55 protein-coding genes (2 of these 55 running past the window's edge) are annotated in these 55,115 nt (G+C 69.0%); 36 read left to right on the top strand and 19 right to left on the bottom strand.

Annotation, left to right across the window (positions count from 1 at the left end; translation table 11 throughout):
• The 12 genes from ACFVH5_RS02560 to ACFVH5_RS02505 all read left to right on the top strand — a co-directional run.
• Positions 1-705, top strand: partial view of an alpha/beta hydrolase gene (locus ACFVH5_RS02560; RefSeq protein ID WP_385831449.1) — the end only. The gene continues 855 nt to the left of window position 1, outside the view; 705 of the gene's 1,560 nt are visible here — the last part of the coding sequence; its start codon lies beyond the left edge, outside the window; it ends in the stop codon at positions 703-705.
• 14 nt (positions 706-719) lie between these two features.
• A complete protein-coding gene (locus ACFVH5_RS02555; RefSeq protein ID WP_385831448.1) occupies positions 720-1,379 on the top strand; it encodes a hypothetical protein in 660 nt (219 codons plus the stop codon).
• 288 nt (positions 1,380-1,667) lie between these two features.
• Complete coding sequence (locus tag ACFVH5_RS02550; protein WP_385831447.1) at positions 1,668-2,705, top strand: sugar phosphate isomerase/epimerase family protein; 1,038 nt, start codon at positions 1,668-1,670, stop codon at positions 2,703-2,705.
• Positions 2,702-3,610 (top strand): transketolase, encoded by a 909-nt coding sequence (locus ACFVH5_RS02545; RefSeq protein ID WP_385831446.1) that lies wholly within the window; start codon positions 2,702-2,704, stop codon positions 3,608-3,610. Before ACFVH5_RS02550 ends, ACFVH5_RS02545 begins: the two co-directional genes overlap by 4 nt.
• Positions 3,607-4,560, top strand: a complete 954-nt coding sequence (locus tag ACFVH5_RS02540; RefSeq protein WP_385831444.1) for a transketolase family protein — start codon at positions 3,607-3,609, stop codon at positions 4,558-4,560. Before ACFVH5_RS02545 ends, ACFVH5_RS02540 begins: the two co-directional genes overlap by 4 nt.
• Positions 4,560-6,029 carry an FGGY family carbohydrate kinase gene (locus ACFVH5_RS02535; protein ID WP_385831442.1) on the top strand — a complete coding sequence of 490 codons (1,470 nt, stop codon included), beginning with the start codon at positions 4,560-4,562 and terminating at the stop codon, positions 6,027-6,029. The genes ACFVH5_RS02540 and ACFVH5_RS02535 overlap by 1 nt, the downstream gene beginning before the upstream one ends.
• On the top strand, positions 6,026-6,700 hold the full coding sequence (locus ACFVH5_RS02530; RefSeq protein WP_385831441.1) for a DUF2291 family protein: 675 nt from the start codon (positions 6,026-6,028) through the stop codon (positions 6,698-6,700). Before ACFVH5_RS02535 ends, ACFVH5_RS02530 begins: the two co-directional genes overlap by 4 nt.
• The gene (locus tag ACFVH5_RS02525; protein ID WP_385831439.1) at positions 6,697-8,256 is read left to right on the top strand and encodes a sugar ABC transporter ATP-binding protein; all 1,560 of its coding nucleotides are present in this window, start codon (positions 6,697-6,699) and stop codon (positions 8,254-8,256) included. The genes ACFVH5_RS02530 and ACFVH5_RS02525 overlap by 4 nt, the downstream gene beginning before the upstream one ends.
• Entirely contained in the window at positions 8,249-9,454 is a 1,206-nt protein-coding gene (locus tag ACFVH5_RS02520) for an ABC transporter permease (RefSeq protein WP_385831437.1), read from the top strand. Before ACFVH5_RS02525 ends, ACFVH5_RS02520 begins: the two co-directional genes overlap by 8 nt.
• A 97-nt stretch (positions 9,455-9,551) precedes the next feature.
• Entirely contained in the window at positions 9,552-10,544 is a 993-nt protein-coding gene (locus ACFVH5_RS02515) for a D-ribose ABC transporter substrate-binding protein (RefSeq protein ID WP_385831436.1), read from the top strand.
• Positions 10,545-10,659: 115 nt separating this feature from the next.
• On the top strand, positions 10,660-11,628 hold the full coding sequence (locus ACFVH5_RS02510) for a sugar-binding transcriptional regulator (RefSeq protein WP_384797995.1): 969 nt from the start codon (positions 10,660-10,662) through the stop codon (positions 11,626-11,628).
• Between the two features lie 304 nt (positions 11,629-11,932).
• Positions 11,933-13,546, top strand: a complete 1,614-nt coding sequence (locus ACFVH5_RS02505) for a nucleoside hydrolase-like domain-containing protein (RefSeq protein WP_385831434.1) — start codon at positions 11,933-11,935, stop codon at positions 13,544-13,546.
• Between the two features lie 95 nt (positions 13,547-13,641).
• Here ACFVH5_RS02505 and ACFVH5_RS02500 read toward each other — a convergent pair whose 3' ends face one another.
• The 3 genes from ACFVH5_RS02500 to ACFVH5_RS02490 all read right to left on the bottom strand — a co-directional run bounded on the left by ACFVH5_RS02500 (position 13,642) and on the right by ACFVH5_RS02490 (position 16,031).
• Positions 13,642-14,322 carry a hypothetical protein gene (locus ACFVH5_RS02500; RefSeq protein WP_385831579.1) on the bottom strand — a complete coding sequence of 227 codons (681 nt, stop codon included), beginning with the start codon at positions 14,320-14,322 and terminating at the stop codon, positions 13,642-13,644.
• 333 nt (positions 14,323-14,655) lie between these two features.
• On the bottom strand, positions 14,656-15,477 hold the full coding sequence (locus tag ACFVH5_RS02495; RefSeq protein ID WP_385831432.1) for an APH(3'') family aminoglycoside O-phosphotransferase: 822 nt from the start codon (positions 15,475-15,477) through the stop codon (positions 14,656-14,658).
• Between the two features lie 143 nt (positions 15,478-15,620).
• Positions 15,621-16,031: a RidA family protein gene (locus ACFVH5_RS02490; RefSeq protein ID WP_385831430.1), complete on the bottom strand. Its 411-nt coding sequence runs from the start codon at positions 16,029-16,031 to the stop codon at positions 15,621-15,623.
• Between the two features lie 77 nt (positions 16,032-16,108).
• Here ACFVH5_RS02490 and ACFVH5_RS02485 point away from each other — a divergent pair, with 77 nt between their 5' ends.
• Positions 16,109-16,480 carry a winged helix-turn-helix transcriptional regulator gene (locus ACFVH5_RS02485; protein WP_385831428.1) on the top strand — a complete coding sequence of 124 codons (372 nt, stop codon included), beginning with the start codon at positions 16,109-16,111 and terminating at the stop codon, positions 16,478-16,480.
• 126 nt (positions 16,481-16,606) lie between these two features.
• Here the strand turns inward: ACFVH5_RS02485 and ACFVH5_RS02480 are convergent, their stop codons facing one another.
• Positions 16,607-17,107, bottom strand: coding sequence for a hypothetical protein (locus tag ACFVH5_RS02480; protein ID WP_385831427.1), 501 nt, complete (start codon positions 17,105-17,107; stop codon positions 16,607-16,609).
• 130 nt (positions 17,108-17,237) lie between these two features.
• On the opposite strand from ACFVH5_RS02480, the gene ACFVH5_RS02475 reads away from it, so the two are divergent.
• Positions 17,238-18,416, top strand: coding sequence for a serine hydrolase domain-containing protein (locus ACFVH5_RS02475; protein WP_385831426.1), 1,179 nt, complete (start codon positions 17,238-17,240; stop codon positions 18,414-18,416).
• Positions 18,417-18,468: 52 nt separating this feature from the next.
• Positions 18,469-18,591 carry a hypothetical protein gene (locus ACFVH5_RS02470; protein ID WP_385831424.1) on the top strand — a complete coding sequence of 41 codons (123 nt, stop codon included), beginning with the start codon at positions 18,469-18,471 and terminating at the stop codon, positions 18,589-18,591.
• Positions 18,592-18,804: 213 nt separating this feature from the next.
• Here the strand turns inward: ACFVH5_RS02470 and ACFVH5_RS02465 are convergent, their stop codons facing one another.
• On the bottom strand, positions 18,805-19,344 hold the full coding sequence (locus ACFVH5_RS02465) for a hypothetical protein (protein WP_385831423.1): 540 nt from the start codon (positions 19,342-19,344) through the stop codon (positions 18,805-18,807).
• A gap of 405 nt (positions 19,345-19,749) precedes the next feature.
• Between ACFVH5_RS02465 and ACFVH5_RS02460 the strand changes: the two genes are divergently transcribed.
• Positions 19,750-20,220, top strand: a complete 471-nt coding sequence (locus ACFVH5_RS02460) for a GNAT family N-acetyltransferase (RefSeq protein WP_385831421.1) — start codon at positions 19,750-19,752, stop codon at positions 20,218-20,220.
• A gap of 144 nt (positions 20,221-20,364) precedes the next feature.
• Here ACFVH5_RS02460 and ACFVH5_RS02455 read toward each other — a convergent pair whose 3' ends face one another.
• Positions 20,365-21,579, bottom strand: a complete 1,215-nt coding sequence (locus tag ACFVH5_RS02455) for an amidohydrolase family protein (RefSeq protein WP_385831576.1) — start codon at positions 21,577-21,579, stop codon at positions 20,365-20,367.
• A 102-nt stretch (positions 21,580-21,681) separates the two neighbouring features.
• Here ACFVH5_RS02455 and ACFVH5_RS02450 point away from each other — a divergent pair, with 102 nt between their 5' ends.
• Positions 21,682-22,149 (top strand): MarR family winged helix-turn-helix transcriptional regulator, encoded by a 468-nt coding sequence (locus ACFVH5_RS02450; RefSeq protein WP_385831420.1) that lies wholly within the window; start codon positions 21,682-21,684, stop codon positions 22,147-22,149.
• A gap of 75 nt (positions 22,150-22,224) precedes the next feature.
• Here the strand turns inward: ACFVH5_RS02450 and ACFVH5_RS02445 are convergent, their stop codons facing one another.
• Positions 22,225-22,944 (bottom strand): GntR family transcriptional regulator, encoded by a 720-nt coding sequence (locus ACFVH5_RS02445; RefSeq protein WP_385831419.1) that lies wholly within the window; start codon positions 22,942-22,944, stop codon positions 22,225-22,227.
• A gap of 243 nt (positions 22,945-23,187) precedes the next feature.
• On the opposite strand from ACFVH5_RS02445, the gene ACFVH5_RS02440 reads away from it, so the two are divergent.
• The 5 genes from ACFVH5_RS02440 (at position 23,188) to ACFVH5_RS02420 (ending at position 29,187) form a co-directional block, all read left to right on the top strand.
• Positions 23,188-24,162 (top strand): BMP family protein, encoded by a 975-nt coding sequence (locus ACFVH5_RS02440; protein ID WP_385831418.1) that lies wholly within the window; start codon positions 23,188-23,190, stop codon positions 24,160-24,162.
• Positions 24,159-26,069: an ATP-binding cassette domain-containing protein gene (locus ACFVH5_RS02435; RefSeq protein WP_385831417.1), complete on the top strand. Its 1,911-nt coding sequence runs from the start codon at positions 24,159-24,161 to the stop codon at positions 26,067-26,069. The genes ACFVH5_RS02440 and ACFVH5_RS02435 overlap by 4 nt, the downstream gene beginning before the upstream one ends.
• Positions 26,070-26,120: 51 nt before the next feature.
• On the top strand, positions 26,121-27,200 hold the full coding sequence (locus tag ACFVH5_RS02430) for an ABC transporter permease (protein WP_385831416.1): 1,080 nt from the start codon (positions 26,121-26,123) through the stop codon (positions 27,198-27,200).
• Positions 27,197-28,120 carry an ABC transporter permease gene (locus tag ACFVH5_RS02425; protein ID WP_384797951.1) on the top strand — a complete coding sequence of 308 codons (924 nt, stop codon included), beginning with the start codon at positions 27,197-27,199 and terminating at the stop codon, positions 28,118-28,120. Before ACFVH5_RS02430 ends, ACFVH5_RS02425 begins: the two co-directional genes overlap by 4 nt.
• A 71-nt stretch (positions 28,121-28,191) precedes the next feature.
• A complete protein-coding gene (locus tag ACFVH5_RS02420; RefSeq protein WP_385831415.1) occupies positions 28,192-29,187 on the top strand; it encodes an ornithine cyclodeaminase family protein in 996 nt (331 codons plus the stop codon).
• A gap of 403 nt (positions 29,188-29,590) precedes the next feature.
• Here the strand turns inward: ACFVH5_RS02420 and ACFVH5_RS02415 are convergent, their stop codons facing one another.
• Entirely contained in the window at positions 29,591-30,460 is an 870-nt protein-coding gene (locus ACFVH5_RS02415) for a hypothetical protein (RefSeq protein WP_385831414.1), read from the bottom strand.
• Between the two features lie 398 nt (positions 30,461-30,858).
• Positions 30,859-31,236 carry a winged helix-turn-helix transcriptional regulator gene (locus ACFVH5_RS02410; protein ID WP_385831412.1) on the bottom strand — a complete coding sequence of 126 codons (378 nt, stop codon included), beginning with the start codon at positions 31,234-31,236 and terminating at the stop codon, positions 30,859-30,861.
• A gap of 321 nt (positions 31,237-31,557) precedes the next feature.
• On the opposite strand from ACFVH5_RS02410, the gene ACFVH5_RS02405 reads away from it, so the two are divergent.
• The gene (locus ACFVH5_RS02405) at positions 31,558-32,463 is read left to right on the top strand and encodes an NADP-dependent oxidoreductase (protein ID WP_385831411.1); all 906 of its coding nucleotides are present in this window, start codon (positions 31,558-31,560) and stop codon (positions 32,461-32,463) included.
• A 147-nt stretch (positions 32,464-32,610) separates the two neighbouring features.
• On the opposite strand, the gene ACFVH5_RS02400 is transcribed toward ACFVH5_RS02405, so the two are convergent.
• From ACFVH5_RS02400 to ACFVH5_RS02390, 3 genes are all read right to left on the bottom strand, one after another.
• Positions 32,611-33,570, bottom strand: coding sequence for a HEAT repeat domain-containing protein (locus ACFVH5_RS02400; RefSeq protein WP_385831409.1), 960 nt, complete (start codon positions 33,568-33,570; stop codon positions 32,611-32,613).
• Between the two features lie 65 nt (positions 33,571-33,635).
• On the bottom strand, positions 33,636-34,211 hold the full coding sequence (locus tag ACFVH5_RS02395; RefSeq protein WP_385831408.1) for a hypothetical protein: 576 nt from the start codon (positions 34,209-34,211) through the stop codon (positions 33,636-33,638).
• A gap of 380 nt (positions 34,212-34,591) precedes the next feature.
• Positions 34,592-35,464 carry a ketopantoate reductase family protein gene (locus tag ACFVH5_RS02390; RefSeq protein ID WP_385831406.1) on the bottom strand — a complete coding sequence of 291 codons (873 nt, stop codon included), beginning with the start codon at positions 35,462-35,464 and terminating at the stop codon, positions 34,592-34,594.
• Positions 35,465-35,534: 70 nt separating this feature from the next.
• Here ACFVH5_RS02390 and ACFVH5_RS02385 point away from each other — a divergent pair, with 70 nt between their 5' ends.
• The gene (locus tag ACFVH5_RS02385) at positions 35,535-36,164 is read left to right on the top strand and encodes a TetR/AcrR family transcriptional regulator (RefSeq protein WP_385831405.1); all 630 of its coding nucleotides are present in this window, start codon (positions 35,535-35,537) and stop codon (positions 36,162-36,164) included.
• 96 nt (positions 36,165-36,260) lie between these two features.
• Here ACFVH5_RS02385 and ACFVH5_RS02380 read toward each other — a convergent pair whose 3' ends face one another.
• Positions 36,261-37,055: a leucine-rich repeat domain-containing protein gene (locus ACFVH5_RS02380; RefSeq protein ID WP_385831404.1), complete on the bottom strand. Its 795-nt coding sequence runs from the start codon at positions 37,053-37,055 to the stop codon at positions 36,261-36,263.
• A 211-nt stretch (positions 37,056-37,266) separates the two neighbouring features.
• Positions 37,267-38,010 carry a zinc ABC transporter ATP-binding protein AztA gene (gene aztA / locus ACFVH5_RS02375; RefSeq protein WP_385831402.1) on the bottom strand — a complete coding sequence of 248 codons (744 nt, stop codon included), beginning with the start codon at positions 38,008-38,010 and terminating at the stop codon, positions 37,267-37,269.
• A 15-nt stretch (positions 38,011-38,025) separates the two neighbouring features.
• Here aztA and aztB point away from each other — a divergent pair, with 15 nt between their 5' ends.
• From aztB to ACFVH5_RS02335, 8 genes are all read left to right on the top strand, one after another.
• Entirely contained in the window at positions 38,026-38,880 is an 855-nt protein-coding gene (aztB, locus tag ACFVH5_RS02370; RefSeq protein ID WP_385831401.1) for a zinc ABC transporter permease AztB, read from the top strand.
• A 20-nt stretch (positions 38,881-38,900) separates the two neighbouring features.
• Entirely contained in the window at positions 38,901-40,136 is a 1,236-nt protein-coding gene (locus ACFVH5_RS02365; protein WP_385831400.1) for a hypothetical protein, read from the top strand.
• The gene (aztC, locus tag ACFVH5_RS02360; protein WP_385831399.1) at positions 40,133-41,119 is read left to right on the top strand and encodes a zinc ABC transporter substrate-binding protein AztC; all 987 of its coding nucleotides are present in this window, start codon (positions 40,133-40,135) and stop codon (positions 41,117-41,119) included. The genes ACFVH5_RS02365 and aztC overlap by 4 nt, the downstream gene beginning before the upstream one ends.
• Before the next feature lie 238 nt (positions 41,120-41,357).
• Positions 41,358-42,560 (top strand): zinc metallochaperone AztD, encoded by a 1,203-nt coding sequence (gene aztD, locus ACFVH5_RS02355; RefSeq protein ID WP_385831397.1) that lies wholly within the window; start codon positions 41,358-41,360, stop codon positions 42,558-42,560.
• 133 nt (positions 42,561-42,693) lie between these two features.
• Complete coding sequence (locus tag ACFVH5_RS02350; protein WP_385831396.1) at positions 42,694-43,725, top strand: transglutaminase-like domain-containing protein; 1,032 nt, start codon at positions 42,694-42,696, stop codon at positions 43,723-43,725.
• Positions 43,726-43,881: 156 nt separating this feature from the next.
• The gene (locus ACFVH5_RS02345) at positions 43,882-44,391 is read left to right on the top strand and encodes a DUF4334 domain-containing protein (RefSeq protein ID WP_385831394.1); all 510 of its coding nucleotides are present in this window, start codon (positions 43,882-43,884) and stop codon (positions 44,389-44,391) included.
• Positions 44,388-45,479, top strand: coding sequence for an NAD(P)-dependent alcohol dehydrogenase (locus tag ACFVH5_RS02340; protein ID WP_385831392.1), 1,092 nt, complete (start codon positions 44,388-44,390; stop codon positions 45,477-45,479). The genes ACFVH5_RS02345 and ACFVH5_RS02340 overlap by 4 nt, the downstream gene beginning before the upstream one ends.
• Before the next feature lie 155 nt (positions 45,480-45,634).
• Positions 45,635-46,831: a TetR/AcrR family transcriptional regulator gene (locus ACFVH5_RS02335; protein ID WP_385831391.1), complete on the top strand. Its 1,197-nt coding sequence runs from the start codon at positions 45,635-45,637 to the stop codon at positions 46,829-46,831.
• Between the two features lie 22 nt (positions 46,832-46,853).
• On the opposite strand, the gene ACFVH5_RS02330 is transcribed toward ACFVH5_RS02335, so the two are convergent.
• A complete protein-coding gene (locus ACFVH5_RS02330; RefSeq protein WP_385831389.1) occupies positions 46,854-48,062 on the bottom strand; it encodes an oxygenase MpaB family protein in 1,209 nt (402 codons plus the stop codon).
• 426 nt (positions 48,063-48,488) lie between these two features.
• Positions 48,489-48,713 (bottom strand): hypothetical protein, encoded by a 225-nt coding sequence (locus ACFVH5_RS02325; RefSeq protein ID WP_385831387.1) that lies wholly within the window; start codon positions 48,711-48,713, stop codon positions 48,489-48,491.
• 18 nt (positions 48,714-48,731) lie between these two features.
• On the opposite strand from ACFVH5_RS02325, the gene ACFVH5_RS02320 reads away from it, so the two are divergent.
• Both ACFVH5_RS02320 and ACFVH5_RS02315 read left to right on the top strand, forming a co-directional pair.
• Entirely contained in the window at positions 48,732-49,832 is a 1,101-nt protein-coding gene (locus ACFVH5_RS02320) for an FG-GAP repeat domain-containing protein (RefSeq protein ID WP_385831386.1), read from the top strand.
• A 227-nt stretch (positions 49,833-50,059) separates the two neighbouring features.
• Entirely contained in the window at positions 50,060-50,707 is a 648-nt protein-coding gene (locus tag ACFVH5_RS02315) for a dihydrofolate reductase family protein (RefSeq protein WP_385831385.1), read from the top strand.
• A gap of 205 nt (positions 50,708-50,912) precedes the next feature.
• Here the strand turns inward: ACFVH5_RS02315 and ACFVH5_RS02310 are convergent, their stop codons facing one another.
• Positions 50,913-51,074 carry a hypothetical protein gene (locus ACFVH5_RS02310; protein WP_385831383.1) on the bottom strand — a complete coding sequence of 54 codons (162 nt, stop codon included), beginning with the start codon at positions 51,072-51,074 and terminating at the stop codon, positions 50,913-50,915.
• A 740-nt stretch (positions 51,075-51,814) separates the two neighbouring features.
• Between ACFVH5_RS02310 and ACFVH5_RS02305 the strand changes: the two genes are divergently transcribed.
• Positions 51,815-52,246, top strand: coding sequence for a cupin domain-containing protein (locus ACFVH5_RS02305; protein WP_384797873.1), 432 nt, complete (start codon positions 51,815-51,817; stop codon positions 52,244-52,246).
• 295 nt (positions 52,247-52,541) lie between these two features.
• Here the strand turns inward: ACFVH5_RS02305 and ACFVH5_RS02300 are convergent, their stop codons facing one another.
• Positions 52,542-53,054: a TetR/AcrR family transcriptional regulator gene (locus ACFVH5_RS02300; protein WP_385831381.1), complete on the bottom strand. Its 513-nt coding sequence runs from the start codon at positions 53,052-53,054 to the stop codon at positions 52,542-52,544.
• 98 nt (positions 53,055-53,152) lie between these two features.
• On the opposite strand from ACFVH5_RS02300, the gene ACFVH5_RS02295 reads away from it, so the two are divergent.
• Complete coding sequence (locus ACFVH5_RS02295) at positions 53,153-54,199, top strand: aldo/keto reductase (protein WP_385831380.1); 1,047 nt, start codon at positions 53,153-53,155, stop codon at positions 54,197-54,199.
• A gap of 616 nt (positions 54,200-54,815) precedes the next feature.
• Here the strand turns inward: ACFVH5_RS02295 and ACFVH5_RS02290 are convergent.
• Positions 54,816-55,115, bottom strand: partial view of a SulP family inorganic anion transporter gene (locus ACFVH5_RS02290; protein WP_385831379.1) — the 3' end only. Its footprint extends 1,206 nt past the window's final position; the window shows 300 of its 1,506 coding nt (coding positions 1,207-1,506); its start codon lies off the right edge, out of view; it ends in the stop codon at positions 54,816-54,818.

Raw genomic sequence — 55,115 nt, 5'->3', positions numbered from 1 at the left:
CCCGAGTACGGTCTGGGCTCCACGCCGAAGCAGGTCACCAGCAAGTTCTACGAGCTCGTGGCGCGGCTGGACGCGAAGCCGGTCCAGGGCGTCAACGGGACCGGGTTCCGCGCGTTCACCTTCGAGCAGTTGTACGCCGACGGCTCCATGCCTCAGCTCGCCGAGTTCTGGAAGGCGGTCGACACGGGCAAGGAGCTGCCGCTCCCCGAACCGCCCGCGGACCTGGAGAATCTCCTGGCCTCACGTTTCGCCGTGGTCTGCGGTGACTCGCGCTGGCCCGGAACGGTCCGGGAGTACCAGCGCAATGTGGCCGTGGACCGGCTGAAGTACCCGATGCTGGGCGGCTCCACGGCCGGCATCACCCCTTGCGCGTACTGGCCGCGGGAGCGGACCGAGCCCCCGGTGCGCATCACCGGCCGGGGCCCCTCGAACGTGCTGATGATGCAGAACGAGCGGGACCCGGGCACGCCGCTGGTCGGCGCCCGCGAACTGCGGCGGGCCTTCGGCGGGCGGGCCACGATGGTCACGGCCGACCAGGGCGGCCACGGCGTCTACCCGTACGGCGGCAACATGTGCGCCAACGATGCCGCGACGGCGTTCCTGACCACCGGGGAACGCCCCGCGCGGGACCTCGCCTGCGCTGCGGAACCCGGTGAAGCGGCGCGGCCCGGCCAAGCGGCGCGACCCGGCGAACCGAGCAAGTGAGGCAGGCGCCGGAAATGTTCGAGGAGATGCGAAGCCGCCGGGCCGCCCGGCGGATCACCCCCGGGGACGGACGGCCGCTCAAGCGGTTCCGCTGGTGGCAGTTGCCCTATCGCTCCCTGTTCTACCTGCGGCTGCCCGACGGTGACGGGGGCGGAGGGAAGGTGGTCTACGCCGTGGACGTCAAGCGCGGTCAGGACCAGACGTCCGCGAAGGCGAAGGCCGACCTGTATCTCGACGGCAGGCATCACGCCCGGTCGAGGCTCCCTGCCGCCTTCCCGGTCCCCGGTGGCACGGTCGAGGTGCGGTTGAGCAACTTCGGGCTCCGGCGCTGCCATTACGTCACCGGCGAGGGCACCGAGCGTCTGCTCGTACCGGACCGTGACTCCGCCGAGGGACGCCGGGCCCACCTCGACCGCGCGCATCCGGCGCTGAGCCGCTGGATCGGCGTCTTCTCGCTGACCGTTCTCGTCATCGCCCTGGTCATGCTGGGCACGCAACTCGCCCAACAAGTCACCGAAGTGCCCCCGGTGGCCGAGCGCGTCGGGGCCTTCACCGCGCCGGTCCGCCTACCGGCCTGGGGCAACGTCGCGCTGACCCTGGTCACCCTGGCGGCCAGCACCGAGCGGGCACTGCGGCTGCGGTACAGCCGGTTGCTGGACGGCGCGGCGGGCTGACTCCGCGGGGTGGCCACCGCGACACAACTGGACACGTACACGAGCACGAACATGAACACGAGCATGACCGTGAGTACGAGCACAGCTCAGCGCATGTCCATTCACCTGCGATTCGGCAAACAGTGAGATTCTGCGAGCACTTCTGAGGCATGTCAACAGGCCGGACGGAAGCTCATCTCGACTGCCGGCCGGGGCTCGGACCGCAGCCGAAGCCTCGGCCGGGCCGGCGGGAAATCACCCGATGCACAGGTCTTGACGCGCCTGACTCGGGTTCGTAACTTGACCTGCATGTCGACTCAACCACGCATAGACATTCAGCAGCCTGGTCAGAACGAACCGATCTATGGCGCCGGTGTCTGGCACTTCGCGACCTACGTCGACCGATACGCCACGGACGGCTACGGCGAACCACGCACCATCCTCGACGCCATCAAGCTCGCCGGAGCGGTCGGCGATCTGTCCGTCCTCGACCTGAACTGGCCCTTCCCGCCGGGCGACATCAGCACCGCCGAGGTGCGCGAAGCCCTGGCCGAGCAGAACCTGCGGGCCATCGCCGTGACGCCGGAGTTCTACACCGGCAAGTTCGCCAAGGGAGGCTTCACCAACCCCGACCCCGCCGTCCGCCGCCAGGCCATCGACCTGGTCGCCGCGTCGGCCGAGGTCGGACGCGAACTGGGCGTGGACTACATCAAGATCTGGCCCGGGCAGGACGGCTACGACTATCCCTTCCAGGCCGACTACACCGACCTGTGGACCAAGTCGGTCGACGCACTGCGCGAACTCGCCCAGTCCTTCCCCGACCTGAAGTTCGCCATCGAGTACAAGCCGCGCGAGCCCCGTAACCGGATGGTCTTCTCGTCCGTCGCACGAACCCTGCTCGCCATCCAGGACATGGGCGTGGACAACGTCGGCGTCCTGCTCGACTTCGGCCACTCCCTGTACGGCGGAGAGACTCCCGCCGAGGCCGCCCGGCTGGCCATCGCCCGGGACCGGCTCTTCGCGATCGACGTCAACGACAACTTCCGCGGCTGGGACGACGACATGGTCGTCGGCTCCGTGCACCTGCTGGAGACCTTCGAGTTCTTCTTCGCCCTCCAGGACGCCGGCTGGGAGGGAGTCTGGCAGCTCGACCAGTTCCCGTTCCGGGAGGACCCCGTCGAGGCGGCCCGTACCGGCATCCGTACGATGCGCGCCTTCCACCAGGCACTGGGCTACCTCGACCGCGGGGAACTGGCCGCCGCGCAGGCCGCGCAGGACGCCCTCGGCGCGCAGCGCATCGCCAAGCGGGCGCTGTTCCGCGCCCTCGCCGAGAGTGAATCCGTATGAGCGCCGTCCTGGAGACCGCCGCCCCTCTGCGGACCGACGAGGTGGCCGCCCGCGCCTACGAACCGCGCAGCGCACGACTGCGTGCGGCCTCCCCCGCCGAGGCGGCAGCGGAACTCGCCGACATCTCGGCGTCGATCCGCCGCGACATCATCACCACCATCCAGTCGGCCGGCATGGGCCATGTGGGAGGTGACCTCTCCGTCACCGACCTGATGGTCACCGCCCTGTGGGGCACACTGCGCATGCATCCCACGCAGGCCGACCACCCTCAGCGCGACCGGTTCGTCCTCAGCAAGGGCCACTGCGCCGCTGCCCTGTACTCGACTCTGGCGTCCTGCGGGTTCTTCCCGCGCAGCCGGCTGCGCGAGTTCATGGCTCCGCTGTCGCCGCTCAACGGCCACCCGGCCCGGCTCAAGGTCCCCGGAGTGGAGACCAACAGCGGACCGCTCGGACACGGCTTCCCCGTGGCCACCGGATGCGCATTGGGAGCGAAGCTGCGCGGCGAGACCTGGCGCACCATCGTGGTGCTCGGCGACGGCGAGATGCAGGAAGGCAGCAACTGGGAAGCCGCCATGACGGCCGCCCACTACGAACTGGCGAACCTGACGGCCGTCGTCGACCGCAACCGGCTGCAGCAGGGCGCGCGCACCGAGGACACCAAGTCGCTGGAGCCGCTGGACGCCAAATGGGCCAGCTTCGGCTGGGAGGTCCGCGTCATCGACGGGCACGACCACCGGGCGATCAAGGAGGCGTACGAGCCGTCGACCACCGGGCGACCCGTCGCGGTGATCGCCAACACCACCAAGGGCAAGGGCGTGTCGTTCATGGAGGACCGCGTCGAATGGCATCACAAGGTGCCCACCGACGACCAGGTGCGTCTCGCGCTGGAGGAGCTGAACCGATGACCTCCGTGGCCGAACAGGCACCCACCTTCGACTGCCGCGCCGACTTCGCCGACGAACTCGCCGTGCTGGCCCGCGCCGACGAGCGGATCGTGGCGGTCTGCAACGACTCCGTGGGCTCCAGCAACCTCGTCAAGTTCCGCGAGGAGTTCCCCACCCGTCTCATCAACGTCGGCATCGCCGAGCAGGACCTGGTCGGTGTGTCGGCCGGTCTCGCCAACGCCGGGTTCATCCCCTTCGCGTCCGCGGCGGCCCCCTTCCTGACCGGCCGCGCCCTGGAGCAGATCAAGGCCGACATCGCCTACACCCACCGCCACGTCGTGCTCTGCGGCCAGAGCCCGGGCATGGCCTACGGAGAGCTGGGGCCCACCCACCACTCCATCGAGGACCTGTCCTGGATGCGCGCGATCCCGGGTCTGGACATCATCGTGCCGGCCGATCCGGCGCAGACACGCAGCGCGGTGCGCTGGGCCGCCGCGTCGGGCAGACCCACCTACATCCGCGTACCGCGCTTCAAGGTGCCCGCCGTCACCCCCGACGACGCGCCCTTCGAAGCCGGCCGGGCCGTACAGCTCCGCGAGGGTTCCGACGTCACCCTGATCGCCGTGGGCACCATGGTCTCCCGCGCCCTGGACGCCGCGCACCTGCTCGCACAGCAGGACATCTCCGCCCGCGTCCTCAACATGACCTTCGTCGAACCCCTCGACACAGCCGCCGTCGTCGCCGCCGCGCGGGAGACCCGAGCCGTCGTCACCGCCGAGGAAGGACTGCTCTCCGGCGGCCTGGGAGCCGCCGTGGCCAAGGTCGTGGCAGAGAGCAACCCGGTCCCCGTACGCATGTTGGGTGTGCCCAGTTTCGCTCCGACCGGCAGTGCGGCCTTCCTGCTCGAACACTTCGGGCTGACAGCCGACGGAGTCGCCGGCGCCGCGCGCGAGGCACTGGGACGGGTGTGATGAGACCGCACGTTCTCGCCGTCGACCAGGGGACCAGTTCCACCAAGGCACTGCTCCTCGACGCCGCGGGTGGCATCGTCCGCCGGGCCGAAGCGCCCCTGTCCCAGTCCCACCCCGGCCCCGGCCTGGTGGAACAGGACGCGACCGCGCTCCTCGGCAGCGTGCGCGGCGCCGTCGCCGACTGCCTGACGGGCATCGACCCGCGCACGGTGACCGGCGTGGCCCTGAGCACCCAGCGCGAGTCGGTCGTCCTTTGGGAGGCGGCGACCGGCGAGCCGGTCGCACCGCTGGTCAGCTGGCAGGACCAGCGCGGAGGAGAACGTGCGGCCCGCCTCACCGACGCCGGAGCGGCCGACGAGATCCGCCGCCGCACGGGTCTCCCCCTCGACCCGATGTTCTCCGCTCTGAAAATGGCCGCCCTGCTCGACGTGCACGACCCCTCCCGGGCCCGCAGCAAGGACGGCACCCTGCGCCTGGGCACCGTCGACGCCTACCTCGTCCACCGGCTCACCGGGCAGGCGGTCACCGAGATCGGCAACGCGTCCCGGACCCAGCTGCTCAACCTCGCCACCGGTGACTGGGACGACGAACTCCTCGGCCTCTTCGACATCCCGCGTGCCGCACTGAGCCGTGTCGTGCCCTCCACCGGGCCGTTCGGAACGCTGCACGGCCTCTGTCCGCTGACCGACGGCACCCCTCTCCTGGCCGTCATGGGCGACTCGCACGCCGCCCTGTTCGCCCACGCCGGCTGGCGCCCCGGCACCGTGAAGGTCACCTACGGCACCGGTTCCTCCGTCATGACGGTGACGGACTCCCCGGAACCGGCGGAACATGTGTGCAGCACCATCGCCTGGTCCACCGGCCGTCCCGTCCACGCGCACGAGGCCAACATCCGCTCCACCGGGCGCACCCTCACCTGGCTGGCCGACCTGCTCGGCACCGGGGCGGAGGAACTCGTCCGGCTCGCCGCCGACGCGGACGCGGGCGACGTGACCCTCGTGCCGGCCTTCGGCGGCATCGGGGCACCCTGGTGGGACACCCGCGCCGTACCCGTCCTCGCCGGTTTCGGGCTGGGTACCGGCCGCGCCCAACTGGCGCGCGCCGCACTGGAATCGGTCGCCTTTCAGGTGGCCGACGTCCTCGCCGCCCTGCCCGGTCTGCGCCAGGTCGTGGCCGACGGCGGCCTCAGCCGCAGCGACGCGCTCATGCAACTGCAGGCCGACGTCTCCGACGTCACGGTGGCCCGTACCCGGCACCACGAACTGTCCGCCGCGGGTGCCGCGCACCTGGCGGGCCTGGGACTCGGCCTGTGGACGACCGCCGACCTGGAACAGCGCGCGGACGCCGGCCTGCGGACCTTCACAGCCGGCTGGGACGACGCCCGGCGCGGCGACACCGTCGCGCGCTGGCGTCATCGGGTCGCGGCCGCTCGCGACCTCGGGACACGCGGACAGCAAAGGACGTCATGACCACAGCAGACTTGCCCCAGACAGGCAGGAAGACGGCACACCTCCGGGGCCGCATCACCCTGGGCAGCGGTTCCCTCATCGCCCTCGTGCTCCTGCTCGCCGCCATCGCGGCCACCACCACCTACCGCTCGGACAGCGAGGACAAGGCGAGCGGCAAGCCCGCGTTCGACGCCGCCAAGTACGCCGCCGGCACGTACGAACCCAAGGTCGTCCCCGCGATGGAGAAGAACGCCGTGGACATCGCCACCCTGTACAAGGCCATCGCCGCCGACCCCGAGGCGGCCGGCAAGCAGTACGGGCACCGGCCGGGCACCGGACCGTACAGCTACGCCGTGACGCTGACCGGGACCGCGGGCGCCGCCGAGAACGGCCTCATGCAGGTCACCGTGCCCGGTCTGGCCAAGACCCGCGTCTCGGTGCAGGTCGGCCCGGCCATCAACGGCACGGCACTTCGCGACGCGGCCGGCTTCATCACCTTCGGCCAGTTCACCAACCAGGTCGAGTACGCCGACGCCGCCACGGCGCTGAACACCGCGATGAAGGACAAGGTGCTCAAGGCCTTCGATCCCGCGGCGGTCCGCGGCAAGAAGGTCACCGTCGTCGGCGCCATGACACCGCTGACCGCCGACGTACTGACCCTCACCCCCGTCTCGATCGAGGCCGCGTCATGACCTCCACGGCCAAGGAAGCGCCGGCCGCGCCCGTGCTGCGCGCCGCCGAGGTCACCAAGGTGTACGGCGGAACGCAGGCACTCAAGGGCGTTTCGCTGGACATCCCGGCGGGCCGCACCACTGTGCTCTTCGGCGAGAACGGGGCCGGCAAGTCGACCCTGATGAAGATCCTCAGCGCCGTCGAGTCCCCCAGCACCGGGCACATCGAACTCGACGGCCGGGCAGTGGAGTTCGGCAGTGCGAGGGAGGCGTCCGACCACGGCGTCTCGATCATCCACCAGGAACTGAGCCTCTGCCCCAACCTGAGCATCCAGGACAACCTCTTCCTCGGCCGCGAGCGCACCCGGCAGGCCGGTACGCTGCTCGACCGCACCACCCAGCGGGCCATGGCACGCCAGGTGCTGGGCCGGCTCGACGAGGGACTCGACCCCGACACCTCCGTCGGCGAGCTGCGGCTCGGCCAGCAGCAACTCGTCGAGATCGCCCGCGCGTTGCTGCAGAACGCCCGGGTGCTGATCATGGACGAGCCGACCTCCGCGCTCAGCGCACCGGAGGTGGAGATCCTCTTCCAGGTCATCCGCGAGCTCAAGGCCGCGGGCGTCGCGATCGTGTACATCTCGCACCACCTGGAGGAAGCCCTCTCCGTCGCCGACGAGGTGGCGGTCCTGCGGGACGGCGCCATGGTCGCGACCGCAAGGGCGCACGACATCGACCTCGCCTGGATCGTCCGCAAGATGGTGGGCCGCAGCCAGGACGATCTCTTCCCCGACCGGAACGCCACTCTGGGTCCCGTCGCGCTGGAGATCACCGAACTGTCCGTCGCCGACCCGTCCGTCCCCGGGCGGCTCGCGGTGAACAGCCTGTCGATGTCCGTCCGGGCCGGCGAGATGGTCGGCATCTACGGCCTGATGGGCAGCGGCCGTACCGAACTGCTGGAGTGTCTGGCCGGCCGGATGCCCGCCGCCTCGGGCGAACTGCGCCTGCACGGCGAACCGCTCACCGGCAGCGTCCGCGACCGCATCCGCAACGGGCTGGCCCTCGTCCCCGAGGACCGCCAGCGAGACGGTCTCGTCCAGTCCATGACGGTGGGCCAGAACCTGTCACTGGCCTCCGTGACCAGGTTCGTACGCCGTCTGCTGCTCAACCGGCGTGCCGAGGACGAGGCAGTGACCTCGATGATCTCCGACGTGACGGTGAAGACCCCCGGATCGCGGGCGCCCATCGGCTCGCTCAGCGGCGGGAACCAGCAGAAGGTCGTCATCGGGAAGGCGCTGATGACCGGCCCGCGCGTCCTGCTGCTGGACGAACCGTCCCGCGGCGTGGACGTGGGAGCCAAGGCCGACGTCTTCGAACTGATGGCCCAGCAGGCCGAACGCGGCCTCGCCGTGCTCTTCACCACCTCCGAGGCCGAGGAGGCGCTGCACATGCCCGACCGGCTCCTGGTCCTGGCGCGCGGCCGTCTCGTCGCCGACCTGAAAGCCGGAGAGATCACCCGGGACCGGCTGATGAGCCTGGCCGACGGAGCCGACACCACCGAGAAGGCACACCATGAGTGACACCCTGACCAAGGACCACGAGGTAGTGCTCCAGCAGCGTCGCGCCGCGGCTGCCCAGGCACGACGCCTCAAGACGGTCGACTCCATCTTCGAACTGCGTGCCTTCATCGCACTCGGAGTCCTGATCGTCGTCTTCAGCCTGCTGTCGGACTCCTTCCTCACCGTCGACAACGTGATCACGATGACCAAGCACGTCGCCATCAACGCGATCCTCGCGCTGGGCATGCTGCTGGTCATCCTGAAGGGCGGGATCGACCTCTCCGTCGGCTCGACCGTCGGCCTGTCCGGAGTGATCGCCGGCGAACTGCTCCAGGGCCTGCACCTGAGCATCCTCGACGTGGTCGCCTATCCGCAGGTCTGGGCCGTCATCGTCCTGTGCATCGGAGTCGGCGCCCTGGTCGGCACCGTCAACGGCATCCTCATCACCCGCCTGAACGTGGCCCCGTTCATCGCCACCCTCGGCATGCTCTACGTGGCCCGCGCCACCGCCCTGCTCATCTCCGACGGCACCACCTACCCCGACCTGGCCGGCGACCCGGGCACCCACAACACCGGCTTCGACTGGCTCGGCGGGGGCCGGCCCCTGGGTCTGCCCGTGGCGGTCTGGATCATGATCGTGGTGGCGGGACTCGTCGCCGTCCTGCTCCGCTCGACCCCCTTCGGCCGCTGGCTCTACGCCACCGGCGGCAACGAACGCGCCACCGAGCTCAGCGGAGTCCCCGTCAAGCGCGTCAAACTCCTCGTCTACGTGATCTCCGGCGCCTGCGCCGCGATGTCCGGCCTGATCATCGCCTCGGAACTCACCTCCGCCGCACCACAGGCCGGCGAGACCTTCGAACTCAACGCCATCGCGGCCGTCGTCATCGGCGGCGCCGCGCTCTCCGGCGGCCGGGGCAACGTACGCGGCACCCTCGTCGGAGCCTTCGTCATCGGCTTCCTCGCCGACGGACTCGTCATCCTCGGCGTCTCGACGTTCTGGCAGATGCTCATCAAGGGCGCCGTCATCATCATCGCCGTCATCCTCGACCAGAGCCAGCAGCGCTTCCAGCGCCGCCGCGCGGCAGCATCCGCGGTCGCCGTGAAGACCGATCCCGGCCCGGCCGATCCCGGGCCGGTCGATCGCGGCCCGGTCGATCCCGGCTCGGCTGGTGCGGGCAGCTCCGCACGAGGCGACTCCGGCAGGCCCGCGGACGACTGACGTCCGCACGGCCCCCTCATCCACCACTACTCATCCACCCCTCGCAGTACCGAACCTCTACTGACGCAAGTCCGCACATCGTTGTGAGGAGACCAGAATGTTCCACCGCAAGCCCCATCGCGCCGTCACGACCACCGCAGCCCTCGCCGCAGGGGCCCTGCTCCTGACCGCGTGCGGGAGCTCCGACGACTCGTCGTCCGGGACGAGCTCGTCCAAGAGCGGCTCGAAGAGCAACCTGGTCGCCATCATCACCCCCTCCGCGGACAACCCCTTCTTCAAGGCGGAGGCGGACGCGGCGAAGAAGAAGGCCGTGAGCCTCGGCTACAAGACCTCCGTCGCCTCGCACGACGACGACCCGAACAAGCAGAGCGAACTCATCGACGCCGCCATCTCCCGCAAGGCCGCGGCGATCATCCTGGACAACGCGGGCGCCGACGCGTCGATCGGCCCCGTCCGCAAGGCCACCAAGGCCGGCATCCCCGTCTTCCTCATCGACCGCGAGATCAACGAGACCGGTATCGCCAAGGCCCAGATCGTGTCCAACAACGCCCAGGGCGCGCAGCTCGCGGCGCAGGAGTTCGTCACAGCGACGAAGGGCAAGGGCGAGTACGTCGAGCTGACCGGCAAGGAGTCCGACACCAACGCCAGTGTCCGCTCCAAGGGCTTCGCCGATGTCATCTCTCAGTACCCGGACCTGAAGCAGGTCGCCAAGCAGACGGCGAACTGGGACCAGCAGGAGGCCTTCAGCAAGATGGAGACCATCCTCCAGCGCAACCCGAAGATCAGCGGTGTCATCGCGGGCAACGACACCATGGCCCTCGGCGCGGTGGCCGCGATCAAATCGGCCAAGCGCAAGAACATCGTCGTCGTCGGCTTCGACGGCAGTCCGGACGCCATCGCCCAGATCAAGGCCGGCACCATGCGGGCGACGGCACTCCAGCCCGCCGCGCTGGGGGCCGAACGGGCGGTCGAGCAGGCCGACAAGTACGTGAAGACGGGCAAGACCGGACAGCCCGAGAAGCAGTCCATCGACTGCGAACTGATCACCGTGAAGAACGCCGACGAGTACGGGGTCTTCGCCAAACTCTGATGCCGGCGACCCGACACCGCGGGCGGCCGTGGCGGAACCCCGACGATAGGGTGTGGTGTTCCGCGGCGGTGACAGGCTCTGGCGCCCGACCGCCAGGGACGACAAGGATGGAGACATGGTGGCGGCAGCGTCCACTCCCACCCCTGACCATATGCGGCTGCTGGTCAAGGTGGCCCGCATGTATCACGAGCGCGGAGTACGCCAGCCCGAGATCGCGGCACACCTCAACATGTCGCAGCCCCGCGTCTCCCGCCTGCTGAAAGAGGCGGTCGACCGCGGAGTGGTCCGCACCGTGGTCGTGTCACCGGAAGGGGTGCACGCGGAGCTCGAAGAAGCCCTCGTGGCACGGTACGGCCTGCGCGACGCCGTGGTGGTCGAGGTCGAGGGGTCGGGAGCCGATGTCATCCCCGCGCTCGCCGCGGCCACCGCCACCTACCTCGACGCCACGCTCAAGGGCGGAGACGTCATCGGCGTCTCCTCCTGGAGCGCCACGCTGCTTGAGTCCGTGAAGGTGATGCGGGCCAGGACCTCCTCCGGCGCACAGGAAGTCGTACAGATCGTCGGCGGTTCGGGCAGCCCCGAAGTACAGCTGCACGCAACACGGTTGACGAGCCGACTTGCCGAACTGACCGGCGCACGACCGGTGTTCGCCCCGTCCGCCGCCCTGGTCGGCAGCAGGGAACTGAGGGTCCTGCTGGCGCAGGAGCCGGCGATGGTGGACGTGATGCAGGCGTGGTCGCGTCTCACCCTGGCCCTGCTGGGCATCGGCAGCCTCGATCCCTCACCGCTGCTGCGACGCTCAGGCAACGCCATCACGGCCCAGGACCAGCGGGCACTCAAGAAACTCGGAGCGGTGGGCGACGTCTGCGCCCGGTACTTCGACGCCGACGGTAACTCCGTCGACGCCCCCTTCAACGACCGCCTCATCGGCATCGAACCGGACCAGCTCCGCGCCGTGGAACGCCGCATCGCGGTGGCGGGCGGAATGGACAAGGTGGCGGCGATCCGCGGTGCGGTCCGCGGCAGGTGGATCAACATCCTGGTCACCGACATCGACGTCGCCCGAGAGCTGCTGAACGACTGATCACCGCGCAACGCATGAACGCAGAGATACATAGACGCGCAGGCGCGTAGACATGTAGACGCATGAACCCGACCTGGGTACGAACGGGCCGGATGCGTCGTCAACTCCGCAACCCACAAGCCGATTTCACCCACGGGCAACGGCCTCGCCGGTCGGCGACAGAGACAGCGACGGCGACGGCGACGGCGAACCGAGCGCAAGCAGTCGATCCGCCGTCCCGTAACAAGATCTCCGATCCGCCGGCAGCGCGTTGCCCCGCTCGCCTACAGCGACCGATCCAGCGACCGACACATGGAGGCAACCGATGACACTCCACGTCCCGATCAGCACCACGCACTCCCCCAGATCCACCCGCCTCGCCCGCATGCTCGTCGTGAGCACGGCCGTTCTCGGGCTCACCGTGCCGATGACGCAACCCGGCTCGGCGACGGGCGGCGGCACTCCCGCGACGGACAAGTACTGGCAGACACACACCAGCAGCCACACCAAGACGCCGTCGGCCGCCGCACCCCGCACGATCGTGACGACCGACCCGGAACTGGACGACCTGAACTCGCTGCTGCGCATGCTGCTGTACAGCAACGAGATCGACATCGCCGGCCTGGTCTACTCGTCCAGCCAGCACCACTACCAGGGCGACGCGAGCCGCGGCCTGGAGCCGCACCGCTGGCCCGCGCCCGGTGCCCGGCTGCACATCGACGAGGCCGTCGACGCCTACGCCAAGGTGTACGGGAACCTGGTCCGCCACGACCCGCGTTACCCCTCGCCCTCCCGGCTGCGGTCGCTCATCGCGACGGGCAACATCACCGACGAGGGCGACATGGCCGCGGACACCAAAGGCTCGGACCTCATCAGGAAGGTCCTGCTCGACGACAAGCCAGGGCAGGTGTTCCTCCAGGCATGGGGCGGACCCAACACCATCGCCCGGGCCCTCAAGTCGATCCAGGACCAGTACCAGGGCACACCACGATGGCGCGCGATCTACAAGAAGATCGTGAACAAGGCGGTCATCACCAGCTTCGGTCAGCAGGACTCCACGTTCGAGGACTACATCAAGCCCAACTGGCCGGACATCCAGAACCGCGAAGTGGCCACATCCGTCTGGGGTTACGGTTCCCGCGGCGTCGTCCGCCCCGAGGACACGGTCTACCACTCCGCCGACTGGACCCGGGCCAACGTCTCCGGCACGGGGCCGATCGGCGCCTCCTACCGTGTCTGGGGCGACGGCAAGCAGATGGCAGCCGGCTTCGACGACGAGGACTACTTCGGCCTGTCCGGCTACACGGCCGAGGAACTGAGAGCGATGGGGTATCTGGTCTGGACACCGCCGCAACCGAAGGGATCGTGGATCTCCGAAGGAGACTCCTCCAACTTCGCGCTCCTCGTCGACAACGGGCTGCGCAGTTATCAGCACCCCGGTTGGGGCGGCTGGGGCGGCCGACAGGTCGTCGACCCCGACGACCCCCACCGGTGGTCCAACCAGAACGCACGGGACGCCGACGCGACGGGCGCCACTCCCCGCGACTACGCCGCCGCGCGCTGGTTCTCCGCCATCCAGAACGACTTCGCCGCCCGGCTCGACTGGAGTGTCAGCAAGTTCGCCGACGCGAACCACGCTCCCCGCGTCCGCGTGCCCCAGGGCTTGGACATCAGCCGCCGCGCCGGCCGGACGGTCGAGCTCACGTCCCGGACCGCGGACCCCGACGGCGACACCGTCACCCGCACATGGTGGCAGTACCGGGAAGCCGGAACCTATCCGGGCACCGTCGGCATCAGGCACACGAAGACCGGTGCGGTGCGAGTAGACATTCCCGCGGACGCCCGGCCCGGGCAGACCATTCATCTCATCGTCGAGGCCAAGGACAACGGCACACCGGCCCTGACGAGCTATCAGAGAGTCGTCATCACCGTCACCTGACCCGGCCGCCGTGCAGACTTCCAAGCAGGTTCACACAGCGTGCACTTGATGCCAGGGGCGCCGGCGGTTCAGCAGCCGTGGCGCCCCGGTCGCCCTCAGATGATGCGAGGGACGGTCTCGTTGCGCTGGGTGGACCAGTTGGTGACGATGGGCTTGTCCACGGTGGCCGTGTCCGGGAGTTCGAGTTCGGCGGGGTCGGGGTCGTCCTCGGTGACCGCGATGATGATGTTCTCGAACTGTGTGCCGGCGTCACCGTCGGTGGTCTTGGCATCGACGCCGGTGTACGCGACGGCGGAGCCGGTGAGCTTGATCGGGTCCTCGCCACCCTGCCCGACCGGGGAGGCGACGCCGTCGCGGCCGGAACCGAACGACACGCTGGGGGTGTTGACGTCCAGGTAGCAGGTGATGCCGGACTTGGCTTTGGCCGTGATCTGGTAATAGCCGTCCACATCGGGATCGGACTTCCAGGCGACCGTGAAGTCCAGGTCGTTGGTACCACAGGACTGCCCGTAGCCGGACTTGTCGCCGCTGCCCGAGTCACCCTTGTCGCCCTTGTCGTCGGAGCCACCGCTGCTGGAGCCTCCGGCAGGGGTGCTGGCGCCGATCGACGGGCTGTCGACGGAGGGCGTCTCGCTCCCCCCGCCGGAGGAAGGGGCCGCGGAGCTGCCGGCGTCCCCAGAGTCCTCCGGCTCACACGCAGTCGTGGCGGCGAGCGCCGTCACGGCCGCGGCGGCCAGGACGAGACGGGTGGAACGGGCGGCGAGACGCGAGCGCATCATGATCTCCAACGGCTGTCGGTTGCGGTGCTTCCTGCTGACACCACCGACACTAGGGCCGGGCCGATCTTCAGTTGATCCCGAGAATGTCCAGGTCCCGTATCAACGAATCGGTTCCATAAAACGGCGTCGAGTTGCCTCACGACGGCAGGAAAAGACACAAGAAACCTGCCGCCGCGTTCGTAGACCGGGCAGGGTTCATCGACGAGGCAGGGGTCATCGACCGGGCAGGGATCAGCCATCGGCCACGAGAAGAGCAAGACGATCTGCCTGGCTGGACTCCACATCGGAGACGCCTTGCTCCGGTCCGTCCGATGACCCCCAGGAAGTCGATCAGCCCCAGGTGAGCGGGTCGAGATGAAGGTAGAACCGCAGGCGGTCGTGGTCGAGGGCGATGCCGTACCTCTCGGCGAAGGCCATATCCGCGCCCCGGGCCTGCTCCTCGTCCGCCCACGTTTCTCGCGCGTTGGCGAGGAGCAGCGCCAAGTCGACGTAGCGGTCTGCCAGTCCGAGGCGACCCAAGTCGATGAAGCCTGCCACGTCCAGGGTCTGCGGATCGAGGATGATGTTGGGCAGACACAAGTCCCCGTGGCAGACGACCATGTCGGCAGCTTCCTGCTCCCTTCGGCGTGGGACCTGCCGGGTGACGCGGTCCAACAGCTCAGCGGTGGACGTCTGTTGCTGGTCGACGGGGAGGAACTCGGGGTTGACGGCATCACGCGCCACGACGTCGCGCGCCACGTCGACCATGACATCCAGGCCCCAGCGAAAGGGACACTGGGACACAGGTGTCTCGTGCAGTCGGCGGACCGCGTCCGCGATACGTTCCCAGGCGACCCGCAGGTCCTCAGCGGGCACCTGATCAGCGGGTACGCCGGAGACAGCACTCGTCACGAGACAGACACCACCGTCACCAGACCGCCAGTCGAGCACGCGGGGACCAGGCACACCCTGATCGCTCAGCCATGTGCTCCGGTCACGCTCGGCTTCCAGGTCGGCCGCATCCGCAGCAGGCACGCACTTGGCATACCGGGTGGCGTCCGCGCTGCGAAAGACAGTTGCTCCCGACTCGCCCGCGGTGACAGGCAACCAGCCGCCGTCATCCACGCCGAACAGCACCGGCGACATGGTCTGAGCTCTGCGGCGATCACTCATGGCTGCCACTCTAGTCAGCCCGCCCAGCGGCTCCGCGCCGTATGGACAGCGAGCGCACACACGTAGGAACCACGTCCGCCCCCTTCACGCGACCGCGTCAAGGCACCACTGAACGGAGTCGTTGAACAGCATCCCCTCGACGATCACTCAAGGATTGCGGTTGCCTCGACCTCGACGAGAACATCCGGCTCGAAGAGGTAGTCGACACCGATGAGGGAGGCCGGGGGCAGGGGAACCCGGAGCCCGATCTCCTCGGCGACAGCCTCCACACCGGCCATGAAATCGCCGATCTTGTCCGGGCTCCACTGGGTCACGTAGAACGTCAGGCGAAGCACGTCCGTGAACGACGCGCCCGCGCCTGTCAGCCCGACGGAGGTGTTGCGCAGCGCCTGCGCGACCTGCCCGGCCAGATCGCCGGGTGCGACCGGAGTGCCGTCGGCATGGCGCGCGATCTGCCCACTGACATGGATGTGCCTCGTGCCGGTACCCACGGCGACGTGGTGATACGGGGTCGGCTGCAGCATGCCTTCCGGCGTGAAGTACTGAACAGTCATGGTCTTCTCTCCTCCAGAGTAAGTATCTGTAAGCTACCTAGTAGGAGAAGGACACTTCAACGAGACCAGGTTTCGCCATGGATACCGACGACGAACTCCGTATCGAGGCCCCGCACCGCGAACTGCTCGATCAGATCCTCGACAAGTGGTCGCTGAGCGTCCTCAACGAACTCTGCGAACGCCCGTGCCGCTTCAACGAACTGCGCCGGGCCATCCCCCAGGTCACGCAGAAGTCGCTCACCGCGACGCTCCGGCGGCTGGAACGCAACGGCGTGATCGAGCGCGAGGTCGTCTCCACCCGCCCCGTGGCGGTCATGTACCGGATCACGCCCCTCGGCAAGACACTTCGGCCCCCCATCGACGTACTGCTGGCATGGGCGTCACAGAACATGCCCGCCATCGAACGAGCACGCGGAGACTTCGACACACGGGAGGAATCCGGCCTCTGAGAGGACCGTGCGCGGACGGTGTCAGCGGCGTCGAATCCGAAAGCGGACGAAACTCGGCCGGATGGTTCCGTACGCCCTCGAAGAAGCCGAGAGGCCGGTTCGCCCGTGCCGCGTCACAGGCGTACTTCACAGGCGTACTGACGTCGGCGTCTGCACCACTTCTTCGTCGACCGTGAAGACGCCGGACGCCGTCGCCCCGCCGAGGAGCGCGGTGACGAGTGCCGCCGCGCCGGCGAGTGCCCACCGCGTCCGCCAGGGCCTGGTACGCGTCGGTGCGGTGGCCGGGGGTGCGATGTTCATGGGCCCGGCGTCCACCAGCGTGGCGGGTGCGGGTGCGGGTGCGGGTGCGGGGCCGCACGCGATGTCGGTGCGGGCGTCCAGCCATGCCTCCGCCTCCTCGCCCCGGATTCCGCAGGCCGCCACGAACGCCGCGACGAGTTCCTCGCGGGGCAGCCGTTCCCTGCCGAGCATGGTCGCCGCCGTGGAGTACGGCAGACAGTGGCCCGCGTCAGCCGCGTGGCGTTGCAGTCGGCGGTAACTCAGACCTGACCAGACTTTGAGCCGTCGCAGCGCAGCCACGAAGGCGGCCGCGTCGGTGTCCGGCGGTGTGGGCGGTGCGGTGGTCATGACGCTGGTCCCCCTGATGAGCTGGACGTACACGGGCTCGCACAAGCTCGAACACCCTCACAGCTTGAAGAACGTCAGTAACGACCGTCAACCTCGGTGCGGATTCCCGATGTTGGAGGTCATACGTCCTATGGGTCTGCTCCGCTGCCGTCGCACCCGTGCCGCCGCCACCGGCGCCACCGCCGTCACCGCCCTGGCGGTCCTGCTGACGCTGGGCGCGTGCTCCGAGGAGGGTGATGCCCCGCGGCCGGCCGTCGGGTCCGCCGCGGCCGGCCCGAAGGTGCGCGGCGAAGAGTCGGTCGCCGACTTCCTCCACCGTGCCCTGCCTGTCGGGGCGGGCGGCACAGTGATCGCCGCGCGCGGCGACGAACTCACGTACTGCGGAGGATTCGGGGCTGCGGACCGCGCCTCCGGCACTCCCGCGAGCTGCCGCACCGTGTACGACGTCATGTCGATCACGAAACAGTTCACCGCCGCCGCGATCCTGAAGTTGGAGGTGATGGGGCGGCTGCGGGTGAGCGACCGGATCAGCCGCTTCCTGGGGCCGGTGCCCGAGGGCAAGCGGGACATCACGATCGACCAGCTGCTCACACACACCTCGGGTCTCGTGGAGGCGCTCGGCGACGACTACCACCCCGTCGCACGCGACGAACTGGTGCGACAGGCACTGGCATCGAAACCGCAATCGGCCCCAGGGAAGGAGTTCCACTACTCGAACACCGGATACAGCCTGCTCGCCGCGATCGTCGAGAAGGCGTCCGGGGAGGGGTACGAGCCGTTCCTGGCCCGGCACCTGTTCGCCCCGGCCGGTATGGAACGCACCGGATACGTCCTGCCCCGGTGGCCGCGGCACCTGGTCGCGGTGGAGTACGACAGCGAGGGGCGCAGCCAGGGCAGACCCATCGACCATCCCTGGGCCGCCGACGGGCCGTACTGGCACCTGCGGGGCAACGGCGGCATGCTCTCCACCGCCGAGGACATGTTCCGGTGGCACCGGGCCCTCTCGGGCAACGAGGTGCTGCCGGAGCAGGCCAGGCGGAAGCTCTTCGCGCCACACGTCAGGGTGCCCGGCCTGGACGGCTCGTACGGATACGGCTGGGCCGTCCGCGAAACCCCCACCGGCCGGACCGTCTGGCACAACGGCGGCAACGACTGGTCGCTGGCGTACCTCGCAAGGTCGCTGCACGACGGCGTCCTGGTCTTCTGGGTCAGCAACCACGCCTACCAGGACGGCAAATGGAACCTGGAGGACCAGGCGGAGGACCTGACACAGGGAATCGCCGACCGCGTCCGAGCCGAAGACCGCTGAACCAGCAACCGCTTCAAGCGGCACCTGACCCCGTCACCTACAGGAGGAAACAATGCGCAAAGCCGTGATCAGCTTGCTCGTGGCACTGACGGCCGTGCTCGCCGTAGCACCACTCGTCAGCACCACCCAGCCCGAGACCATCGCCTGCTGCGGCCAACCACCCGGCCAACCGTAAACAACACTCACTGCTGGTTCGATCCCGCATGAGGGCCCGTCAGTCCACACGCTGGCGGGATCTTCTCCCCATTCGGGACGATGATCCGGACTGGCGGCGAGTCCGCATCGCAAGGGCGGGACGGGGTGAGCCGACCGACCTCACTACCGGGCCGGGGATCTCCCCCTACCCAGCCGCAGGGCTAAAGCGCTGGCGTGGTGCTCAGCCGCTGGTTCACGAGATCTCCAGGGAACTCGCGAAGTCGGCAAGCATGTGGAAGTCGTTCTCCCGTAGGCCGATCCGCGGGTTGACGTGGTGAAGGAGCCCGAGCCCCGGATGGTGGGCGGTCACGTACGTCTGGTCCAGTTCGCTCTGCTCGTCGTCCACCCAGGCGAAAGGACGGCCGCCCGCGTAGTCCACCAGCGGCCCGGTCTTCCAGTGGACTCCATCAGGGCGTTCTTGGAGCAGGACGTCACCGAAGGCGACGAAGGGAAGTTCCGGAAGGCCGAGGACCGGTGCGATCCACCGGTTGGCCTCGTCCATCCATGTGGTGGCCCAGCACAGCTCGAAGCCCAACTGGAGCAGGATTCGTCCGTGCTCTGGGTTGAGCCAGACACGCAGGGGGCGCCGTCGGGAAAACAGGCCCCTGTCGTCCTCATGGGCGTCGTTACGAGGGACTCTGAGTGTGGTGTAACCGACAGGACGCCTCTCCCGCTGGGCTGCGTACGGGTTGAGCGGCCCGTCCACATCGAGGAACAGCAGCGGTCGGTGCACGGATTCCCCCGGGTCTTGCTCACTGTGGACTGCCCTGATCAGCGCAGCTTGGGGATTGTCCAAGACGAACCGGGCCTGCGTCGAGCACATCTATGATCTACCGCGCTCCTGCTGCCCGCCGCCACACCCGGGCGCCACCAGACATGCCCGACGCTGCTTGTGCAAAAACACTCCCACCCCAGGAACGAGTTCATCGGTCACAGCCACCGACGGCCCGGCGCCCCATACTCCGCCAGGACCACCTCACGCACTTCAGCCCCCTCATGCCCAGTTCGACAAGCCACCCTGGAACCGAGCCACGGCCCGCCGTGTACGAAGTCGTAAAGGCGGTGCCGGGATACGCAGTCGGCCGTAGGCTGAGCCGACCACTTCGGCGGCGATCTCGCGAAGGATGACACCGCGGCCATGGAGATATCCCTGCGTGAGCTTCAGGACAGTGATCTGCCCTTCTTCTGGGCGCAGTTGACGGATCCCGAACTGCAGCACATGGCGGCTGTGACCAGGAAGTACCACTACGACCGCGGCCACTTCGACCAGCACTGGGCCAAGGTGCGGTCCGATACCTCCGTGCTCTTGCGGACCATTCTCGCCGACGGCGCCGTAGCAGGGCATGCCGCCGTGTTCGGTTCTCCCTCCGAGCGGGAGGTCACCTACGTCGTCGGGCGATCTCACTGGGGCCGGGGCGTCGCCTCCCGAGCGCTCGCCGAGTTGCTCAAGCTTGAGGACACCCGGCCGCTGTATGCCGACGCAGCCGCTGACAATGCCGGTTCCCTCCGTGTACTGGAGAAGTCCGGGTTCGCCGCGACAGGCCGAAGCCGGCCTTTCGCGCGGGCCCGGGGCCAGGAAATCGATCTCGTACACCTGACACTGAGCTGAGCAAGTCGCTTCAGGCAGGCGCTGCGCTCTCTTCCGACTCTTCCGACTCTTCCGACTCTTCCGACACGGCAACTCCCCTACGAGTTACCGCAGTCGGGCGCGATGAGCCCAGTGCCAGGCCGGCCTCAGCGGGAGAGACCTCGGTCATGCCGCCAGGCGGGTGCCGCGGCGCCAGACGGCACGGGTGTTGAGGGTGTCGCTGATGTTGCCGGTCGGGTCGCCGTCGACCAGCAGGAGGTCGGCCCGGAGCCCCTCGGCGATACGGCCCCGGTCGCCGAGGCGGAAGCGGCGGGCCGTGGTCGCCGTCGCCGCACGCAGGGCCCGTGCGGGTGTGAGGCCGGCCGCCACCAGATACTGCAGTTCGTGGTGCAGGCTCGCTCCGTGCGCCAGGCCCCCGAAGAACGTCTCGGGCATGGACACGTCGGTACCGGCCAGCACGTCGACACCGGCGGCATCCAGCGCGCGCACGGTGTCGTACACGTCGTCGAGCTTGCCCTGCGGGAAGCGGTTGTAGCTGGAACGCAGGGTCTCGTCCCACTTGCTGTCGAGGCGTGCGGCGACCCGGGGGTCGTCGGCGAGTTCGCTGCCGGTGATCCCCATCATCGAGGCGTTGAGGGTGATGCACGGGATGACGAACATGCCCGCGTCCTTGATCAGGTCGATGATCTCGGCGGTGTGCGGCGCGTCCATGAACACATGGGTGACGCCGTCGATGCCGGCTTCGGCGGCCATCCTGGTGGCCTCCACGGTCAGCGCGTGGGCCACGGTCAGGGCGCCGTACTTCTTGGCTTCGGCGACACCGGCGTTCACGGTGGCCTGGTCGAGCGAGGGCAGCCCGGGGTGTCCCTCCACGCTGCCGTCGTCGATCATGAACTTGATGAAGTCGGAACCCCGGGCGAGGAGCTGCGGCACGAAGGCGGCGGCCTCCTCGGGCGTGGTGGAGAACGGCATCAGCGGCATCACCGGGGGAAGCTCCCACTTGGGCCGGAACCCTTCGGGCATCAGCTCGCTCGGGTGTCCGCCGGGCGGTGTGATGGCGAAGCCGGAGGAGCGCACGTCGGCCTGCGTGTCGTCATCGGTGATGGCCCCCCGGTTCTCCCGGGTGTTCATCCCCTGCATCTCCACCTCGGTCGTCACCCCGAACCGCAGGGCGAGCGCCAGGGAACCCGGAGCGGAGTGGACGTGGGCGTCGATGAGTCCCGGCAGCAGTGTGGCGCCGCTGCCGTCGACGATCTCGCTGCCCTGCGGAGCGTCGCCACCGACGCGGGCGATCCTCCCGTCATCGATGACCACGGTCTGCACGCCGACCGTCTTCTCCCCGTCGAAGATCTGCGCGCCTGTGATCGCGGTGAGCGCCATGGCGGTCCGCCTCATTTCCTAGCTCGTTCGGTATTTACATACCTAATGCTATGCACTTATAGAACGGTATGCAAATGAGCCGGCCGGGCCTAGACTCGGTACATGAGCAGCACGTCCTCCTCCGAGCAGCCCCCCGACGACCCGACACTCGATCAGATCGGCCCGGCGCTGTCCCGTCTGCGGCGACGCACACCGGCATCGAGCAAGGACCTCTCCCGCAACCTCGTGCTCAACGTCATCGCCGACGCACCGGGCGAGACGACCGTCGGCGGGCTCGCCACCGAGATGGGCGTCGCACAGCCGGTGGCCAGCCGGACCGTCGCCGCCTGCATAGAGGACGGGCTGCTGCGCCGGGCGGCGTCCCAGGCCGACGGACGCCGCACCGTGCTCGAACTCACCGAACACGGCGAGGCCGAACGCAACCGCTTCGCCGCCGAACAGCGGAAAGCGTTCCTGGAGATCACCGTCGCCTGGTCACCACAGGAGCGGACGCAGTTCGCACAGCTCCTCACGCGGTACGGGGCCGATGCCACCGCCTGGTCCAGAGCGCAGGCCGCAACCCGCGAGTGAAAGAGCAGCACCCCGAGACCGAGTCACAGCCGGGAACCCGGGCCGTGCTCGTACCGACGGACGATCCGCCTCAGCTCAGCGGCGGCGTCGGCGGCGGGCCGCGACCGCCTCAGGGTCGAGCTGCGGGTCCGTCCACTCGGCGGCCAGGTCCAGGCTCGCCTGTCGGCCGGCCGCGATGTGGTCGTGCGCAAGGGCCGCGGCCCGGTCACCGTCCCGCGCCTGGATCGCGTCGTACAACTCCTCGTGCTCGCTGCACTGTTGGGCCGGGTCCCGCTGGGCGGTGAGGCGGAACAACCAGTGCGTACGCGCCTCCAAGGGGCGCATGATGCCGGTCAGGAGCGGGTTGTCGGCGAGGTCGACGATATCGACGTGAAAGCCCGCGTTGGCGGCGGCGATGGCGTCGCGGTCACCGGCGCGGGTCGCGGTGCGGGCACTGTCGAGACGGTCGGCAAGCCGCTTGAGGCCTGCGCGATCGCTACGTTCGGCTGCCAGACGGGCGGCGAGTGACTCCAATGATTCCCGTACGTCGAACAGGTTCCGTACGTCGGCGGGGGTGAACGGCGCGACCAGGGCACCCCGGTGCGGCACGAGGAGGACCAGGCCGTCGGCCTCCAGCAGCCGCAGCGCCTCCCGCAGCGGGATCCGGGACACCTCCAGTTCGGCGGCGAGGTCCCGTTCCACCAGGCGCTGTCCGGGCCGCAGTTCAGCCTCGACGATCCTTTGACGCAGCGAGTCGTAGGCACGCTGGCGCAGGTATCCGCGCGGCTCGGCGGCCGGTCCGGCGCTCTTGACCACGGGTTTCCTCCAGTTTCCGGGGCTGCTCACTCTAAGCCGCCGCCCGGCAGGCGCAGCGAGTGCTAACCGCGCCCTAACACCGCTGAAACACAGGGCTTCCACACTGATTGCCACTTAACGGTATACCAGTAACTGGCTCTCGGCCCTGTCCCCCGGAGGCACTCGATGCCGCAGTCCCGTCCCCTCGTCCGCACTGGTTCCAGTGCTCGGTCCCGCTCTCGTTCCCGCAGCCTCGACCGTGCTGTGGCCTGTGCCGCCGCGCTCGGCGGGCTCGTCGCTCTCACCGGATGCGGCGGGTCCCCGTCGGCGAGCACCGCCGACAGCACGCTCAAGGTGGGCGTGCTCTTTCCCGGCTCGCTGTCCGACGACGGGTTCATGGAGTCGGCGTACCGCGGCTACCAGCGGGCCGCGAAGAAGCACGACGGCACGATCGCGTTCAGCAAGGTCGAACAGGTCACCACCGCCGACTACGAGCAGGCCCTCGTCCGGTTCGCCACCGGCTCGGACCTCGTCATCTCCCTGGGTGGGCAGACGGACGCCGCCGTACGGAAGGTCGCCGCGCGGTTCCCCGACGTGAAGTTCGCCGAGATCGGCGGCCCCGCCGACGCCGAGCCGCTCGACAACCTCGCGCTCTACGACCCCCAGCAGGCCGAAGCCGCCTACCTGTCGGGGGCCGCCTCCGCCCTGCTGTCCAAGAAGGGCACGGTGGCCTTCGTCGGCGGCGCGGAACTGCCCGCCATCGTCAACGCGGCCAAGAACTTCGCCGACGGCGCCAGGACCGCCGACCCCGAGGTGAAGGTCCTCGCGCCGCAGTACGTCGGCGACTTCAACGACGCCGCCAAGGCCAAGCAGTCCGCCCTCGCCGACTTCGGAGCCGGTGCCGACGTACTCGGCCAGATCCTCAACCTCGGCCACAAGGGCCTCGCCCAGGCTGCCGCACAGAGCGACGGTTCACTCATCGGCGGTCCGATCGCCCACCCGTGTTCCTCCGACGCGGCCTACGCCGGGTACGTCGAGACGGACATCGGCGCGGAGATCGAGTACGCCGCGGACCACCTCGCGGCCGACACCTGGAAGGCGGAGTCGGTCCACTTCGGGCTGACCTTCGAAGAACCGCACAACGACATCGTGCTGTGCGGGAAGCCGCCCGCGGCGACGACGAAGAAGCTCCACGACCTCAAGGCGAAGATCGCAGCCGGGGAGATCAGGACCCGATGAGCACGTCACCAGGCCGCGAGCCCCGGGCCCCCGCCCTGGAGATCCGGGATCTCACCAAGTCCTTCGGCTCCGTGCGCGCGCTGCGGGACATCACGATGGTCGTCGAGTCCGGCACCGTGCACTGCGTGCTGGGCGAGAACGGCGCCGGCAAGTCGACCCTGTGCCATCTCGTGGGCGGTTCGCTCGCCCCGGACACCGGCACGCTGCGCCTGTACGGGCAGCCGTATGCGCCGCGCCGTCCGGCCGACGCGCTCGGCGCCGGCATCGCCATGGTCCACCAGCACTTCAGCCTCGTACCGACGCTCACCGTGGGCGAAAACCTGCGGCTGCTGCGACTGCCCGATCTCGCACGGCGCGTGGACCGGGTCGCCGACGAGTACGGGCTGGTACTCGATCTCGGCGCCCGGGTCGCCGAACTGCCCGTGGGGCTGCGCCAGCTGGTCGAGATCGTCAAGGCTCTGCTGCGAGAACCACGGTTGCTGCTGCTCGACGAGCCGACGGGCGTCCTCGACCCGGCCGGTACGGAGGCGCTGCTGGCAACCTGCCGACTGATCGCGGACCGGGGCGGCGCGGTGGTCCTCATCACCCACAAGCTCGGCGAGGTCGTGCGGGCCGGTGACACGGCGACAGTGCTTCGCGGTGGGCGGGTCGTCGGGGGCGGCCCGCTCGCGGACCTGCCCGCCGAGCGGCTCGTCCCGCTGATGATCGGGCGCCCCGCCGATTCCCTGGACCCGGCGCTGTCCGGCACGATCGGGCTGACCGGGCCCGCCACAACGTTCGAGCCTGTCACCGGAACCGGGATCGCGGCCCGGGCCGGGGCCGGAACCGGACCCGCCACGGCGATCAACTCCCCGGTAGCCGACGCCGCCACCGACCCCAAAGGCAGCACTGCGGCCCGAACCACCACGGCAGGCGCCACCCCGCTCGTTTCCGCCACCCGCCAGACACCGCACGCACTCCGGATCCATGGCCTCACCGTGCGCGGCGCAGACGGCACGCCCGCCCTCGACGACGTCCGTCTGCAGGTCGAGCCCGGACAGATCGTGGGGATCGCCGGAGTCGAGGGCAACGGGCAGAGCGAACTCATGGCCGTGCTCGGCGGTTCCCGCACCCCCGACTCGGGCTCCTTGACGCTCGGCTCCGCCGACATCACCCGGGCCACGCCCCGGCGCAGGACCGTGGCCGGGCTGGGCGTCGTTCCCGAGGACCGCCACCACGACGGCTGTGTCCCGGCCCTGTCCGTGACGGACAACCTCTTCCTCGGAAGGCTCGGCCGGTTCCGCCGCGGCGGGCTGTTCCTGGACCGGCCCGCGATGCGCCGCGCGGCCCAGGACGTGCTGGTTGCCCATGACATCAGGGCGGACAGCCCGGACACTCCGATGTCCACCCTGTCCGGCGGCAACCAGCAGAAGGTGGTGCTGGCACGGGAACTCGCCCTGAACCCCCTGGTCTGTCTCGCCGCCGCACAACCCACCCGCGGTCTCGACGTCGGCGCCGTGGACGCCGTACACACGCGGATACGCGAAGCCGCGGGCCGGGGCGCCGGGGTCCTCGTCGTCTCCTCGGAGCTCGACGAACTCCTGGCCCTGTGCGACACCGTGGTCGTCGCCTACCGGGGCCGGCTGTCCGCACCTGTCGACACCAACACTCCGAGGGCCCGAGAGCACATCGGACACCTGATGCTCGGCGCCGAGGCCGCGACCGACCCTGTATCGCCGGAACCAGTGGGACCCGATCCCGTAACGCCAGGTCCCGCGAAACCGGATCCGGCAGGACCGGCGCCAGCAGGACCAGTGGCAGCAGGCCCGCTGTCGGTGGGCCCGGTGTCAGTGGGCCCGGATCCCCATCCGGCGCCGCACGAGACTCCCGCCACCCCCACCTCGCCCACCGCCCCGCCCCTGCCCTGACTCCGGCGCCCCGCCGCCACCCCTCGCACCCCTTTTCGCGCAAGGACCGTCATGACCCTCTCCCTCGCCCCACCCCGCCTTCTCTCCCGGCTGCGCCATCCCCTGTCCCTGGCCACGGGTGCCGCGATTCTGACCGTCGGGGTCGGCGCGTTGCTCGTCGTCGCCGCGGGCACCGATCCCTCGACCGCCTGGGCGGCCCTCGACGAGGGCATGTTCGGCTCCGCGTACTCCGTCGGCACCTCCCTGAACTCGGCGGCCGTGCTCGCCCTGATCGCCACCGGCTTCAGCGTGGCGCACCGGGCAGGGCTGGTGAACGTGGGCGGCGAGGGGCAGTTGTGCGCGGGCGGCCTCGCCGCGGCGGCCACCGGACTGGCCCTGCCCGGCCAGGTTCCGGCCACGGTGGGCGTACCGCTGACCTTGCTCGCCGGGTTTCTCGGCGGCGCCGGATGGGCGTGGATCGCCGCGCTGCTGAAGACCCGGCGCGGGACCAGCGAGGTCATCACGACGCTCCTGCTGAACTTCGTCGGCGCGGGAGCCGTGTCGGTGGCCGTGCACGAGGAGGGACTGCTCCGGCAGCCGGTCACCTCCTCGGAGACACTGCCCCAGTCGCAGGCACTGACTGAGGGCGCCCGGCTTCCCCTGATCGCCGGAGCGCAGTCGCCCGCGACGGCGATCGTGGTCGTCGCGGCGGTCAGCGTAGTCGTGACGGCCGTCGTCCTGCGGTACACCGGGACCGGCCTGAAGCTGACGTCGGTGGGCCACTCCCCCGCCGCGTCGGCGCGGCTCGGACTGCACGTGTCCCGTCTCCAGGAGGGTGGGCTCGCGGTCGCGGGCGGCCTCGCGGGGCTCGCCGGTGCCTGTCTCGTGGCGAGCGCGCCGTACGTGCTGGCGGAACACTTCTCCTCCGGGTACGGCTTCACGGGACTGGTGGTGGGCCTGCTGGCCCGCGGCTCGCTGATCGCGGTGGCCGCCGTCTCCCTGCTGCTGGGCTTTCTCACCAGCGGCGGCATCAACCTGCAACTCGCGGCAGGGGTGCCCGCCTCGTCGGTGCAGATCGTGCAGAGCGTCCTGGTGCTGCTGATCGCCGCGGCGATGCTGTGGAGCAACCGCCGTGCGGGAGGCGCCGTATGAGCGCCGTGCTCGACGAACTCGCCGCGGGCGGGGTCCGTCTCGCCGTGCCGCTGCTGCTCGCCTCGGCCGGTGAACTGCTCAGCGAACGCGCGGGAGTTCTCAATCTGTCGGTCGAAGGGATGATGCTGACGGGCGCGTTCGCGGGCGCGGCCGGCGCCCTCGCCTCCGGGAGCGCGGTCGTGGGGGTGGGCACCGCCCTCGTCGCAGGTCTGGTCGTCGCGCTGCTCCAGGCAGTGCTGAGTGTCACTCTGCGCGCCGACCAGATCGTCACGGGCATCACGATCAACGCCCTGGCTCTCGGCGGCACGACCTACGCGGCACGGTTGTGGTTCGGCGACGGCGGCGCCGACTCGGTGCCCGGCTTCGACCCGCTGCCGGTACCGGTCCTCAGGGACATCCCGGTCCTGGGGCCCGCCCTCTTCCAGCAGAGCGCCCTCGGCTACACGGCGTTCGCCGTGACGGCCGTCCTCGCCGTCGCCGGGGCACGGCGTACGGCATGGGGGCTGGCGGTCGACGCGGTCGGCGAGGACGCGACCACCGCGGACCGGTGCGGGCTGCCCGTACGGGCCGTGCGGTACGCCGTCGTCCTGCTGACCGGCGCCACCTCGGCGCTGGCCGGCGCGCAGCTCGCACTCTCCGAGGTGCACTCCTTCAGCGACAACCTCACGGCCGGTGTGGGTTATCTGGCGGTCGTCGCGGTGATCGCCGGGCGCTGGCGGGCCTGGCCCACCATGCTGGCGTGTCTGTTCTTCGGCACCGCACAGGCCCTCCAGTTCGCCGCGCCCGCGCTGGGACTGCATGTGTCCGCGCCCCTGCTCACCACGCTGCCCTATGTGTTCGCCCTACTGGCGGTCAGCGGTCTGGTCGGCCGCAGCAGGGCCCCGTCGGCGCTCACCGTGCCCTTCGTACGCGGCACATGACACCGCTCCACCTCTAGCGATCCCCCTTCAACAATCCCCCACTCCACCAGACGTACCGGAGACAGCCGACGATGACCCTGATCCTGAACCGCTCCGACATCCGCGGCCTGCTCGAACACGCCACCGCAGAGGTGGAGGCGGCGGTGGAACAGGCCCACCGTGACCTCACCCGCGGGCGGGTGTCCCTGCCCGCACCTCCCGCTCTGGACCTGCCGGGCTCGGACGGCGCCTTCCTCCCCATGGCCGCCGTGTCCGCGCCCGCCGGTCTGGCGTCGGTCAAGTTCCTCGCGGACCTGCCCGCCAACCGGGAGCGGGGGCTGCCCGTGCAGCGCTCGACGATCCTGGTCCTGTCGGCCAGGACCGGGGAGGCCGAGGCCGTCCTCGACGGGGCGCTGATCACCCGGTTCCGTACGGCCGCCGCGACGGCCGTCGCCACCCGGCTGCTGGCCCGGCAGAACGCTCAGGTCCTCGGCCTGGTCGGAACGGGACCACTGGCCCTGGCCCATGCGCGGGCGCTGTCGACCGTACGAGACTGGAAGTCGGTCGTGGTGTGGGGCCGTACCCCTGCCAACGGCGCCGCCCTCGTGGACCGGATCTCGTCCGAACTGGGCCTGCACGCAGAGCTGTTGGCCGCCCCTCGCGCGGTGACGGAGGCGGCGGACGTGCTGTGCACTCTCACGCCGTCCCGGGAACCCGTGATCGAGGGCGCGTGGCTCCGCCCGGGAACGCATGTCAACGCGGTGGGCGCACCGCCCCGCCCGGACCACCGGGAGATCGACACCGAGGGGATCGTACGCTCCCGGCTGATCGTCGACTCCTTCGCCACGGCCCGCCGCAAGTCGGGCGAGGTACTGATCCCCCTGGCCGAAGGCGCGCTCACGGAAGCCGACTTCGACCGGGAACTGGGGGATGTACTCGAAGGACTCGTACCGGCGCGCACGACGGACGACGAGATCACTCTCTTCGACTCGGTGGGCGTGGGACTCCAGGATCTGGCCGTGGCCCGCCTGCTGATCGACCTGGCCACGGAGTCCGGGACGGGAACCCGGACCGACCTGGCAGCGTGACGTCGTCGTCGTCCCGGGCACGGGCACGGATGCGGATGCGGATGCGGCCACAGTCGCAGCCGCACGCTGATCGCCCCAGCCTGGCGACCCTCTAGCCGCCCCTCCGGGATGGTGTGTCTAACGCCGTTTGTCCCCATCAATGAGACGGCGCAGCAAGGACAGCAGCCGCGTACTGAGCGTGGCCGGAGTGGGAGGTGCGGCTTGTCGGGCTCGGGAGAAGTATTTGTGGCTGGATTCCTTACCGTCCATCCAGCGCTGTCCGCTGCCTACGATTACTTTCTCGCGGTTACTCACGGTGCCCCCTACGATCTTCGCCTGCCTCGTGCCGATGGTTTTCACTGTAGCTATCTTCTTTCCCCTCCAACGGCGGTTCTAATATTGTTTGTCCGCGCCGCTGGAGGGCTCACCTGGCGTCCCCACCACGCTTGTTCACGGAGGGTGAGTTATTCTTCCCACCTTTGGCCTGAGATGGCAGGCCTGTGGCATATTCCACAAGATCGGATGCGGCTTCGCACGCCCCGATCAGGTGAGCGATTGTAATGAACTTTCCGCGTTCTGGACCTTCCGGGATCACGCCCTTGTCAGCCGCTTGAAAGATGAGGAGGCCTTTCGGCTTCGCGCCGGCCCGGGTCGGCACGAAGAGGGCGGACTGATAACCGTCGACGAGCTTGATTCGACGGTTCTCCGGATCGTCGGAGATGTCTTTTACGCATCGGTCGTTCGCACCCAATGCAAGATCGATCAAGAATGACCCCGCACCCTCGTCTTCGCAATAGAAATCGGGAAGTTCCTCGGTTTCCATCGAAGCGTGGGTTTTGGTCAACCTGTCGCGCCCTTTCGGGTCTTGCGGGTCCCGCTCCAGGACGTAGAAGGCCGCGAGACATGGAGTATCGCCGGCCAGAAACGCTGCCGTCTGAACCAGACCTCGACGGATCTTCCCGTGCAGGTCAGTGGCTGTTGTCGACATGGACACCAGCGAAGCCAGGTTCTCGGCGACAGGGAGCAGGCCTGCCTGGAAGACGACGTCCCGCACCGTTCCGCGGTCTTCCACCGAAGGCAGCTCCGACGGAGGTTGTGCCGACGGAGCGAGGGGCGAAGCCTGCACCAGGAACGTCAATCCTGCGGCGGCGGCAGCCGCGGCCCCGCCAAGAACGAGGTAGACCGGATCAAGGTCTTGGCGATCATTCGAAATGACGCCGAACATTGCCGATGCCCCACTCAACAGCCCCACGAGGGCGGTGATCGTCGCCCTGAATCTAAAGGTATGGTGCATCCGAATTCTTCCTGTGTGGCGTACGCGAGTTCCACACATAAACACACCCCAGGGCTCAGCGAGGTTCCCAGCAGGGTAAAATTCACGCACATGGGTGACGGTGGAGCACAAACACCCCGCGATGTGCGCCCCCATGCCATGCGCGCCCCATTCGCAACCATGCACCGGCACCGGCACCAGCAGCCGATAGATATATGCAGCATGGGTGATATGCGGAATGAGTTTCTCCGTCGGGAGAAACCATTCACCAACTGCCGCGGATCATCTCCCTCGGGCACGGCAGGACGGATCGATATCGGTACTCATTGGTAAGCGGAGTTGGGGAGCCTCTTCAAACGACGGCCTCATCGACAAGGCCAGCGCCTACCCATTGCGGCACGCGTCGTCGCTGGTTCGAGTCAGCCCGTGGAGGAGGTGCCGCCGTCGCGGGCGTCGAGCAGCTCGTCCCAGTGCTCGGCCACCCATCGGCACTCGGCGGCCAGCGGTTCCAGCACACTGCGGCCCAGTGGTGTCAGCGCGTACTCCACGCGCAGTTTCGGGTCGGCGTGCACGGTGCGTGACACGAACCCGTTCTGCTCCAAGCCACGGAGCGACTGGGTGAGCACCTTCGGGGTGACACGACTCAGCGGCACACGGAGTTCGGAGAATCTGCGCGGACCGTCGTCCAGACAGCGGAGGACCATGCCCGCCCATTTGTCACCGAAGCGGAAAGGCAGCAGCGGGGACGGGCACAGCTCGTCGAACAAGTCGGCCGGCAGCGGTGCGCGTTGCGTCATTGAGGGGCTCCTGTCTCGGGTCTTGGTATCCAGTTGGTGACCGACCTTCTGGATACCTTCCGGAGCATCGACGCAACGGAAGGTATTCCGACGATGGGCAGGCTCGTGGCCGTCGGGGCGAGTGTCTGCACGATTGCTCCACAACCTCACCGGTCCGCACCCGCCCTCCTCTGACCAGTGACCGATGGCCGGTGACCGATGGCCGGTGACCGATGGCCGGAAGACAGTCGGCTCGCCACGCCTCAAGTCACCGTCGGATGTGCAGTCACAGGCGTTGAATGAACTCCACCATTTCGCTACAAAAAGGTAAGGCAGAAGATTATGCGTGCAGCCCGCTTCCATGAATACGGCGGAGCGGAGAGCCTGGTGATCGAGCAGGCTCCCGACCCCCACCCCGGACCCGGTGAGATCCGTGTCCGCGTCGCGGCGGCCAGCGTCAATCCCATCGACTGGAAGCTGCGCGCGGGCGCCCTGCACCAGCTGATTCCCCTGGAGTTGCCCGCCATCCCCGGGCGCGACGCCGCCGGCGTGGTCGACGAAATCGGTGACGGAGTGCAGGGGGTGAGCATCGGCGACCGCGCCTTCGGGCTGGGCGGTGTCACCGGTGCAACCGCAGAACTGGTCATCCTCTCCGCCTGGGCCCACACCCCGGACACGTGGAACGACGAGCAGGCCGCGGGCGCCGGCCTCGCGTCCGTGACCGCGATGCGTGGCCTGAACGCGCTCGGCTCCCTGGCGGGGCGCACCCTTCTCGTCGAGGGCGCCTCCGGAGGCGTGGGCAGCGCGGCGGTCGAGATCGCTGTGGCGCAAGGTGCCACCGTGATCGGGACAGCCAGCGAACGCAACCACGAGTTCCTCACCTCTCTCGGCGCCGTGCCCACCACCTACGGCCCCGGCCTCGCGCAGCGCCTCGGCGCTCTCGCTCCGCACGGCGTCGACATCGCGCTCGACACCGCGGCCTCCGGATCCCTGGAGGACCTCGTCGCGATCACAGGCGACCCGAAACACATCGCGACGGTCGCCGACCACGCAGGCGGGCAGCGCCTGGGCACGCATGTGGTCAACGCGGAGAACGACTCCACCCTCCTGTCGGCAGCTGCGGAACTGGGCCGACAAGGCCGCTACACACCCCGTATCGAACAGACCTACCCCCTGGAGCGGATCGCCGACGCCCACGCGCACGCCGAGCGCGGACGCACACGCGGAAAGATCGTGATCAGCATCTGAGACGGCGCACAGCGCAGATGCGCCGGTCCGCCGAGCGATGCTCTCGGCGGACCGGTGCTGGCTGCACAGGGCTGGCTGCACGGCGCTGGACGTCTGCTGCTTCCGGACGCGCGGGCCCGATGGAATCGCGATACGGGATGCCACGGATCAGCGGTCAAGAGCACGCAACGTGCGTTCGACGTGACCGCGGAAGTCCGCGGCATTGTAGTCGGTGACGGAGGCGGGAGCGGGGCCGGCGGCTGAGGCAGTGAGTTCAGCGACGGCACGGTCGACCAGTGCGGACTCAATGCCTGCCTGACTGTCACTGGCAATGCGGGCAAGCGCAGTGGCTGCCGCCCACCTCACCAGTCTGTTCTTGCCGTCCAGGTACGGAGTGAGGTCGGCAGCGTATGCCGGGGTACCGACGAGGCCGACGGCGACCAGTGCGGTGGCCACAACGACAGGATCGTGCTCACGCTCAGCGAGAGGGAGCAGGCGTGGCAGCATAGTGGGTGCGGACTCGGGGAACCAGGCAGTCAGATAGGCGATCCGGGTACGCAGGCGGGGGTCGCTGTCATCGAGCAGGGCCAGGAGACCGGGCAGTTCGGTGAGGACCGCGTCGTACGAGTGCAGGGCAGTCCACCGCGCGTCAGGCGAGTTCCCGGCTGCCACCCAGCCACGGATGTCCAGCAATTGCTCGCGTTGCTGCTCGTCCGTTTCGCCCGCCAGCTGCTCGTCGTACCAGGACAACATCTTTTCCGGGGAGCACTCGGACGCAGCTGCGCGCCAGGCCACCGTGTCGATGGTGGTGGTGAGCCGATGCTCTTCGTACCAGTCGACCGCCAAGCGGGTCAGCAGCCACATCGTGTCCTCACGGGCGGCCGGCGGGCCGGCCACCGCAATCCGGGCAAGGAACGGAACCGCGACAGGCGATGCCTGGTAACGGCTGCCCTGGTGGAAGATGTTGTTGAACAGGCTGCCGAACGCCCTCTCTCGTGCGGCCTCGTCGTTCCCGCACAGCGCACGTATCTGGCCGGGAACGTCCTCGGCCGACCCGTAAGCATGCGACAGGCCCGCCCAATTCACGTCGTCCAGGCCGACCAGCAAGGTCCCGTTCTCAATGATCATGACGGCAGCATGTCAGGAGGTCTGTGACGGACAATCGCCACTGGACGCTCGCGGAACGGTCCGGTCTACGCGGAGCCTTGACCGTCACGGTCGGATGAACAACCTCGGGCAGCCCCCGTCAGTTCCTGGACCGCGTCGAGCACCCTACCCACCACCTCGGCAAGGGGCCTGGACGCATTGATGACCGTCGCGCCGCTGCTTTCGTAGATCGACTGCAGCAAAGGGTTCCACTTCAGGGCCGCTGCGAGCTCTTCGGGATGTCGGCCGAAGGTGTTCGTGGTGCGGGTCGCGAGCCGGTGGCGGAGTGTGTCCTCGTCGATCACGAGGCACACGGTGAGGTCGAAAAGATCGCGGACGTCTGCCTCGTTCTCCGCCGACCCGCACAAGAACGCGACCTGGGAACGAGACTCCTCGACGAGCACCTCGACCCGCTCACGGACGATCGCCCACCCGTATCGATCGAGCCAACCCTCAGGAACCGGATCCGGAGGATCCACCACGACCTCCCCCGAAGCCCGGTCGATCCAGCGACTGAAACCATCATCATCGGCGTCGAGCGCGACATAGCCACGCGCCCGCAACACCCCACCGACCGTCGACTTACCAGCACCTGAATTACCCGTCACCCACACCAACGCCATGCCGACACTCTAGAGACATGACCACTCGCGCTGGCGACGCCAAACACCACCGGCAAACCGCGGATCGCAGGACCTCTCACCGGGATCGGGCTGAACAGCTGTGCCAGGAACCGGACTTGATGTGAGGGAAGTTGTCTGCCGCTTCTGTCCGATGCACGTCCTGTGACCCGCCTCGTCCAAACTGCCCCCGGCGCCAAGACGTCGCCGCACCTTTCCAGCGTGCCCAAAAGGACCAGGCCGCACCCGGGCAAAGGAGCGACACCCACGCCGTGCGCGCCAGAACCCCAGGGCCACCGTGGAGACCTGGTCGACGGAGTTGGCTTCGAGGACCGTGGGACTGACCGTGGTGTACGTGGTGACGCTTCGCCGTCCTGGGTCGCTCAGCGAGCCCCCGCAGCAGCGCCGAGCTGTTCGGCCAGCCGCTTGAGTTCGGCCGTCGCGGCAGGCGAAGAGTCACTCAGGCCGCTGTGCACCGCCGTCGGGCTCTTCAGGAAGCGCCGGAGGACGGCGACGAGAAACCCCTGCGGCAGAGTCCGCAACGCGGCGAACGCGCGAGGTACCGGCGGCTTCTCCATCGCGGCGAGGTTCTGCCGCATGAGGTGGAGCATGCCGCGGACCGCGTCCGGGTCGTCGGCCAGCGCTGTCGGGCCGCCCGCCGCGTGCACCGCCTGCCCGAGCGGGACCTCGAACGCGGCGTGCGTCCTGAGCCAGGCATCCATCTGCGGCTCGGCCTTGGCGTTGATCCCGGCAGTACGGAACGTCTCCACTATTCGTTCCAGTCGTGGGGTGGTACGGCCGTCGGGCTCGCCGATCGGCATCGCGACCCGGCGGGTGACGAAGTTGGTCCTGCGGTAGCGGACCACGTCGGCCTCCATCGTGCCGCCGGTCGCGGGGAAGCCGAGCAGCACCCGCTCGTGGCCGATCACCGCACCCAGTGCCTCCGGTCCGGCCGCCCAGTTGAGCAGGAACAGCACGTCGCCCTGAACACCGGCGAGCGATTCCAGCACTGCATCCACCTGGTGGGTTCGGACGAGGACGGCGATCAGGTCGTACCCGCTGTCCAGGTGCGCGACCACCGGTACCGGCACTCGCTCGACAGCGGAACCGTCTTCCTCCGCGAGCCGCACTCCGTGTTGGCGCAGCGCGGTCAGGCGCTCGCCCCGGGCAAGGAGCGAGACGTCATGGCCGGCCTTGTGCATGTGGGCGGCGAACAAGGTGCCGACGACCCCGGCGCCGTACACGAGCAGCTTCATGGCAGCCCTCTTTCACACGATCGTTTGAATCATACGTTCGTTTCATTCAAACATATGTAGAGTCCCTCGTGTGGCGACCCCAGACACCCGCACCCAGATCCTCGACGCGGCCGAACACCTCTTCGCCGAGCACGGCTACCGCGGCACCTCGGTGCGCGCGATCACCAAACTCGCCGGCGCGAACCTGGCCGCCGTCGGCTACCACTTCGGCTCGAAGGCGGAGCTGATGGCCGCGGTCGCCCGCCGCGTGATCGAGCCCATCAACGCCGCCCAGTGCACCGGGCTCGACAAACTGCTCGCTCGGACCCCCGACGCACCGGTCAGTGAACTGGTGGAGGCATTCGTGGGGCCGCTGTTCGACGAGATGCCGGCCGGGGACGAGGGCGGCGCCCGGACCTCCCGGCTGATCGTGACGATCCTCAGCGATCCGGCCGAGGAGGTACGCAGTTGGACCGGCGCGGCCGAGGCTTCGGTCCGCGAGCGTTACCTCGCGGCCTTCGCGCGCGTACTGCCCGACCTTCCCCCGGAGGAGCTGTGGTTCCGGATGCGGGGGATCCTTGCCGTGACGGCCGTCGACCGCCTCGACGCCCACCAGCAGCCCTCCCCCGGCTGTACGTCCCCGGTGGCGGGCGAGGCGGCCCGGCAATGGGCGATCACGTTCCTGACGGCGGCGATGAGCGCGCCACCGACCCGGACCTGACGACCCAGCACGGACGTCGGCGGCGCGGTTCAGGGGGCGCGGCACGAGGAGACCTGCCGGCTTTGCTGTCAGAACATAGGGCCCGGGTAACGACGGTCAACGCGGCGCAGGCTGTTCGATCGCGCCGCCCCGATGAGGTGTGGGGATGTAGCCCTTCGCCCCAGGGGGCAGAGTGTCCAGGCACACCTGGGAACAGGCGTTGACCAGCATTGGCAGAACGTCGGTCGCCACCGCCCGGGAGAGCCACGCCTGGTGCGGGCCTGTCGCCGGGACGGGCCCCGTGCAGACACTGCAGGTGGGGGCCGCGGTAGCGCCCCAGCGGGTGGGAGCCAGGCGCTCAAGGTCCAGGACCGTGTCGCCGGGCGGGAGGAGCCGCGGGAACGGCGACCGGTACTTGTAGTTGCCGTAGATCGAGCGCGTACTCACCGTGCTGCTCGCCAGCCGAGCGCACCGCGTGATCTCGTACGGGAACCAGTGCAGCCGTCGCGAGGTGTAGGGGCTGAACTCCTCCAGGCTTGCCATGCTGCCGATCTCCGGAGGTATCCGGACCAGGTTGCTTCCGTACAGCACAAGGGTCCGCACTGCCGTCAGCCGAGCGATCGACGCCGGCAGCGTCACGATCTGCCGCCGCTCCTCAGGACTCAGCTCGGGCAGCGGACGGAATTCCGACCGCCCGTCGGCCGCCGCCTCTTCGATCAGTTCCAGCAACCGGAGCCAGCCCGGCGCACTGGTGTCCTGGATCTCGGCATGGAAGGACGTCCTCGCGCCGGGGGAACTCACCCGGACCGGGCTGAAGCAGTGGCAGTAGTCCTGCGACACCCCGGAGCGGGAGTCCGCCGCCTCGGGAAAACGGTTCGGGAACACCTGCGCGGGTCGTTGTTCATCCGTCATGGCGCAACGATAGGGACGCGGCGTCCGGCACGGCACCATCCGAACACCGGCGAACGAAAAACGCAGGCAGGGCGTGTACCAGCGCTCAACACCCCAACTCGGCTTCACACCAAGCCTCTTGACCGGCGCCAAGCCTTTTGATCAGCGCTGCGCCGACGCCGTCCACGGCCCGCAGCCGGTCCCGCTCCCGCATGGCCCTCGACTCGCCCCCTCAGAGCGTCTGCCAGATGCGGGCCAGCGCCGACTCGGTGAGTACCTCTTCGGGGTGGCCTTGTCCGGCGAGGCGGCCGTCCTGGAGCAGGAGGCAGGCACCTGCCCTGCGTGCGACCTCCAGGTCATGTGTGGCCTGGACGACCGTCACCCCGTCGGCGACGAGCGCCGTCAGCAGCGTCTCGATGCGTTCCCTGGCCTCCGGGTCCAGGCCCGAGGTCGGTTCGTCGAGGAGCAGAAGATCCGACTCCTGTGCCAACCCCTGCGCGATGAGGGTGCGTTGGCGTTGTCCGCCCGACAGATCTCCCAGCTGGCGTGAGGCGAGGTCGCCGACGCCGAGCCGGTCGAGCGCGGCGTCCACGACCGTACGGTCCCGGCGGTTCAGTCGGCGCCATGGCCCGCGTCTGCCCCAGCACCCCATCTCCACGGTCTGCCGGACGGTGAGCGGCAGGCTGTCGCCGACGGCTCCGCGCTGAGGCACGAACGCGGGTTGCCGTTCCCCTGCGTGATGAAGTTCGCCGGATGTCGGATGGATCACACCGGCGAGCACGCCGAGCAGAGTCGACTTGCCGCTGCCGTTCGGTCCGACGAGTACCGTCATGGTCAACCTCGGTATCTCCGCGCTGAGTTGCCTGAGGACGGGGCGTCCCGGATAGCCGGCGTGCAGGTCGGTGAAGCGGACGTGCGGGGTCTGCGTCGGGCGTGCGGTGGGTGACTCGCGAGGTGTTTTGAACATGATTTTCATTGTAGTGTCCCCGGCATGGAATGGTTGACGGCCCCGTTCGAGGTGACCTTCGTGCAGCGAGCCCTATGGGGCGGAATCCTGGTGTCCGCGATCTGCGCGCTGGCGGGCACCTGGGTGGTACTGAGGGGGATGGCCTTCCTCGGGGACGCCATGTCCCACGGCCTGCTGCCGGGGGTCGCACTGGCCGCACTGTTCGGCGGAAACCTTCTGGTCGGCGCCATGGCCAGCGCCGCCGTCATGACAGCTGGGGTCAGCGCACTGGGACGTACGCGGAGGTTGTCCCAGGACACCGGGATCGGCCTGCTGTTCGTCGGCATGCTCTCGCTCGGCGTGATCATCGTGTCTCGGTCGCAGTCCTTCGCGGTGGACCTGACCGGCTTCCTCTTCGGTGACGTCCTCGCCGTCAGACAGCAGGACCTCTTCCTGCTCGCTGCGGCACTGTGCGCGGCACTGGTGGTGTCGGTCCTCGGCCACCGCGCCTTCCTGGCCCTGGCGTTCGACCCACGCAAGGCCCAGACCCTCGGGCTGCGGCCACGCCTGGCCCACGCCGTGCTGCTGGGTCTGCTCGGTCTCGCGATCGTCGCCTCTTTCCACATCGTGGGGACGCTGCTGGTCCTCGGCCTGCTCATCGCCCCGCCGGCCGCGGCCCTGCCCTGGGCGCGCAGCGTCCACGGGGTCATGGTCCGGGCAGCGCTCCTCGGCGCCGCCGCCACGTTCGGGGGCCTGCTGCTGTCCTGGCATCTGGGCACCGCGGCCGGTGCGACCGTCTCGGCCCTCGCGGTGAGCCTGTTCTTCCTCTCGCACATGGCGTCCGGCCTGCGCCACCGCGCTGCCCGCCCCTCCCCCGTTCCTGCCCTCGAAGCCAACTGAAAGAAGCCTGAGCGATCGTCATGACCGTCCGCAGAAACGTCACTCCGTGGGCTTCGGCCGCACTGGTACTCACCGCGTTGCTCGCCACGAGCTGCGCGCGGGAGAAGGACAACGACGCACGACCCGCGGCGAGTTCCTCGTCCCCCACAGCGCACGGGTATGTGGAGGGGGCGAAGGAGGCCGCCGAACAGCAGTCCCGCCTGATCCTCAACGACCCCGCCGACGGTGACAGCCGGGTCCTCGACCTCATCACCGGCAAGGTGCACAAGACGGCCGGGATCGAAGGTGCGAACCGGCTCGGCACGGACGGAAGGTTCGGTTACGTCCACACCTCCGACGGTACGCACGTGCTCGACAGCGGCGCCTGGACGGTGGACCACGGGGACCACGTCCACTACTACAGCGCGGCGATACGGAACGTCGGCGCATTCCCCGTGAGCCGCCGGGCGCAGGTGCGCAGTGATGTCGTCGTGACCGCGGTGACCGACACGGCCGGGAAGAGTCTCCTGTACGACCGGAGCAAGCTGGAGAAGGGCGAGATCGCCTCCTCCCGGACGCTGCCGGGCACCTACACCGGCGCCGTCGTGCCCTTCGGCGAACACCTTCTCGCCTTCGCCGACGAAGGCGACGCCGCGCAGCTCGTCGTCCTCGATCGCAAGGGCAAGCGCGTGGCCTCCCCGGGCGCGGAATGCGAAACCCCCAGGGGTGACGCCGTCACCCGACGCGGCGTCGTCCTGGGCTGCGCCGACGGCGCTCTGCTCGTCCGTGCCGAAGACGGTGCCTTCACTGCCGAGAAGATCCCCTACAGCGGAGACGTGCCTACGAACGAACGGGCCACCTCCCTCCGCCAGCGGCCCGGCAGCGACACCCTCACCGCACCGGCTGGGGACGACGCCGTATGGGTTCTCGACGTCACCGAACAGACCTGGACCCGCGTCGACACCGGGCCCGTCGTCGCCGCCTCCACCGCCGGAGAGGGATCTCCCCTGCTCGTCCTGGAGAGCGACGGCTCACTGCACGGCTACGACATCGCCACCGGAAAGCACATCGCGCGGACCGAGCAGCTCCTGACCGCCAAGAAGCCCATCGGCACCGACGACAGCGCGCCCGTGATCGAGGTCGACCGCAGCCGCGCCTACGTCAACGATGCCCAGGGCAAGAAGGTGTACGAGATCGACTACAACGACGACCTGCGCGTGGCACGCTCCTTCGACCTGGACATCGAGCCGGTCCTCATGGCGGAGACCGGCCGATGAAGTGGACCGCGAGGAAGCGACGCGTGCGGAAGCATCGCGTGCGGGTGTACGTGGCACGACTGCGCAGTCTCAGCGTCGGCCTGCTCGCCCTGATGTCGGTCGCCGCCGTCTCCGGCTGTACGGCCGAAGCGGATCAGCCCGGCATCGTGGTCACCACCAACATCCTCGGCGACATCACCCGGGAGATCGTGGGTGACGAGGCCGACGTGACCGTTCTGATGAAGCCCAACGCCGACCCGCACTCCTTCGGCCTGTCGGCGCTACAGGCCGCCGAGCTGGAACGGGCCGACCTCGTCGTCCACAACGGCTTGGGACTTGAGGCGAACGTCCTGCGCCATGTGGACGCCGCCCGCGAGTCAGGCGTCGCCACCTTCGCGGCCGGGGAGGCGGTAGACCCGCTCACCTTCCACACAGCCGACGACGGTGGTCCCACCGACGAGGATGGACAACCCGACCCCCACTTCTGGACCGATCCGGACCGGGTGCGCAAGGCCGTGCGCCTGATGGCCGACCAGGTGATCGAGCACGTCGACGGCGTGGACGAGTCCGTGATACGCGCCCGGGCCGACCGCTACGGCGACGAACTCACGGACCTGACCACCTGGATGGAGAAGTCCTTCGACCGCATCCCCGAGGACGGGCGCGCCCTGGTGACCAACCACCACGTCTTCGGCTACCTCGCCGACCGCTTCGACTTCCAGGTGATCGGTGCGGTGATCCCCAGCGGCACGACGCTGGCCTCACCCAGCTCCTCCGACCTGCGCTCGCTCACCGTGGCGATGCGACAGGCGGGCGTACGCACCGTGTTCGCCGACTCCTCACAGCCCACCCGACTCGCCGAGGTCCTGCGCACGGAACTGGGCGGCCGAGTCCAAGTCGTCGAGCTGTACTCGGAGTCGCTGACTGCGAAGGGCGAGGGCGCCGACACCTATCTGCGGATGATGCGCGCCAACACCACCGCCATGACCGACGGCCTGACCTAGAGCTTGGCTGATGACCTGACCTCGGACCTGGCCGAGGGCCTGACCGACGCCTCAAAGAGGGCTTGACGGTCGGCTGACTCCCCCACGTCACCGTCCCCACCACCGCACCGTCCGCATCACCACACCACGTCGACCACCGCGCCCCGTCGTCCACCGGCCGACGCGGCCGAAACCGTCCTGCATCACTGCCGCCACCGCGGCCACTGCCGCCACCGCGCGGCGAGAAAGGGAAACAACAATGAACAAGTCGATACGCACCAGAGCCCTCACAGGCACAGCACTCGCCCTGGCGGTGTCCACGGTTCTGAGTGCCTGCGGAGGAGAAGAGAAGGCCTCCTCCGACGCCAAGGCCGAGGGGACCCCGAGCTCCAAGCCCACAACCGCGGTGAACCAGCCGCTGGTGGCCAGCTTCGACGGTGGTCTGTACATCCTGGACGGCGAAAGCCTCGAACTGCGCAAGACCATCGAGCTCCCCGGCTTCAACCGGGTCAACCCCGCCGGTGACGAGGAGCATGTGGTCGTCTCCACCGACGCCGGCTTTCGCGTGCTCGACGCGGCCGGACAGGCTCTGACCGACATCGAGTACAAGGGCTCCAAGCCAGGCCACGTCGTGCGTCACGCGGGCAAGACGGTGCTCTTCACCGACGGCACCGGGGAGGTCAACGTCTTCGACCCCGCCGATCTGAGCAGTGGGAAGAAGCCGCAGGGACGCACGTATGCCTCCGCCGAGGCGCACCACGGTGTCGCCATCGAGCTGGCCAACGGCGAACTCCTCAGCACCCTGGGCACCGAGGAGAAGCGGACCGGCGCACTGGTCCTGGACAAGGACAACAAGGAACTCGCGCGCTACGAGAAGTGCCCTGGAGTGCACGGTGAGGCCGCTGCCCAGAACGAGGCCATCGGCGTCGGGTGCGAGGACGGGATACTCATCTACAAGGACGGCAAGTTCAGCAAGGTCGACGCCCCTGACGACTACGGCCGTATCGGCAACCAGGCCGGCAGCGACGCTTCTCCGGTCCTCCTGGGTGACTACAAGACCGACGCGGAGGCCGAGTTGGAGCGGCCCACGCGTATCTCCCTCATCGACACCGAGAAGAAGAAGCTGCGCCTGGTCGACCTGGGCACCAGTTACTCCTTCCGCTCCCTGGCCCGCGGCCCGGAGGGTGAGGCACTGGTCCTCGGCACGGACGGTGCGGTCCATGTGATCGACCCGGCGAGCGGGAAGATCGAAAAGAAGATCCCGGTCGTCGGCACATGGCAGGAACCGCTGGACTGGCAGCAGCCCCGGCCCACCCTGTTCGTCCGCGGCGCCACGGCCTACGTCTCCGACCCGAACAAGAAGGAGCTGCACTCCATCGACCTGGAGACAGGCAAGGAGATCACCTCCGTCACGCTGCCCCAGAGCACCAACGAGCTCTCGGGCGTCGTCGCCGGACACTGACGACGCACACTGTCCCCACGGTCGGCGGGCCGTGGGGATTCTGTCGCCTGGACAATTACGCGGAATTTTTGACACGGTGAGGCCGCCGGCCCGGCAAGCGAACGCGTAGCCGATGCCTTCTGGTGGTCCAGCCATGCCATCTGCCCGCCTCGCACCGGACGCTGCCGCCTTCTATGCCGCGCAGAGCGCCTTCTCCGACCCCAACGACCTCGCCCCGCTCTACGCCGACCTACCGAATGATGCGGCGCAACTCCCTTGCATGGCACGCAACCTGATGATCCATCGGCGGGAAGGCGAACCGTTCGGCCATGCCATCCCGCAGGACCGCCTGCACAACGATGCCGAGACGCGCTACCTCGACGACATCTTGCGGATCATCATCGAGCGGGACGCCGCCCCGCTGACGCAACGGCACGACGTTCGTGACCGCTTCGTCGGCGTCTGCCGCGACTTCGCGCTGCTGTACGGCTCAATCCTGCGGCACGCGGGCACACCGGCGCGCCTGCGGACCGGCTTCGCCGACTACTTCGGCTCGAACGGATTCCACTCCGACCACGTGGTCGCCGAGTACGTGGACCCGAAGGCGTTCGGGCTGCACCCGCCGCAGGAGGGGCCGATGTGCGGGGAGTGGTTCGTCGCGCACGACATCCGGATCGACCTCGCGGCGCTGAACAGGGTCGAGACGCTGCTGTGGGACACCTGGGGCGCGGAACCGGACAGCGACGAGAAGTTGACGGACACGATCCGTGCACCCTGCGACCAGGTCTCGCTGGTGACCTCCGATTACGTTCCCTTCGACGCGGCGCGGACGCTCTTCACGCAGAACGACGGGCTGCGCACATCAAGGACCGTGCTGTCCTTGGCTCCCTTCAACGGCCCGAGCCAAGTCACCCTCCGATCTGGGCTTGGCTCTTCGACGTCAGGTCGTCGGGGAGAGCGTCGGGGTCCGGGCTCCATGTGTCCTGTTGCGCTGCGGCCCGGTAGTGCGCCGCTACTTCGGCCCGTGTGCCGGGATAGGCGTACGTCCGCTCGGCGGACAGCACGACGTCGCCGCTGTCCGACCAGCAGCCGGCGTGAGCAGGGCCCTTCGACGACACTCAGACTCACGCCCCCTCGTCCTTGCCTTGCCGACTCCGGGGCATCAGCGCAATCCGAGATGTACTGAGCGTTCGCTAAGAACTTCGACGCAGGGGTGCCGTCAATCAACTCCCGCTGTAATACTGGCATTAGAGCTACCGCGGCAGGCATTGAGCATCAAGGAACACACCAGATTCCGAGTTCTACTGATCGATCGCTAAGCAGACGAAGGAGGGCATGTCGCATGGACAGTCTTGAGGCCCGCGCCAGGTTCCAGGAGCTTCGGGAGAAGGACGGCCCTGTCGACGCCCGCGAACTCGACACGATCTGGGTGGCGTTGGCCACCGTCCGCCCCGAGGACATACTCGGGGAGTGGAAGGGCGGCGAGTTCAACACAGGTCACCCTCTCAACGGCGAGCTGGAGAAAGCCGGTTGGTACGGCAAGACGTTCACCTCCGTGCACGACGTCAAGCCGCTGATGTGCCGTGACGCGGCGGGTCGGTTGTACTCCAACCGCGAACTCGGCAAAGGCGAGGCCAGCCTGTGGACCGTCGAGTTCCGCGGCGAGACGACGGCCACCATGGTGTACGACGGGCAGCCGGTCTTCGACCACTTCAAGCAGGTGGACGACACCACGCTGATGGGGATCATGCATGCCAAGGGGGTCCCCGAGGAGGGCCCCTTCTACTACTTCTTCCTGGAGCGGGTCCCGGCGGCCGCGGGCACAGGCGCGCATGCCGGAGAGTATGCGTGAGACACGTCCGCGCCGCGGTCACCGGGGCGCCGGGCGCCCCCTTCACCGTCCGTACCGCGGACCTTGAGGACCCACGGGCACACGAGGTGCTGGTCAGGATGACCGCGGTCGGCGTCTGTCACACCGACCTCGGGATGCGGGACAGCTGGCCGCGTCACCTCACCCCGATGGTCTTCGGTCATGAGGGCACTGGTTGGATCGAGATGGTGGGCCCGGAGGTGACCGGCCTCGCGCCCGGGGACCGTGTCTGTCTCACCTTCGCCAGCTGCGGCACCTGCGACCAGTGCACGGCGGGTCACCCTGCCTACTGCCGGGCCGCGCGGGCCCGTAACCTCTCCGGCGGACGCGCGGACGGCACGACCCCGCTGTCCCTCGACGGCACACCCCTGTACGCCGGCTTCTTCGGCCAGTCCAGCTTCGCCACGTACGCCGTCGTCCACGAACGCGGTGTGATCAGGGTGCCGGCCGGCCTGCCGGACGCGGTCGCCGCGCCGCTCGGCTGCAGTGGTCAGACCGGTGCGGGCACCGTCCTCAACCGGTTGCGCCCTGAACCGGGCTCGTCTCTGGTCGTCCTGGGCGCGGGCGCGGTCGGCCTGAGCGCGCTGATGGCCGCGGTGGCGGTGGGCTGCGACCCGGTGGTGGCCGTCGATCCGGTCGCCTCCCGTCGCGACCTGGCCACCGCGCTCGGCGCCAAGGCAGCCCTGGCACCCGGGGACGGTCTCGTGGCGGCGCTCCGCGATCTCACCGGCGGTGGCGCGCACCACGTCGTCGAGACCACCGGCCGTCCGCAAATGGCCCGCCGGGCCGTCGGCGCGCTGCGCCCGCGCGGCGACGTCGTCCTGCTCGGCCTCGGCGGGGAGGTGACGTTCGACGTGATGGGCCTGCTCGCCAAGGGGGTCCGGGTGCACGGAGTGATCGAGGGGGACTCCGACCCCGCGCGCTTCATACCCGAGCTCGTTGGTCTCTACGAACGTGGCTTCTTCCCTATCCACCGGCTGGTGACCATGTTCCCCTTCGAGGACATCGGCGCGGCCGTGGCCGCCATGGGCGACGGCGGTGTGGTCAAGCCGGTACTCACGTTCGCCTGACACGAACCGCTCCGGCCCGCCCGCCCGTCTGCCCCCTCTTGTCTGCCCGTCTGCCGCGGTGAGGGTGGGGCGGTGCGGGCGGCTCGGACGGTTGGGGCAGCGCAGGCGGCGTCGAGGCAGCCCGGCTTCTGACGTCGTGTGATTGACTGATTCGCATGGCCTCCGCCTCCCCGTCCGCCCGTTCGGCCGAGACCGCCGACCGCACCGCGGCCGCTCGGCCCCGTAACCGCAGACAGCTCATCGTCGAGGCGGCCGGGCGGGTCTTCAGCGAGCGCGGCTACCACTCGGCGTCCATGGAACAGGTCGCTGCCGGTGTGGGCATCTCCGCAGCCGCCCTGTACCGGCACTTCCCGAACAAATACGCGCTGTTCGCCGAGTGCGCCGACGTCATGGTGGACGGGCTGGTCGCCGCACTCGACGAAGTGCCGCCCGGGGCGGCCCTGACGGACGTGCTGACCGCCATCACCCGGATCACCGTCGCGCATCGCGCGTCGGGCGGCGTGTACCGCTGGGAGGCCCGGTACCTCAGCCGCGAGGACCGACACCGTCTCGCCGCGAAGTTCGGTCACCTCGTCGAGCGGGTCGATGACGCCGTACAACGCGAGCACCCGCTGGCCGACGACCGACTGCGGGCCACGGCGGCCCTCGGCGCGATCGGATCCATCACGATGCACCACACCTCCATCGCCCAACGCCGGGCCGAGGAACTGCTGTTGGCGTCCGCGTCGGGCGTGGCGGCGAGCGATCCGGCCTCGGCCCGGCCCGGCGCGTACCACATCGATCTGCCCGCCCGGCCGGTGCCGCGCACGCGACGCGCGGAGATCCTCGCGGCCGCCATCCCGCTGTTCGCCCGGCACGGATTCGCCAGCGTCACGAACGGACAGATCGCCGAGGCCGTGGGACTGACCCCGTCCGCGCTCTACCGCCACTACCCCGGCAAGATCGACATCCTGGCTGCCGCATGCCTTCAGGCCGCCGGGCTGCTCGCCCAAGGTGTGGAGCGCAACCTGCACGAGGTCACGGGGCCGTACGAGTCCGTCGTCGCACTGGCGGCGACCTATGTGGCCTACAGCTTCGAGTACACCGAACTGAACAGCGTCGCCGAGGCCGAACTCGCCGGCCTGCCGACCGGACTGCGCCAACCCGTGGCCCTCGCCCAGCGCGACCACATCGCCGTATGGGAACAGGAACTGCGGCTGGTCCGTCCAGAGTTGGACCCGCGCCAGGCCCGGGTGCTGGTGCACGCCGGGTTCGGAGTGGTCGTCGAGGCGGGACGCGGACTGCGGTGGCGGGACAGCCCCGACCACCGTGCGGCCGTGACCGCCCTGATGCTGGGCGCGCTGGGGCTCTGAACAGCCGCCGGAAATCGACGGCTCAGCCCGCTCTGTTGCCGGTGGGGATCGTGATGGGGGTGGTGGTCCCGGAGGAGCCCTTGTTGAGGAACAGCATGGCCAGGGCGCGCACGAACTGGTCGAACACGTAGAAGGTGCCGGGCATGACGGGCGAGAGGCCCTCGCGGAACAGGATGAACGCCGGCCAGGCAGTACGGACCAGGGCGGCAGACGCGTAGTCGCGCTTCAGTCCCAGCCAGTCGCCCACCTGGTCGTTGAGGACGTAGCGCACGAACTCGTTCAGGAAGCCGCGGGTGACGCCGAGGTCGATCTGCGCGGTCAGGCCCAGCAGGTCCTCGGCCAGCGCGATGCCCTCGGTGGAGGGAGTGAGGATCGGGGTGAGCACCTGCGCCGCCTGCTTCTCGGCGGCCGCCCACGTCTGGGGAATGTGCTCGTCCGGCACACCGAGCAGGTGGATGGCGACCTTCCACGAGTGCAGGAACGCCTCCTGGTCCGCGGCCGGGAACGGGATCTTCCAGTCGAGCAGCTTCCTGTACACGAAGGTGCCCAGGCTGTGGAAGGTGACCAGGATGTCGGCGGCACTGATCGGAACGGTCTCGTCGGCGACCGCCTTCCAGTGCGGGGACTGCGGCAGCAGATGGCGTACCGCGGCGTGCACGACGCGCGTCTTGTTGGCGGTGACGACGAACTGCCCCGTCGGCTCGAAGGCTTTCAGCTGGGACAGGTCGTAGCCGAAGGTGAACGTCTTGGCAGCGCGGTCCTGCATGTCGGCGCCGCCCGCTGACCAGTAGACACTCTTGGCCTCGCGCGGGATCACGGTGCTCATGATTCCGCTGCCGAGGCCGTACAGCATGAAGAGGTACGTGTCCCTGCGCCGGTTGAAGTCGGCGGCGCGGGCCAGCTTGGTGCGGTCCGCCCAGGAAGGCAGCCGGTTGAACTGCCGCAGGTGCGCGGCGAACACGTCCGGGAGGCCGCTGGGCAGCGGGTCGTTGTTGTTCACCCATGACGCCCACGCTGTGTTGATCGTCGGCACGTGGCCGTTCTCCAGCATAGAAACCATCAGAGGGTCCGTCGCGTCGTCCCAGATCCACGCCGGATCGGTCCCCGCGGCGGCGCCCGCGACCGAGCCCGTCGAACCCGACGGGGTCAACGCCCCGGCAGGGTTCGCCACACCCACCAGACCGAGTGCGACACCGAGGGACAGCGCCCTTCTCCTGCTGAGATTCTCCATTGACTTACCTGCTTCCCGTCGAGGGGGACGGAACCGGGTCGGGCCCCAGCATCCGCCGGTTGCATGCTCCGAGCGTGCTGTGTCGTGTAGCAGGAATGTGATTCCCGATTAACATAGCGAGGTGCATTGCCGGCGGCAATGGTGATGACCTGATGACCGAGAGGCTGCCGCCGACGCGAGTACGTAAGGCGGAAGAAGCGCTGTGTACGCCGGCGGACAGGCGCGCCGGACGATCTGCTCGCCCCCCCCTCCCGGGCCGGCGAACTCGCGACCGTACGTCCCCGTGGGGGCGGAACCGGGGGCAGGCCGACGTGCATCACCCCCGTAACAAAATGATCCACTTCCTTGTGCGGGCCGTGTTCACGCCCGTGAAGTGGGCTGATGCACTTTCCGACAGCAGGCGGTCCGTTCTTGCGCCACCTGCGCCTATGGCACGCCGTACCCGTCTCCCTCGTAGTGGTGGCGGTGGTGGCGTTCCTTGTCCTTCTCCCGTCCGACGGCCCGCGCTCGGTGCCCAACAGCCCCTGCAGACCGGCCGAATCGGCGCGCGAGGACGCTGAAGCCGCTGAAGCCGCTGAAGCCGCTGAAGCCGCTGAGGACGCGCCCGCGGGCCCCGATCTCGACGGGGACGGCTTCGTCGATCTGGTGCACGAGATCTCTCCTCGGGACATGAAGGTCGACGTGGTCGTCGTGCCCGGTTCCGAGCACGGTCCGGACCACGACCGGACGACCGTCCTCACCCAGGAAGACCTCGGCGTGCCGGACGAGATCTACAACGGCGACGAGTCGTGGCAGCCCACGGTCGCCGACCTGGACGAGGACGGCCACGCCGACCTCGTCGTCAGCGGCGCCGCCCAGATCCTGTGGGGTGGCCCCGAGGGCCCGCAGGCCGACGGACCGCACGGGCGCGTCCCCCTGCCGGGCAGCGGATACGGCACCGCGCCGATCGCCGGTGACTTCGACGCGGACGGCCACCTGGACCTGGCGGTCTTCAGATTCTCGAACGAGGATCAGGAACTGGTCGTCCTCAAGGGGCCGTTCAAGCGCTCCGGTGCCCCCGCCCGGACCGTGGAGATCCCGAGCCCGGTCAGCGAGGGCGCGTCACCCGTACTGGTCGCCGGGGACGCGAACGACGACCGCGCCACCGATCTCGCGCTGTACGACTCCCCGTGGGATCCGCCCCTTCTGTTCACCGGCGGCGCGCGTACCGCCTCCGGCCTGAGCAAAGAGCCCGAGCAGCTGCCGGAGGGCGAGAACGTCGTCTTCGGCGACTTCGACGGCGACGGGCGGCAGGACATCGCCATCGGGCGGAGCTTCGTCGACGGTGACGACGAGATCGACACTCCCCACCGGCGCGGGCAGGTCAGCGTCCGCTACGGGAAGGAGCCGGGGAGGTGGGTCACCATGGACGGCGGCGACTACAAGGAGGGCTTCGGCGCCGTGCTCGCCGCCGCGGACCTCAACGGCGACGGCTGCGACGACCTGGCCGTACAGCTCACCAAGAAGAAGGAGACCGGGGACGCGCGGATCGAGGTGCTGCGGGGCGGCTCCGAGCACGGGCTCGGGTCGAAGCCCTGGCGCGCCACCAAGCGCTCCTCGCCGAGTGAGGACGTCCCGCGCGACGGCACGCTCTTCACCGTCCACGACTGGGACGGGGACGGCCGCGCGGAACTGGCCCTTCTCGGCGAAGACCGATGGTGGATCACCGACGGCACGAACCGTGACGAGGCAACGTTCCCTCTCAGCCCCGACAAGGACCAGCGCTCGTAGTCACCCGCTCGGCGTCCGGTGACGGTGGGCGAGCCCCGGGCCTGCCCACCGCTTGCGGTGCCACCGAGAACCGTGGCACCGGCGAGCCGTCGGCCCCGAGAACGGTCGCGTGGGGCACTCTTTGGAAGAATTTCGAGGCCACTGTCGATCCGTCCGCGTCCCGTTCGACGCTCTGATGTAGGACACATCACCGTACGAGGAGACGACGGGACCTGATGAGGGAAGACATGGATCAACTACTGCGCGTGCAGAACTTCACCATCTCAAGCGACGGCATCGCCGCAGGCGAGGACCAGAGCCTGGAGCGACCCTTCGGACACGACATCGATCCGGGCAAGCTCTTCGCGTGGGCCGGCGCCACGGCACACTGGCCCAACCGCACCGACCCCGGCGGGAGCCGCGGCCTCGACGACTACTTCACCCGGGACTTCACCCACAACATCGGCGCCGAGATCATGGGCCGAAACAAGTTCGGACCCCAGCGCGGTCCCTGGCAGAACGAGGAGTGGCGCGGCTGGTGGGGTGACGAGCCGCCCTTCCACACGCCGGTGTTCGTCCTGACCCACCACACGCGTCCGTCCTTCACGCTCTCCGACACCACGTTCCATTTCGTGGACAGCGACCCCGCCACGGTGCTGGCACAGGCGCGCGAGGCCGCGCAGGGCAAGGACGTACGGCTCGGCGGCGGCGTGAGCACGGTCCGGGAGTTCCTCGACGCCGACCTCGTCGACACCCTGCACGTGGCCGTCGCACCGGTGAAACTCGGGACCGGGCTACGCCTGTGGGACTCCCCCGACCAGCTGCTGGACCGCTTCCACCTGGACATCGTGCCCAGCCCGAGCGGCATGACCCACCACCTCTTCTGGCGCAAGTGACCAGGGAGAGGGGAGGGGTACGTCGGCGCGGCTGACGCGGGCGTCTACTCGGCCGGCCGACGTCGTAGCGCTCTTTCCGGACCTGCTCGCCGGTGCCACGCCTACTGCAGGCGTCGGCATCGGCATCGGCATCGGCATCGGCGGCCACGATGTCGCGGGTGACCCCTGCGGCGTACCCGGTCAGCTCGTGGCCCGGCGGGCTCTGTCATCGGATGAGGGTGCGAAGGACGGTGGTGCCGGCGCCGGCGGCGGTCGGTCCGGCGACGACCGCGGCGGCCGGGTGCACGCCGGACAGAACGGTGAGAGTGGCGATCACCAAGCCGATGACCACGCCTGCGAGCAGGACGACGGCGGTGTGCAGGGACACGAACGGCTCGGTACCGGGGGTGGGTACGGGGCCGGACCAGCCTGTGGGCTCGGACGGACGGGACGGCGGCATCGGGGCGGGCGGCCGGGACGGACTGGACGGGCTCAGGAGTGCTCATGGCGCAACCGTCCCGCCCGGCTGGGCGACGCCGGGCGCGGGCCGAACAGATCCGATGACACCCGATCAACTCGCCAGTGCAGGTGAACACTCTTCCTACCTGGTCGAACGCAGCGTTGCCCCTGTGTCATATCGGCGGCCTGTTCGGCCAAGTTCGGTGCTGTCCCACCGCCGCCCTTCTAGCCTGCTCAGCACAGCTGGAGGGGGAACGGGCGACGGTGGGCGAGCACGACACGAAGGCCGAGGGCGCTGAGAGCGTTCAGGGCGTAGCGGGCGCTGAGGGCGCGAGCTTGTATGAACAGGAGCTGGAACGTCAGGCGCAGGCGCTACGACGGTTGAAGGTGCAGCGGGGTGATCCCCCGTTGGCAGGATCCAGGCGCGGGCCAGAGAGCTGTTCGGCGATGCGGTGCCCCTGCCGCCGGCGACCCAGCACGCGGCGTTCAACGGCCGCTACGTCAGCCTCGACCTGAGCCCCAGCCCGGATCCGAGTCCCAGCGTGACCCTCACCCCGAAGCCGAAGCCCACTCACAAGCAGAACGTCTGCGCATAGGCCAGCCGTAGCGCCGCTCTCCACGCTGGCGTGAACTGCTCGAACGCTCCGGGCCCGCTGCTGTACTGCGGAGGTGACAAACCCAAAGCAGTGCACAGTAGTACGAAGCGGAAGCTACCAGGGTGTTCAGGGCGGAACCTTTGCAACCGGCATCAGCGCCCAGTCCGCCGGCGCCCTGGCTCTGTGCCTCCATCAGTTGGTGATGGCCCCCGGCAGCAGGGGCCGTCCTCACCTGCACGAGGGACACGAGTCGGCCATCTTCATCCAGTCCGGGCAGGTCGAGGTCTGGCACGGCCCGGACCTCACCGAACACGTCACCCTGCACGCCGGCGACTACATCCACATCCCGGCCGACACCCCGCACATGCCGGTGAACACCGGCGACCAGGACATGGTCTGCCTGGTCGCCAGGACCGACCCCCAGGAGCAGGAGGGCGTCCGCCTCCTGGACCTCCCCACCCGGCTCGCCACCCGCCTCGGCCTCCTGACCGTCGGCAACGGCTAGAAGCCGCGCTCACGGCGACCTCGACCCCAAGTAGCTTTGTTCATGTAGATATCGAGGGCAACCGTACGGCTGGATCATGTCGGATCAGGCCGCGGTGTCCGGCGAGACGCATCGCAAGGCGGAGTACGCCCCATGCATGGTTGTGCTCGGGTCGTACACAACGCCGCGAGGCGCTTTGCCGGACGCCTCGCCGGGCGCCTCGGACCGTGCGGCGGTGCCATCACCCGGCCGTCGGCCTGGGCGCCCGGAGGCCTCGACGAGGCCGCCCGAATCCAGCCGGCGAATCGGTTCTCGGCTATCCCTTGACGATTGCCATCAGCGCCGCCGTGAAGGGCGCCGGATCCAAGTCGCCGCGGATGGCCAGCTGCTGGCTGTAGCTGATGCACACGGCCGCGAACCCCTCGGCGATCTGCTCGGCGTGCTGCTTCCGCCGATCCGGTACCAACTCGGCCACCGCCGCCCTCATGGCGGCGAGTTGCTGTCGCACGACGGCCGCCAGCTGCGGTGACACCGCCGCTTCGGCATAGATCTGGGCCACCAGCCGGGCATGGCCCGTCTCACGCGCCCGGACACGTACGTGTTCGAGGAAGCCCTCGACAGCCTCGACGGTGAGCGCCTTCGGCAACGCCTCGCCGCCCTGTTCGCAGACGGCGACGACGATCTCGTCCTTGCTGGTGAAGTGGCGGTAGATGGCCCCGTTCGAGAGCCCCGACTCGGCGACGATGTCGGCCATGGACGTGCGGGCGAAACCGTGGCTCGCGAAACGGGCCCGGGCGGCGTCCACGATCTGTCGACGGCGGGCGTCCATGTGTTCTTGGCTGACCTTCGGCATAAAAAAGAGTGACCCCTCGATTTTCTTTGTTACGGTGGGCGAGCCTACCGCACCACCACACACCAGGAGCTGCCATGCGTTACCGGACCTTCGGCCGACTGACCGGACTGCGCGTGTCGGAGTACGCGCTCGGGACGGCGAACTTCGGCCTGTCGGACACCGGCGCGGGCCCCGAAGGCTCGCGGCAGATTTTCGAGGCCTTCGTCGCCGCCGGCGGCACCACGTTCGACACCTCCAACCTCTACCAGGACGGCCAAGCCGAAACCGTGCTGGGCGGGCTGCTCGGCGACCGGCGGGACGACTTCGTCGTCATCACCAAGTACAGCGGAACGCGGCAGCAGCACCCCCGCCCCGGCACCACAGGCAACAGCCGCAAGACCATGGTCCGCGCCCTGGAGGCAAGCCTGCGTCGGCTCGACACCGACTACGTGGACGTCTTCATGCCGCACTTCCCCGACGGAACCACCCCGGTCGAGGAGATCCTGGCCGGGTTCGACGATCTGATCCGCTCCGGCAAGATCCTCCACGGTGCCCTGTCCAACTTCCCCGCCTGGCGGGTCGCCGGTGCCGCGGTGCGGGCCGACCTGCACGGCCTGGCCCCACTGGTCGGCATCCAGACCGAGTACAGCCTGGCCGAACGCTCCGCCGATCGGGAACTGCTGCCGATGGCGCAGGCACACGGCCTGGGCGCGTTCCTCTACTCCCCGCTGGCCGGAGGGCTGCTCACCGGCAAGTACCGGCAGGGTGAACAGGGCCGGTTGAGCGCTCGCGGCGACACGATCGAGGGCACCGCGCAGCGCACCGCCGTCGTGGACGCCGTGCTCGCGATCGCCGAAGAGAACGGCACGAGCCCCATCCAGGTCGCCCTGGCCTGGCTCCGCCACCGCGCCGGACAAGCCCACACCGCTCTGATCCCGATCGTCGGCCCGCGGACCCTGACTCAGCTGGAGGAGTACTTGCGCTCGCTCCAACTCGTACTCGGCGATCAGCATTTTCAGCATCTGGACCAGATCAGCGCAGTCCGCATGGGAACCCCGCACGAGGACACGGCGGCAGCGCTGAAGCACGGCTTCGACGGCGATCGCACACTGCTTGAACCTCTGGCCGTTCCCGTCGCGTGAGAGCCGTCCTGGCCGCCGTGGTACCGGCCGCGTATCGCGGCTCTAGCGAGTCCTGTAGAAGCAGAGCATCTGGCCGTTCTCGTCCGGCGTGACGTCGGCGCACGCCGACTGCCATTCGTCCGGGAGTGACGCTGTCGGGCCGGGCCCCTTCCCACCGTGTCGCTGCGACTCCCCCGAGTCCTGCAACCACAGCGTCAGCCCGCCTGTGGCTGCCACGAGGATCAGCCACACCGTCACAGCCCACCGCCACGCCGCGCGGCGACCCGTCACCGCCACGTCCCCCTCGCAACCACCGCGTCCACCGCGTCCACCGGTATCGGGCCACACACGTGCCGGTACTTCTCGGCCGCAGGTTCCAACCCTTCGTACTGCGTCGGCGCATCCGGCCTCGCAGGGTCCACGTCGAGCGCCGACAACTGTGCGTCGGGGCCCTCATGGAAGCCGTACGGAAAGGCTGTAGCCGAGGGAAGTCGGTGGAGTGTGTACGTGCGTTCGGGCATGAGCCCACGCTACGACCTCGGCCACGCCTCCCACGACAACTGCCGTGCGTACGGCACCTGTTGTGGTGTCGTACGCCGTTTCGACGGCTGGTGTCTCGGGCGGTCCCTCCGGCCGGTCAGTGGCTGCCGGCGAATTCGCCGGTGAGTTTGCCGTGGAGGTCGGCGCTGGGGTCGTTCAGGCCGATGATCTCCACCGTCTTGCCGCGCTGCCTGTACTTGGTCTCGATGGCGTCGAGGGCGGCGACGGAGGAGGCGTCCCAGATATGGGCCGCTGTCAGGTCGATGACGACCTTGTCGGGGTCGCCCGCGTAGTCGAACTGGCCGACGAGGTCGTTGGAGGAGGCGAAGAACAGCTCGCCGGTCACGGAGTACACGACGGTGCTGCCGTCGAGGCCGGTGACCGCGGTGACACGGGC

Source organism: Streptomyces sp. NPDC127119, from assembly GCF_042677425.1.
Classification (GTDB): domain Bacteria; phylum Actinomycetota; class Actinomycetes; order Streptomycetales; family Streptomycetaceae; genus Streptomyces.
This window is presented reverse-complemented; position numbering and strand designations above follow the sequence as displayed.

What these genes read in the sequence shown, in the direction of transcription:
- ACFVH5_RS02300 (WP_385831381.1), bottom strand. Translation starts at nt 53,054, where the DNA reads ATGGACGCCCGCCGTCGACAGATCGTGGACGCCGCCCGGGCCCGTTTC.
- aztC (WP_385831399.1), top strand. Translation starts at nt 40,133, where the DNA reads ATGAAGTGGACCGCGAGGAAGCGACGCGTGCGGAAGCATCGCGTGCGG.
- ACFVH5_RS02420 (WP_385831415.1), top strand. Translation starts at nt 28,192, where the DNA reads ATGACCCTGATCCTGAACCGCTCCGACATCCGCGGCCTGCTCGAACAC.
- ACFVH5_RS02295 (WP_385831380.1), top strand. Translation starts at nt 53,153, where the DNA reads ATGCGTTACCGGACCTTCGGCCGACTGACCGGACTGCGCGTGTCGGAG.
- ACFVH5_RS02430 (WP_385831416.1), top strand. Translation starts at nt 26,121, where the DNA reads ATGACCCTCTCCCTCGCCCCACCCCGCCTTCTCTCCCGGCTGCGCCAT.
- ACFVH5_RS02495 (WP_385831432.1), bottom strand. Translation starts at nt 15,477, where the DNA reads ATGAGTGATCGCCGCAGAGCTCAGACCATGTCGCCGGTGCTGTTCGGC.
- ACFVH5_RS02330 (WP_385831389.1), bottom strand. Translation starts at nt 48,062, where the DNA reads ATGGAGAATCTCAGCAGGAGAAGGGCGCTGTCCCTCGGTGTCGCACTC.
- ACFVH5_RS02530 (WP_385831441.1), top strand. Translation starts at nt 6,026, where the DNA reads ATGACCACAGCAGACTTGCCCCAGACAGGCAGGAAGACGGCACACCTC.
- ACFVH5_RS02400 (WP_385831409.1), bottom strand. Translation starts at nt 33,570, where the DNA reads ATGATCATTGAGAACGGGACCTTGCTGGTCGGCCTGGACGACGTGAAT.
- aztD (WP_385831397.1), top strand. Translation starts at nt 41,358, where the DNA reads ATGAACAAGTCGATACGCACCAGAGCCCTCACAGGCACAGCACTCGCC.
- ACFVH5_RS02455 (WP_385831576.1), bottom strand. Translation starts at nt 21,579, where the DNA reads ATGGCGCTCACCGCGATCACAGGCGCGCAGATCTTCGACGGGGAGAAG.
- aztB (WP_385831401.1), top strand. Translation starts at nt 38,026, where the DNA reads ATGGAATGGTTGACGGCCCCGTTCGAGGTGACCTTCGTGCAGCGAGCC.
- ACFVH5_RS02390 (WP_385831406.1), bottom strand. Translation starts at nt 35,464, where the DNA reads ATGAAGCTGCTCGTGTACGGCGCCGGGGTCGTCGGCACCTTGTTCGCC.
- ACFVH5_RS02350 (WP_385831396.1), top strand. Translation starts at nt 42,694, where the DNA reads ATGCCATCTGCCCGCCTCGCACCGGACGCTGCCGCCTTCTATGCCGCG.
- ACFVH5_RS02485 (WP_385831428.1), top strand. Translation starts at nt 16,109, where the DNA reads ATGGATACCGACGACGAACTCCGTATCGAGGCCCCGCACCGCGAACTG.
- ACFVH5_RS02555 (WP_385831448.1), top strand. Translation starts at nt 720, where the DNA reads ATGTTCGAGGAGATGCGAAGCCGCCGGGCCGCCCGGCGGATCACCCCC.
- ACFVH5_RS02315 (WP_385831385.1), top strand. Translation starts at nt 50,060, where the DNA reads ATGGATCAACTACTGCGCGTGCAGAACTTCACCATCTCAAGCGACGGC.
- ACFVH5_RS02535 (WP_385831442.1), top strand. Translation starts at nt 4,560, where the DNA reads ATGAGACCGCACGTTCTCGCCGTCGACCAGGGGACCAGTTCCACCAAG.
- ACFVH5_RS02470 (WP_385831424.1), top strand. Translation starts at nt 18,469, where the DNA reads ATGCGCAAAGCCGTGATCAGCTTGCTCGTGGCACTGACGGCCGTGCTC.
- ACFVH5_RS02425 (WP_384797951.1), top strand. Translation starts at nt 27,197, where the DNA reads ATGAGCGCCGTGCTCGACGAACTCGCCGCGGGCGGGGTCCGTCTCGCC.
- aztA (WP_385831402.1), bottom strand. Translation starts at nt 38,010, where the DNA reads ATGAAAATCATGTTCAAAACACCTCGCGAGTCACCCACCGCACGCCCG.
- ACFVH5_RS02345 (WP_385831394.1), top strand. Translation starts at nt 43,882, where the DNA reads ATGGACAGTCTTGAGGCCCGCGCCAGGTTCCAGGAGCTTCGGGAGAAG.
- ACFVH5_RS02520 (WP_385831437.1), top strand. Translation starts at nt 8,249, where the DNA reads ATGAGTGACACCCTGACCAAGGACCACGAGGTAGTGCTCCAGCAGCGT.
- ACFVH5_RS02380 (WP_385831404.1), bottom strand. Translation starts at nt 37,055, where the DNA reads ATGACGGATGAACAACGACCCGCGCAGGTGTTCCCGAACCGTTTTCCC.
- ACFVH5_RS02500 (WP_385831579.1), bottom strand. Translation starts at nt 14,322, where the DNA reads ATGCGCTCGCGTCTCGCCGCCCGTTCCACCCGTCTCGTCCTGGCCGCC.
- ACFVH5_RS02415 (WP_385831414.1), bottom strand. Translation starts at nt 30,460, where the DNA reads ATGCACCATACCTTTAGATTCAGGGCGACGATCACCGCCCTCGTGGGG.
- ACFVH5_RS02335 (WP_385831391.1), top strand. Translation starts at nt 45,635, where the DNA reads ATGGCCTCCGCCTCCCCGTCCGCCCGTTCGGCCGAGACCGCCGACCGC.
- ACFVH5_RS02475 (WP_385831426.1), top strand. Translation starts at nt 17,238, where the DNA reads ATGGGTCTGCTCCGCTGCCGTCGCACCCGTGCCGCCGCCACCGGCGCC.
- ACFVH5_RS02505 (WP_385831434.1), top strand. Translation starts at nt 11,933, where the DNA reads ATGACACTCCACGTCCCGATCAGCACCACGCACTCCCCCAGATCCACC.
- ACFVH5_RS02410 (WP_385831412.1), bottom strand. Translation starts at nt 31,236, where the DNA reads ATGACGCAACGCGCACCGCTGCCGGCCGACTTGTTCGACGAGCTGTGC.
- ACFVH5_RS02395 (WP_385831408.1), bottom strand. Translation starts at nt 34,211, where the DNA reads ATGGCGTTGGTGTGGGTGACGGGTAATTCAGGTGCTGGTAAGTCGACG.
- ACFVH5_RS02365 (WP_385831400.1), top strand. Translation starts at nt 38,901, where the DNA reads ATGACCGTCCGCAGAAACGTCACTCCGTGGGCTTCGGCCGCACTGGTA.
- ACFVH5_RS02480 (WP_385831427.1), bottom strand. Translation starts at nt 17,107, where the DNA reads ATGACCACCGCACCGCCCACACCGCCGGACACCGACGCGGCCGCCTTC.
- ACFVH5_RS02510 (WP_384797995.1), top strand. Translation starts at nt 10,660, where the DNA reads ATGGTGGCGGCAGCGTCCACTCCCACCCCTGACCATATGCGGCTGCTG.
- ACFVH5_RS02550 (WP_385831447.1), top strand. Translation starts at nt 1,668, where the DNA reads ATGTCGACTCAACCACGCATAGACATTCAGCAGCCTGGTCAGAACGAA.
- ACFVH5_RS02490 (WP_385831430.1), bottom strand. Translation starts at nt 16,031, where the DNA reads ATGACTGTTCAGTACTTCACGCCGGAAGGCATGCTGCAGCCGACCCCG.
- ACFVH5_RS02450 (WP_385831420.1), top strand. Translation starts at nt 21,682, where the DNA reads ATGAGCAGCACGTCCTCCTCCGAGCAGCCCCCCGACGACCCGACACTC.
- ACFVH5_RS02405 (WP_385831411.1), top strand. Translation starts at nt 31,558, where the DNA reads ATGCGTGCAGCCCGCTTCCATGAATACGGCGGAGCGGAGAGCCTGGTG.
- ACFVH5_RS02540 (WP_385831444.1), top strand. Translation starts at nt 3,607, where the DNA reads ATGACCTCCGTGGCCGAACAGGCACCCACCTTCGACTGCCGCGCCGAC.
- ACFVH5_RS02435 (WP_385831417.1), top strand. Translation starts at nt 24,159, where the DNA reads ATGAGCACGTCACCAGGCCGCGAGCCCCGGGCCCCCGCCCTGGAGATC.
- ACFVH5_RS02525 (WP_385831439.1), top strand. Translation starts at nt 6,697, where the DNA reads ATGACCTCCACGGCCAAGGAAGCGCCGGCCGCGCCCGTGCTGCGCGCC.
- ACFVH5_RS02545 (WP_385831446.1), top strand. Translation starts at nt 2,702, where the DNA reads ATGAGCGCCGTCCTGGAGACCGCCGCCCCTCTGCGGACCGACGAGGTG.
- ACFVH5_RS02320 (WP_385831386.1), top strand. Translation starts at nt 48,732, where the DNA reads ATGAAGGTCGACGTGGTCGTCGTGCCCGGTTCCGAGCACGGTCCGGAC.
- ACFVH5_RS02515 (WP_385831436.1), top strand. Translation starts at nt 9,552, where the DNA reads ATGTTCCACCGCAAGCCCCATCGCGCCGTCACGACCACCGCAGCCCTC.
- ACFVH5_RS02460 (WP_385831421.1), top strand. Translation starts at nt 19,750, where the DNA reads ATGGAGATATCCCTGCGTGAGCTTCAGGACAGTGATCTGCCCTTCTTC.